At 58.9% G+C, this 41,693-nt stretch carries 38 protein-coding genes; 24 read left to right on the plus strand and 14 right to left on the minus strand.

The features are described 5' to 3' along the window. Nucleotides 1–128 precede the first annotated feature (128 nt). On the minus strand, nucleotides 129–1,613 hold the full coding sequence (locus tag QMX93_RS13635) for an NCS1 family nucleobase:cation symporter-1 (RefSeq protein WP_282356537.1): 1,485 nt from the start codon (nucleotides 1,611–1,613) through the stop codon (nucleotides 129–131). A gap of 624 nt (nucleotides 1,614–2,237) precedes the next feature. Here QMX93_RS13635 and hydA point away from each other — a divergent pair. From hydA to preA, 3 genes are all read left to right on the plus strand, one after another. Beyond that, nucleotides 2,238–3,677 carry a dihydropyrimidinase gene (gene hydA, locus QMX93_RS13640; RefSeq protein ID WP_282356539.1) on the plus strand — a complete coding sequence of 480 codons (1,440 nt, stop codon included), beginning with the start codon at nucleotides 2,238–2,240 and terminating at the stop codon, nucleotides 3,675–3,677. A 171-nt stretch (nucleotides 3,678–3,848) separates the two neighbouring features. Then, complete coding sequence (locus QMX93_RS13645) at nucleotides 3,849–5,216, plus strand: NAD(P)-dependent oxidoreductase (protein WP_282356540.1); 1,368 nt, start codon at nucleotides 3,849–3,851, stop codon at nucleotides 5,214–5,216. Beyond that, complete coding sequence (gene preA, locus QMX93_RS13650; RefSeq protein WP_053121404.1) at nucleotides 5,217–6,491, plus strand: NAD-dependent dihydropyrimidine dehydrogenase subunit PreA; 1,275 nt, start codon at nucleotides 5,217–5,219, stop codon at nucleotides 6,489–6,491. A 167-nt stretch (nucleotides 6,492–6,658) separates the two neighbouring features. Here preA and QMX93_RS13655 read toward each other — a convergent pair whose 3' ends face one another. After that, nucleotides 6,659–7,279 (minus strand): TetR/AcrR family transcriptional regulator, encoded by a 621-nt coding sequence (locus QMX93_RS13655; RefSeq protein WP_053121406.1) that lies wholly within the window; start codon nucleotides 7,277–7,279, stop codon nucleotides 6,659–6,661. 145 nt (nucleotides 7,280–7,424) lie between these two features. Here QMX93_RS13655 and copC point away from each other — a divergent pair, with 145 nt between their 5' ends. Together copC and copD are read left to right on the plus strand one after the other, a co-directional pair. Then, the gene (gene copC, locus QMX93_RS13660) at nucleotides 7,425–7,787 is read left to right on the plus strand and encodes a copper homeostasis periplasmic binding protein CopC (RefSeq protein WP_212544628.1); all 363 of its coding nucleotides are present in this window, start codon (nucleotides 7,425–7,427) and stop codon (nucleotides 7,785–7,787) included. Nucleotides 7,788–7,790: 3 nt separating this feature from the next. Further along, the gene (gene copD, locus QMX93_RS13665) at nucleotides 7,791–8,645 is read left to right on the plus strand and encodes a copper homeostasis membrane protein CopD (RefSeq protein ID WP_282356542.1); all 855 of its coding nucleotides are present in this window, start codon (nucleotides 7,791–7,793) and stop codon (nucleotides 8,643–8,645) included. A gap of 111 nt (nucleotides 8,646–8,756) precedes the next feature. On the opposite strand, the gene QMX93_RS13670 is transcribed toward copD, so the two are convergent. Next, nucleotides 8,757–9,899, minus strand: coding sequence for an HlyD family secretion protein (locus QMX93_RS13670; RefSeq protein WP_159814679.1), 1,143 nt, complete (start codon nucleotides 9,897–9,899; stop codon nucleotides 8,757–8,759). Further along, the gene (locus QMX93_RS13675; protein WP_159814680.1) at nucleotides 9,896–11,551 is read right to left on the minus strand and encodes an MFS transporter; all 1,656 of its coding nucleotides are present in this window, start codon (nucleotides 11,549–11,551) and stop codon (nucleotides 9,896–9,898) included. The genes QMX93_RS13670 and QMX93_RS13675 overlap by 4 nt, the downstream gene beginning before the upstream one ends. Nucleotides 11,552–11,844: 293 nt before the next feature. On the opposite strand from QMX93_RS13675, the gene QMX93_RS13680 reads away from it, so the two are divergent. From QMX93_RS13680 to QMX93_RS13705, 6 genes are all read left to right on the plus strand, one after another. Continuing rightward, nucleotides 11,845–13,140, plus strand: coding sequence for an OprD family porin (locus tag QMX93_RS13680; RefSeq protein ID WP_282356543.1), 1,296 nt, complete (start codon nucleotides 11,845–11,847; stop codon nucleotides 13,138–13,140). A 339-nt stretch (nucleotides 13,141–13,479) separates the two neighbouring features. Further along, a complete protein-coding gene (locus QMX93_RS13685) occupies nucleotides 13,480–14,304 on the plus strand; it encodes an NAD(P)-dependent oxidoreductase (protein ID WP_282356544.1) in 825 nt (274 codons plus the stop codon). A 43-nt stretch (nucleotides 14,305–14,347) separates the two neighbouring features. Continuing rightward, nucleotides 14,348–15,241 carry an SMP-30/gluconolactonase/LRE family protein gene (locus tag QMX93_RS13690; RefSeq protein ID WP_282356545.1) on the plus strand — a complete coding sequence of 298 codons (894 nt, stop codon included), beginning with the start codon at nucleotides 14,348–14,350 and terminating at the stop codon, nucleotides 15,239–15,241. 61 nt (nucleotides 15,242–15,302) lie between these two features. After that, complete coding sequence (locus tag QMX93_RS13695; RefSeq protein WP_053121423.1) at nucleotides 15,303–16,274, plus strand: TRAP transporter substrate-binding protein; 972 nt, start codon at nucleotides 15,303–15,305, stop codon at nucleotides 16,272–16,274. Between the two features lie 79 nt (nucleotides 16,275–16,353). Further along, the gene (locus tag QMX93_RS13700) at nucleotides 16,354–16,881 is read left to right on the plus strand and encodes a TRAP transporter small permease (RefSeq protein ID WP_053121425.1); all 528 of its coding nucleotides are present in this window, start codon (nucleotides 16,354–16,356) and stop codon (nucleotides 16,879–16,881) included. After that, nucleotides 16,881–18,161, plus strand: a complete 1,281-nt coding sequence (locus QMX93_RS13705; RefSeq protein ID WP_053121428.1) for a TRAP transporter large permease — start codon at nucleotides 16,881–16,883, stop codon at nucleotides 18,159–18,161. Before QMX93_RS13700 ends, QMX93_RS13705 begins: the two co-directional genes overlap by 1 nt. 101 nt (nucleotides 18,162–18,262) lie before the next feature. Here the strand turns inward: QMX93_RS13705 and QMX93_RS13710 are convergent, their stop codons facing one another. The 3 genes from QMX93_RS13710 to QMX93_RS13720 all read right to left on the minus strand — a co-directional run bounded on the left by QMX93_RS13710 (nucleotide 18,263) and on the right by QMX93_RS13720 (nucleotide 20,827). Then, nucleotides 18,263–19,063: a sulfite exporter TauE/SafE family protein gene (locus tag QMX93_RS13710; RefSeq protein WP_053121429.1), complete on the minus strand. Its 801-nt coding sequence runs from the start codon at nucleotides 19,061–19,063 to the stop codon at nucleotides 18,263–18,265. Between the two features lie 9 nt (nucleotides 19,064–19,072). Further along, entirely contained in the window at nucleotides 19,073–20,317 is a 1,245-nt protein-coding gene (locus QMX93_RS13715; RefSeq protein ID WP_282356546.1) for an FAD/NAD(P)-binding oxidoreductase, read from the minus strand. Between the two features lie 168 nt (nucleotides 20,318–20,485). Then, complete coding sequence (locus QMX93_RS13720; protein ID WP_053121433.1) at nucleotides 20,486–20,827, minus strand: metalloregulator ArsR/SmtB family transcription factor; 342 nt, start codon at nucleotides 20,825–20,827, stop codon at nucleotides 20,486–20,488. Nucleotides 20,828–20,930: 103 nt separating this feature from the next. Here QMX93_RS13720 and QMX93_RS13725 point away from each other — a divergent pair, with 103 nt between their 5' ends. After that, complete coding sequence (locus tag QMX93_RS13725; protein WP_282356547.1) at nucleotides 20,931–21,794, plus strand: MBL fold metallo-hydrolase; 864 nt, start codon at nucleotides 20,931–20,933, stop codon at nucleotides 21,792–21,794. 126 nt (nucleotides 21,795–21,920) lie between these two features. Then, nucleotides 21,921–23,528 (plus strand): hypothetical protein, encoded by a 1,608-nt coding sequence (locus QMX93_RS13730; protein ID WP_282356548.1) that lies wholly within the window; start codon nucleotides 21,921–21,923, stop codon nucleotides 23,526–23,528. 31 nt (nucleotides 23,529–23,559) lie between these two features. Here QMX93_RS13730 and bkdR read toward each other — a convergent pair whose 3' ends face one another. Beyond that, nucleotides 23,560–24,048 (minus strand): Bkd operon transcriptional regulator BkdR, encoded by a 489-nt coding sequence (bkdR, locus tag QMX93_RS13735; protein ID WP_008086971.1) that lies wholly within the window; start codon nucleotides 24,046–24,048, stop codon nucleotides 23,560–23,562. Between the two features lie 185 nt (nucleotides 24,049–24,233). Between bkdR and QMX93_RS13740 the strand changes: the two genes are divergently transcribed. From QMX93_RS13740 to QMX93_RS13760, 5 genes are all read left to right on the plus strand, one after another. Continuing rightward, nucleotides 24,234–25,469, plus strand: coding sequence for a 3-methyl-2-oxobutanoate dehydrogenase (2-methylpropanoyl-transferring) subunit alpha (locus tag QMX93_RS13740; protein WP_007915086.1), 1,236 nt, complete (start codon nucleotides 24,234–24,236; stop codon nucleotides 25,467–25,469). 1 nt (nucleotide 25,470) lies between these two features. Continuing rightward, nucleotides 25,471–26,529, plus strand: a complete 1,059-nt coding sequence (locus QMX93_RS13745) for an alpha-ketoacid dehydrogenase subunit beta (protein WP_008086973.1) — start codon at nucleotides 25,471–25,473, stop codon at nucleotides 26,527–26,529. Beyond that, the gene (locus QMX93_RS13750; protein ID WP_282356551.1) at nucleotides 26,530–27,801 is read left to right on the plus strand and encodes a dihydrolipoamide acetyltransferase family protein; all 1,272 of its coding nucleotides are present in this window, start codon (nucleotides 26,530–26,532) and stop codon (nucleotides 27,799–27,801) included. Nucleotides 27,802–27,808: 7 nt separating this feature from the next. Further along, nucleotides 27,809–29,182 (plus strand): dihydrolipoyl dehydrogenase, encoded by a 1,374-nt coding sequence (gene lpdA / locus QMX93_RS13755; protein ID WP_282356553.1) that lies wholly within the window; start codon nucleotides 27,809–27,811, stop codon nucleotides 29,180–29,182. A 233-nt stretch (nucleotides 29,183–29,415) separates the two neighbouring features. Then, complete coding sequence (locus tag QMX93_RS13760; RefSeq protein WP_053121443.1) at nucleotides 29,416–30,435, plus strand: branched-chain amino acid aminotransferase; 1,020 nt, start codon at nucleotides 29,416–29,418, stop codon at nucleotides 30,433–30,435. A gap of 163 nt (nucleotides 30,436–30,598) precedes the next feature. Here QMX93_RS13760 and QMX93_RS13765 read toward each other — a convergent pair whose 3' ends face one another. The 3 genes from QMX93_RS13765 to QMX93_RS13775 all read right to left on the minus strand — a co-directional run bounded on the left by QMX93_RS13765 (nucleotide 30,599) and on the right by QMX93_RS13775 (nucleotide 33,541). Then, nucleotides 30,599–31,420 (minus strand): TIGR03915 family putative DNA repair protein, encoded by an 822-nt coding sequence (locus tag QMX93_RS13765; protein WP_212551535.1) that lies wholly within the window; start codon nucleotides 31,418–31,420, stop codon nucleotides 30,599–30,601. Continuing rightward, nucleotides 31,417–32,637, minus strand: coding sequence for a putative DNA modification/repair radical SAM protein (locus QMX93_RS13770; RefSeq protein WP_282356555.1), 1,221 nt, complete (start codon nucleotides 32,635–32,637; stop codon nucleotides 31,417–31,419). Before QMX93_RS13770 ends, QMX93_RS13765 begins: the two co-directional genes overlap by 4 nt. 142 nt (nucleotides 32,638–32,779) lie before the next feature. Then, nucleotides 32,780–33,541, minus strand: a complete 762-nt coding sequence (locus tag QMX93_RS13775; protein WP_282356556.1) for a helix-turn-helix transcriptional regulator — start codon at nucleotides 33,539–33,541, stop codon at nucleotides 32,780–32,782. 78 nt (nucleotides 33,542–33,619) lie between these two features. Between QMX93_RS13775 and QMX93_RS13780 the strand changes: the two genes are divergently transcribed. From QMX93_RS13780 to QMX93_RS13790, 3 genes are all read left to right on the plus strand, one after another. Further along, nucleotides 33,620–34,723 (plus strand): cytochrome P450, encoded by a 1,104-nt coding sequence (locus QMX93_RS13780; RefSeq protein ID WP_282356557.1) that lies wholly within the window; start codon nucleotides 33,620–33,622, stop codon nucleotides 34,721–34,723. 434 nt (nucleotides 34,724–35,157) lie between these two features. After that, nucleotides 35,158–35,535: a DUF6124 family protein gene (locus QMX93_RS13785; RefSeq protein ID WP_282356558.1), complete on the plus strand. Its 378-nt coding sequence runs from the start codon at nucleotides 35,158–35,160 to the stop codon at nucleotides 35,533–35,535. Nucleotides 35,536–35,737: 202 nt separating this feature from the next. Beyond that, the gene (locus QMX93_RS13790) at nucleotides 35,738–36,049 is read left to right on the plus strand and encodes an XRE family transcriptional regulator (RefSeq protein WP_282356559.1); all 312 of its coding nucleotides are present in this window, start codon (nucleotides 35,738–35,740) and stop codon (nucleotides 36,047–36,049) included. A gap of 176 nt (nucleotides 36,050–36,225) precedes the next feature. On the opposite strand, the gene QMX93_RS13795 is transcribed toward QMX93_RS13790, so the two are convergent. Next, nucleotides 36,226–36,564 (minus strand): FKBP-type peptidyl-prolyl cis-trans isomerase, encoded by a 339-nt coding sequence (locus QMX93_RS13795; protein ID WP_053121462.1) that lies wholly within the window; start codon nucleotides 36,562–36,564, stop codon nucleotides 36,226–36,228. A 163-nt stretch (nucleotides 36,565–36,727) separates the two neighbouring features. Between QMX93_RS13795 and QMX93_RS13800 the strand changes: the two genes are divergently transcribed. Then, entirely contained in the window at nucleotides 36,728–37,807 is a 1,080-nt protein-coding gene (locus tag QMX93_RS13800) for a sensor domain-containing diguanylate cyclase (protein ID WP_282356561.1), read from the plus strand. An 8-nt stretch (nucleotides 37,808–37,815) separates the two neighbouring features. Here QMX93_RS13800 and QMX93_RS13805 read toward each other — a convergent pair whose 3' ends face one another. Next, entirely contained in the window at nucleotides 37,816–38,121 is a 306-nt protein-coding gene (locus QMX93_RS13805) for an RcnB family protein (RefSeq protein WP_053121466.1), read from the minus strand. A gap of 425 nt (nucleotides 38,122–38,546) precedes the next feature. On the opposite strand from QMX93_RS13805, the gene QMX93_RS13810 reads away from it, so the two are divergent. Together QMX93_RS13810 and QMX93_RS13815 are read left to right on the plus strand one after the other, a co-directional pair. Continuing rightward, on the plus strand, nucleotides 38,547–39,839 hold the full coding sequence (locus tag QMX93_RS13810; RefSeq protein ID WP_053121470.1) for an MFS transporter: 1,293 nt from the start codon (nucleotides 38,547–38,549) through the stop codon (nucleotides 39,837–39,839). Nucleotides 39,840–39,851: 12 nt separating this feature from the next. Then, on the plus strand, nucleotides 39,852–40,619 hold the full coding sequence (locus QMX93_RS13815; RefSeq protein ID WP_282356562.1) for a substrate-binding domain-containing protein: 768 nt from the start codon (nucleotides 39,852–39,854) through the stop codon (nucleotides 40,617–40,619). On the opposite strand, the gene QMX93_RS13820 is transcribed toward QMX93_RS13815, so the two are convergent. Next, nucleotides 40,609–41,523 carry a LysR family transcriptional regulator gene (locus tag QMX93_RS13820; protein WP_212544650.1) on the minus strand — a complete coding sequence of 305 codons (915 nt, stop codon included), beginning with the start codon at nucleotides 41,521–41,523 and terminating at the stop codon, nucleotides 40,609–40,611. The two genes, QMX93_RS13815 and QMX93_RS13820, sit on opposite strands and share 11 nt — an antisense overlap. Between the last annotated feature and the right edge of the window lie 170 nt (nucleotides 41,524–41,693).

Here is a 41,693-nt window from a genome sequence, read left to right on the forward strand (position 1 = left end):
TGATTTTCTTATGAGTTTCTTCAGATACATCTCTGCCGCAAGTGAGGCCGTCTTCGCGAGCAAGCTCGCTCCCACATTTGGAATGCGTACCCCTGTGGGAGCGAGCTTGCTCGCGAAGAGGCCTTCATTCACACCGCAGATTTCACTACTGACGGACTAGCACGCATCACGCACAACCCGTAATAAATAATCCCGCCCAACGCCGAGCCGGTGAACCAGCCATAGCTGTAAAACCAGCTGAACGCATCGCTACCCAGCGACAACAAGGTCAGCACCACCGGCACACCAAACGCGAGAAACCCGGCCCGGTTCCACGCCGGATACACGTCATCGCGGTACAACCCGGCCAGATCCAGTTGCTGTTTCTTGATCAGGAAATAGTCCACCACCATGATCCCGGCAATCGGCCCGAGCAGGCTCGAATAACCCAGCAACCAGTTGGAATACACGGTCTCGAGGCTCACATCGGAAACGATCAAACCGAGCTTTTTCAGCAGTTCATGTCCCATCAACAACAACCCGACCAACCCGGTCAGTAACACCGCTTTGGTGCGGTTGATCACCTTGGGCGCGATGTTTTGAAAATCGTTGGTCGGCGAGACAATGTTCGCGGCGGTGTTGGTCGACAGCGTGGCGATGATGATCAATGCCATGGCCACCGCGACCCACACGGGACTCTGGATATGGCCGATCAAAGTCACCGGATCAGACACCGTCACGCCGACCAGTTTCACCGACGCCGCGGTCATGATCACGCCCAGCGAGGCGAACAAAAACATGGTCAGTGGCAGGCCGAAAATCTGCCCGAGGATTTGATCTTTCTGGCTCTTGGCGTAACGACTGAAGTCCGGAATGTTCAACGACAACGTCGCCCAGAAACCCACCATTGCCGTCAGCCCGGCGGCGAAGTAACTCACCACGCTGGCGCCTTCCGGACGCTTCGGCGGGATCGCCAGCAGTTCGGTCATCGACACATTGGGCATCGCCCATACCAGCAAGCCGATGCCGACCGCCACCAGCAACGGCGCGGACAAGGTTTCCAGCCACTTGATCGACTCGGCGCCGCGAATCACCACCCACAGGTTCAGCGCCCAGAACACCATGAAGCCGATCACCTCCCCCGTCCCGCCAAGGGATTTCCAGCCGTCGAAAATCGAGCCGAGAAACAGGTGAATCGCCAAACCGCCAAACATCGTCTGAATGCCGAACCAGCCGCACGCCACCAGCGCGCGAATCAGGCACGGCACGTTGGAGCCGAGAATGCCGAACGACGAGCGCAGTAACACGGGAAACGGAATGCCGTATTTGGTGCCGGGAAAGGCGTTCAGCGTCAGCGGAATCAACACGATGATATTGGCGAACAGAATCGCCAGCAGCGCTTCGCCCACACTCAAGCCGAAGTACGCCGTCAGCACGCCGCCGAGGGTGTAGGTCGGCACGCAGATCGACATGCCGACCCACAGCGCGGTGATGTGCCATTTGTTCCAGGTTCGTTCGCGCACCTTGGTCGGTGCCATATCGTGGTTGTAACGGGGACTGTCGAGGACGTCGCTGCCGGCTTCGAGTTCGAACAAGCCGTCGCGCTCGGTCACTTGCGATCTGTTCTGTTGCATGGCCGCTCCACTGTTCTTCTGATTATTTTTTTGCTCATCAGGCGGCTTGCACACAAGGCGCGAGCCGGACGATGGCCGGAGGAACTGACAACTTTCGTGCACCGGCCATGGTGTCAGCGGCGGCATCAATAAACGTGCCGGGTGAACCGCTTGGCGCTAGGGCCGTGCTTCAAACGTATTGCAACTTTCTGATATTTATCAGTTTTAATTATTCACCTGATGAGTTCGCGGAAACCTGTCTGGGTGCTCAGGCTAAACACTTGGCAAGTTGTCCGAACAGACAGGACTCAAACTGGTGCACTGCATTTATTTTCATTGTGAACGTGCAACCGCAGCTCAACTTCAAGCGGCTGATTTCACATAGGAAATCTTGCTCATATTTCCATCCTGTCAAGTGCGTCAAAATGGTGAGCCGCCTCACCATTTTGGTGATTTACACTTTTTATCGTTATTTTTCATAGAGTTAAAACATGCATAAGCTTATAAAAAATATTCTTGCTCTATTGCAAATTCACGACTAGTTTCTATTCCTGACAGCGCTGACAGGAATACACCCTGCACTGCTGTACATCAATAAAACATTTAGAACCGGCACAAGTCGGTCATGCCTGCGAGGAACTCGGAATGTCTCTGTTGATCCGTGGCGCCACCGTTGTTACCCATGATGAAAGTTATCGCGCCGACGTCTATTGCGCCGACGGCGTGATCAAAGCCATCGGTGAAAACCTGGATATTCCCGCCGGCGCCGAAGTGCTCGACGGCAGCGGCCAATACCTGATGCCCGGCGGCATCGATCCGCACACGCACATGCAACTGCCGTTTATGGGCACCGTGGCCAGCGAGGATTTCTACAGCGGCACGGCGGCCGGTCTGGCCGGTGGCACCACGTCGATCATCGACTTCGTCATTCCCAATCCGCAGCAATCATTGATGGAAGCGTTTCATCAGTGGCGCGGCTGGGCGGAGAAGTCCGCCTCCGACTATGGCTTCCACGTCGCGATCACTTGGTGGAGCGAGCAGGTGCGCGAGGAAATGGCCGAACTGGTCAGCCATCACGGCATCAACAGCTTCAAGCATTTCATGGCCTACAAGAACGCGATCATGGCCGCCGACGACACACTGGTGGCGAGTTTCGAGCGTTGTCTGGAGCTCGGTGCGGTACCAACCGTGCACGCGGAAAACGGCGAGCTGGTCTATCACCTGCAACGCAAGTTGATGGCCCAAGGCATCACCGGGCCGGAGGCGCATCCGCTGTCGCGGCCTTCGCAGGTTGAAGGGGAAGCGGCGAGCCGGGCGATTCGTATCGCTGAAACCATTGGCACGCCGTTGTATCTGGTGCACGTCTCGACCAAGGAAGCCCTCGACGAAATCACCTATGCGCGCAGCAAGGGTCAGCCGGTTTACGGCGAAGTGCTGGCCGGACATTTGCTGCTCGACGATAGCGTCTACCAACACCCGGACTGGCAGACTGCTGCGGGTTACGTGATGAGCCCGCCGTTCCGTCCGCGCGGTCATCAAGAGGCACTGTGGCACGGGCTGCAGAACGGTAATCTGCACACCACTGCGACGGATCATTGCTGCTTCTGCGCCGAGCAAAAAGCGGCGGGTCGTGATGACTTCAGCAAAATCCCTAACGGCACGGCGGGTATCGAAGATCGGATGGCGGTGCTTTGGGATGAGGGCGTTAATTCCGGTCGTTTATCGATGCAGGATTTCGTCGCCCTCACCTCAACCAACACCGCGAAAATCTTCAATCTCTATCCGCGCAAAGGTGCGATTCGCGTCGGCGCCGATGCCGACCTGGTGCTGTGGGATCCGCAAGGCACGCGCACCATTTCTGCCAAGACCCACCATCAGCAGGTGGACTTCAACATCTTCGAAGGCAAGACCGTGCGCGGCGTGCCGAGCCATACCGTCAGCCAGGGTCGTTTGGTCTGGGCCGATGGCGACCTGCGCGCCGAGCGCGGCGCCGGGCGGTACATCGAACGGCCGGCGTATCCGGCGGTGTTTGATTTGCTGAGTAAGCGGGCTGAGATGCACAAGCCGACAGCCGTTAAACGCTGACATCCCGGCCTTCGGCCTTAGATGATCGTTCCCACGCTCTGCGTGGGAATGAAGCCCGTGACGCTCCGCGTCACTGGACGCGGAGCGTCCCAAGAGGCATTCCCACGCAGAGCGTGGGAACGATCTGCCCATCAGAGGCAGAGAACCTCAATAACCGTGAGGCACACAACCGTGATCGAGACCCTGAACCATCTCCCCCACCCGCACGAAAGCGCGGCCGCCCTCGCCGGGCATTTCACTGATCTGGCGCCGCCGCTCAACGCTCGGCAGGCGCATCTGGAAGCCTCGCGCTGCCTGTATTGCTACGACGCGCCGTGCGTGAATGCGTGCCCGAGCGAGATCGACATCCCCTCGTTCATCCGCAATATCCATCAAGACAACGTGCCCGGTGCCGCGCAGAAAATTCTCTCGGCAAACATCCTCGGCGGCAGTTGTGCACGCGTTTGCCCGACTGAAATCCTCTGCCAGCAAGCCTGCGTGCGCAACAACGCCCACGAATGCGCGCCGGTGCTCATCGGCCTGTTGCAACGCTACGCCGTCGACAACGCACACTTCACTGAACACCCATTCCAGCGCGCGGCAGTCACCGGTAAACGCATCGCCGTGGTGGGTGCCGGGCCGGCCGGTTTGTCCTGCGCGCATCGCAGCGCCATGCACGGTCATGACGTGGTGATTTTCGAAGCGCGGGAGAAGGCTGGCGGGCTCAACGAGTACGGGATCGCCAAGTACAAACTGGTCGACGATTACGCGCAAAAGGAGCTGGATTTCCTCCTGCAAATCGGCGGCATCGAAATCCGTCACGGGCAGAAACTCGGTGAGAATCTAACCCTCAGCGAGCTGCATCATCAGTTCGACGCGGTGTTCCTCGGCCTCGGTCTCAACGCCAGCAAGCAGCTCGGCCTGGCCCACGAAGATGCGCCGGGCCTGCTCGCCGCCACCGATTACATCCGCGAACTGCGTCAGGCCGATGACCTCACGCAACTGCCACTGGCCGAACGCTGCATCGTCCTCGGCGCCGGTAATACCGCGATCGACATGGCCGTGCAAATGGCTCGCCTCGGCGCTCGCGATGTCAATCTGGTGTATCGCCGTGGCGCGGCGGACATGGGCGCCACCGGGCACGAACAAGACATCGCCAAGGCCAATCAGGTGCGTCTGCTGACCTGGGCACAACCGGAAGAAGTGCTGCTCGACGATCAAGGCAACGTGCGCGGCATGCGTTTCGCTCGCACCGATCTGGTCGAAGGACGCCTGCAAACCACCGGTGAAACCTTCGAACTGGCCGCCGACGCAATCTTCAAAGCCATCGGCCAGTCCTTCGACAGCAGCGCCCTCGCCGACCCGCTCGCCCGTGAACTCAAGCGCCAGGGTGAACGCATTCAGGTCGATGAAAACCTGCGCACCAGCATTCCCGGCGTGTATGCCGGCGGCGACTGCACCAGCCTCGATCAAGACCTCACCGTGCAAGCCGTGCAGCACGGCAAACTCGCCGCCGAGGCGATCAACGCTCAACTGATGCTCAACGTGGAGGCTGCGTAAATGGCCGATCTCTCGATAGTCTTCGCCGGCATCAAAGCGCCAAACCCCTTTTGGCTGGCCTCCGCGCCACCGACCGACAAAGCCTACAACGTGGTGCGCGCGTTTGAAGCAGGCTGGGGCGGCGTGGTCTGGAAAACCCTTGGCGAGGATCCGGCGGCGGTCAACGTTTCGTCGCGTTACTCGGCGCATTACGGCAACAACCGCGAAGTGCTCGGCATCAATAACATCGAGCTGATCACCGATCGTTCGCTGGAAATCAACCTGCGCGAAATCACTCAGGTGAAGAAGGACTGGCCGGATCGCGCAATCATCGTTTCGCTGATGGTGCCGTGCGTTGAAGAGTCGTGGAAACACATTCTGCCGCTGGTCGAAGCCACGGGTGCTGACGGCATCGAACTGAATTTCGGTTGCCCGCACGGCATGCCAGAGCGCGGTATGGGCGCAGCGGTCGGTCAGGTGCCGGAGTACGTCGAGCAGGTGACGCGCTGGTGCAAGACTTATTGCTCGCTGCCGGTGATCGTCAAACTGACGCCGAACATCACCGACATCCGCGTCGCCGCTCGCGCCGCCCATCGCGGTGGCGCCGATGCGGTGTCGTTGATCAATACGATCAACTCGATCACCAGCGTCGATCTGGAGCACATGGTCGCCCTGCCCACCGTCGGCAGCAAAAGCACCCACGGCGGTTATTGCGGTTCGGCGGTGAAGCCGATCGCGCTGAACATGGTCGCGGAAATTGCCCGTGATCCTGAGACGCAGGGCTTGCCGATCTGCGGGATTGGCGGCATCGGCAGTTGGCGCGATGCCGCAGAATTCATGGCGCTGGGCAGCGGCGCGGTGCAAGTGTGCACGGCGGCGATGCTGCATGGTTTCCGCATCGTCGAGGAGATGAAGGACGGCTTGTCGCGGTGGATGGATAGTCAGGGCTACGCCAGCATTTCCGAGTTTTCCGGGCGCGCGGTGGGCAATACCACGGATTGGAAATACCTCGATATCAACTATCAGGTGATCGCCAGGATTGACCAGGAAGCGTGCATTGGTTGCGGGCGTTGCCACATTGCCTGCGAGGACACTTCACATCAGGCGATTGGCAGTTTGCGCCAGGCGGACGGGACGCATAAATATGAAGTGATTGATGATGAGTGTGTGGGCTGCAATTTGTGCCAGATCACTTGTCCGGTGGCGGACTGTATCGAGATGGTGCCGATGGATTCAGGCAAGCCGTTTCTGGACTGGAATCATGATCCGCGCAATCCCTACCACGTTGCAGTTTGACTGATCGTTCCCACGCTCTGCGTGGGAACACAGCCCGGGACGCTCTGCGTCCCATTGGAACGCGGAGCGTCCCTAGAGGCATTCCCACGCAGAGCGTGGGGACGATCATGCATTTCCCTGTGGGAGCGAGCCTGCTCGCGAAGAGGCCAGCCCGGTCGCCACAAAACTCAAGGCTCCAACCCGATCCCGCGCAAGATCACACTCGTCACCGTCTGCACCGCCCGCTCGAACTGCATGTCCGACAACGGCTGGTGATCATTCAAAATATTCACCTGATGATCAAAGTCGGCATAGTGCTGCGTCGACGCCCAGATCATGTACAGCAAACTCGAAGGCTCCACCGGCAAAATCCGCTTGTCCTCGACCCACTGCCGAATCTTCGCTTCTTTCATCTTCGCCCAGTCATACAGGCTGACATCCAGCGCCTCGCCCAGCGTCGGCGCGCCGTGGATGATTTCATTGGCCCAGACCTTCGAGCCGTAGGGCCGGCTGCGCGAGTGGTTCATCTTCGCGCGAATATAACTGCTGAGCACCACGCGCGGATCGTCGAACATCTCGAAGCACAGCGCGTCCTGCTTCCACACTTCCAGCAGATCAAACAGCACCGCGCTGTACAGCTCGCTCTTGGTGCTGAAGTAATAATGCAGATTGGAACGCGGCAGTTGCACTTCGGCGGCGATGTCCGCCATCGCGGTGCTGCCGAAACCTTTTTCGGCGAAGACTTTTTCCGCCGCCAGCAGGATTTTCTCGACGTTATTGCGGCGAATTTCGATCTTGTGATTGCCCATGTGGGCTCCCTGACAACAGCGTTGTTGAAGACTAGCATCCGCTCAGGCACGCGGGCGACAGATGAAAACGAAACTTCGTACAGACGCGCCCGGACGCGGTTGAGTAAACTGGCCGTTCTTCGATTCTGCCTCAGAGGTATCCGCGATGCTGTTCAAGAATGTCCTGACCACCACTGCCCTGCTCGCCTCGCTGTTCGCTGCGTCTTCGGTATTTGCCCACGCCCATTTGAAAAGCCAGACCCCGGCCGCTGACAGCACCGTCGCCGCCCCGGCTGATCTGCGCCTGACCTTTTCCGAAGGTGTCGAAGCCACGTTCACCAAAGTCACCGTGACCAAGGACGGCGCACCGGTCGCGGTCAAACCGCTGACCACCGAAGGCGACAAGAAAACCCTGATCATCACCCCGGCTGCGCCGCTGACCGCCGGTGAATACAAAGTCGAATGGCACGCAGTGTCGGTCGACACGCACAAAAGCGAAGGCGCCTATCAGTTCAAGGTTGGCCAGTAATTCATGAGCGAAGCGCTGGTGTTGTGCCGCTTTGTGCATTTCACCGTGGTGTTGATGCTGTTCGGCGCCTGGCTATTCAGGCCGTTGCTGCTCAAGGGTGAAGCGCTGGAACTGGATCGGCACCTGACGCGACTCGCCCGTTGGCTGGCCGCGGTTGCGCTGGTCAGCGGGATTGCCTGGGCGTTGCTGATTACCGCGAGCATGGCCGGTTCGGCTGCGGCGGCGTTTGATCCAGACACGATTGCGCTGGTGTTGGGCAATACGTTTTTTGGTCAAGTGTGGCGCTGGCACCTGCTGATCAACGCGGTGCTGCTGGCACTGCTGTTTACTCCGTGGCGTTCAAGCATGCCGTTGCGCCTGGGTTTGAGTGGCTTGCTGCTGGCGACGCTGGCACCGGTCGGACACGGCGCGATGCTTGATGGCTTGAGCGGGCAGCTGCTGATTCTCAATCAGATCGTTCATCTGACCTGCGTGGCCGCGTGGCTGGGTGGGTTGTTGCTGCTGGTGATGATCCTGCGTCAGCCGAATGAGCTTCGTGGTGTTTTGCAGCGTTTCAGCGGGGTTGGTTATTGGGTGGTGGCGGGGTTGCTGATCACCGGATTGATCAACGTCCGTGTGCTGACCGGCCAGTGGTGGCCGACGCCGTTGTTCAGCGGGTTTGCGCTGATTCTGTTGATCAAGGCGATGATTGTGCTGGGCATGCTCGGTTTGGCGTTGTTCAACCGCTTGCGTATGGAAGATTGCGAACAGCGGATCGGCACGCTCAAACGCAGTGTGATGCTTGAATGGCTGCTCGGCATTGGCGCCGTAGCCGCCGTCTCGCTACTCGGCACCCTGCCCCCGATGATCACTGCCTGAACACGATCCCTGTAGGAGCCGAGCTTGCTCGCGAAGGCGTCATCACAGTCGCCATCTCAATTGTCTGGACCACCGCTTTCGCGAGCAAGCTCAGCTCCTACAAGGGTTGTGTCAATGGGGCTGGGTGTTGCCGGCGGCGGTATCGATGCTAACCACCACCGACATCCCCGGCCTTAGCCGCTCCTCTTCCTGCTGATCCGGATCAATCGTGATCCGCACCGGCACCCGCTGGGCAATCTTCACAAAATTACCCGTCGCATTGTCCGCTTGCAGCAAGGCGAATTCAGACCCCGTGCCCGGCGAAATATGCTGCACATGCCCGGTGAATTTACGGTGGTTCAGCGCATCGACGGTGAAACGCACCGGTTGCCCGACCCGCACGTTGTCCATCTGGGTTTCCTTCATGTTGGCGATCACCCATTTCTGGTTCGGCACCAACGCCATCAACTGCGCCCCGGAGTTGACGTAAGCGCCGAGACGCACGCCAATCTGCCCCAGCTGCCCGTCACGCGGCGCGACAATGCGCGTGTTCGACAAATCGATCCGCGCCAGTTGCACCGCCGCTTCCGCGCTGGCCACCGACGCCTCCAGCGAACCACGATTGACGATCACCGTCTGCAAATCCTGACGAGCGATTTCGACATTGGCCTTGGCCTGCGCCACCGCGGCAATGCTTTGCGCATTGGCTGCGAGCGCCACGTCCATCTCACGTTTCGACACTGAGCCGTCGCTCACCAGTTCCTTGTTACGCCGCAAATCCGCCTCGCTTTTGCGCAACTGCGCTTCGCTGTCGGCCTGCACGGCTTGGCGCAACTTGATCGTCGCCTCGGCGCTATTGCGTTGCTGCACGACGTTGGCCAACGCGGCTTTCTGCACCGCCAGTTGCGCCAGCGATTGATCGAGACGCTGCTGATAGATGCGATCATCCAGACGCACCAGCAAATCACCGGCCTTCACATACTGAAAATCCTGCACCGGCACTTCATAGACATAACCGGCGAGTTGCGGGCCGATGATCGTCACCTGCCCGCGAATCAAAGCATTTTCGGTGGTCTCGACCGCGCTGCTGAACGGCGGCAATTGCCAGGCATACAGCACGATCAACACGCCGACGATGGCGATCGCGGCAAAGCCCATTGAAGAGATGATCCGCACCCGCAACGAACGTGGCTCAGTATTTGGCGATGACGGCGGCGCCACGCCTTCGGGCGTGGCGGCAATGGCGTTAGTGGTTGTGGTGGTCGGTTCGGTCATGAAGAAATGGCACCGCTCGAAGGTGTGGATGGCGCAGGGGCGACGGCTTTGGTGGTGCTCATCAGCCACAGCGCACGAATGGACAGCCAGATCATGGTCAGCACCGCGATCACGGCGATCAGCATGAACACGTCGTTGTAGGCCAGCACGTTGGCCTCTCGGGTCGCGGCGTTGGCCAGGCTACGAATACCCGCAAGGTTGCGCAGGCTCGGGTCGGCCAATAGCGAGCCATACGCCGAGCCGCCACTCTGCACGCGCGCGGCCACCAAAGGGTCAGACAGCGTCAGGTGCTCAACGATGTGACTGGAATGAAATTTTTCCCGGACGATCTGAAAGGTGCCCAGAAGCGCCGCGCCGATTAAACCGCCGAGGTTATTACAGATCCCGAACAGCACGGAAAAACTCACCAGGTTGCGCGGATTGGTCAACACGTTGCGCGTGCCGAGCACCATGGTCGGGCCGAGGAAAAACGTGCTGCCGAAGGCCAACAGGAACTGGCTGAAATAGAGGTTTTCCGGGCGGGTCAGGTTGTTGGAAGAACTGTCCATCACCGCTCCGGTGGCCATCAGACCCAGCGAGATGATCAACGGCATCAGCAGGTGTTTGGGGTCGATCGTCAGTGCGCTGGTCAACAACCCCGCGACGCTGCCAATCAGCATTACCACGTACAGGCTGTGCAACTGCTCATAGCCCATGTTCAGGTTCTGCATGAAACCCACCGCACCGGTGGACTGCTCGGAGGTGACCATACGAATTAGGGTCACCGCCAGCGCGAGACGAATCATCGTCCCGCTGCCGAGCCAACGGGTCATCAGCATCGGGTTGCTGCGATTATGTTCGATGGCCAGACCGGTGATGATCAGCGCAATCGACGACGCGAGGGCGACGCCGATCCAGTCGGCCTCCAGCCACCAGTCGATCCGCCCCAACGACAGCACCGCGCACAGCAATGCCACGCCACTGGCGAGAATGGCGAAGGTCAGGAAGTCGAGTTTTTCGAAAGTTTTGAAGCGGTCGCCGGGCGGCAACTTGAGCATCAATACGCAGCCCAGCGACAGCAACGCCATGCCCAATTCGAACAGGTACAAGCCGCGCCATTCGGCGATTTGCAGCAAGTCTTCGGAGAATAATCGCGCCAGCGGCAAGGCTAACTGCGACGTGCCGAGGCCGAGCACCAGCGCCTTCATTCGCCACTTCGCCGGGAACGCCTGCACCATGTAATACAGGCCCAGAGAGCTCAGCGCGGCGCCGACCATGCCGTGCGCCGCCCGCACCGCGACTGCGGAATTGAGGTCGTTGACGAACAAGTGGCCGAAGGTCACCAGCGCATACAACACGAGGAATACTTCGGTGAACGCACGCAAACCGAACTGCTGGCGAAACTTCACCAGCAACAGGTTCATCGACACGTTGGTCATTACATACGCGGCCGGCAGCCAGGCCATTTCCGCCGTGGTCGCACCGAGCGCGCCTTGCAGATAAGGCAGGTTGGCGACCACCAGCGAGTTGCCCAAACCACCGGTCAGCGCCACCAGCAAACCGACCAGCGCATAGGCCAGGCGCTTGGGGTTGGAGTGCAGCGGCGTCGAAGGGGAACCGGGCAGACTGGGCTTCTCGTGCGGCTGCCAGTGGCGCGGGGCGTATTGATCCATTGAAAAGCCTTGTGTGGAAGGTGATTAAGTTTGCCGCAAATTCACGGTTAAAACACTTTTCCCCCTGTGGGAGCGAGCCTGCTCGCGAAGGCTTTGTGTCAATCGACAACTGGGTTGGATGAATGTCCGAATTCGCGAGCAGGCTCGCTCCCACAAGGGGTCGGGGTGATGGCCGGGAGTCATCGTATAACTTGCTGTTGACATTCCCGCAAAACATAGGAAATATCCGCAACCATGTTGTACGACGACGTATGACAAATAATAAAAACAACAATGAAACAGGGAGCGTCACAGTGAGCACACTCGTCCGCAATTCCGCCCGCCCTTCGCGTTTTTTTGCCCGTCGCCCGCGATCTACTCTGAGCCTGATAGGTTGCAGCAGCCTCGCCTTCGCCATGCCCATGAGCGCCGACGCTGAAGGCTTTCTGGAAGACAGCAAAGCCACGCTGAACCTGCGTAACGCCTACTTCAACCGCAATTTCGTCAACCCGGCCAACCCACAAGGCAAGGCTGAAGAGTGGACGCAAAGCTTCATCCTCGACGCCAAATCCGGTTTCACCCAAGGCACCGTCGGTTTCGGCCTCGACGTGCTCGGGTTGTACTCTCAGAAGCTTGATGGCGGCAAAGGCACCGGCGGCACGCAGCTGTTGCCGATCCACGATGACGGGCGTCCGGCGGACAACTTTGGCCGGCTCGGCGTGGCGATGAAAGCCAAGGTGTCGAAGACCGAATTGAAGGTCGGTGAATGGATGCCGGTCCTGCCGATCCTGCGCTCCGACGATGGCCGCTCCCTGCCGCAAACGTTTCGTGGCGGGCAGATCACGTCCACCGAGATCAACGGCCTGACGGTCTACGGCGGCCAGTTCCGCGGCAACAGCCCACGCAACGACGCAAGCATGGAAGACATGTCGATGAACGGCCGGGGCGCTTTCACCTCCGATCGTTTCAACTTCGGCGGTGGCGAATACAGCTTCAATGACAAGCGAACCCTGGTCGGCGTGTGGTACGCCGAACTCAGCGACATCTACCAGCAGCAGTACTTCAACCTCAGCCACAGCCAGCCCATGGGCGACTGGACGCTCGGCGCCAACCTCGGCTTCTTCACGGGCAAGGAAGACGGCAGCGCCCAGGCGGGCGAACTCGACAACAAGACCGCGTTCGCCATGCTCTCGGCCAGATACGGCGGCAGCACCTTTTATGTCGGCCTGCAGAAACTCGGCGGCGACGATGCGTGGATGCGGGTCAACGGCACCAGCGGCGGCACCCTGGCCAACGACAGTTACAACGCCAGTTACGACAATGCCAAGGAGCGCTCGTGGCAGTTGCGCCATGACTACAACTTTGTCGTTCTGGGCATCCCCGGCCTGACCATGATGAACCGCTATATCAGCGGCGATAACGTCCACACCGGCTTGATCACTGACGGCAAGGAATGGGGCCGCGAGTCGGAACTGGCCTACACCGTACAGAGCGGCCCGCTGAAAAACCTCAACGTGAGATGGCGCAACGCGACCATTCGCAGGGACTTCAGCACCAATGAGTTCGATGAGAACCGGGTGTTTATCAGTTATCCGATTTCGTTGTTGTAATTCCCGAGCCACCGCAAATCCCCTGTAGGAGCGAGCCTGCTCGCGAAGGCGTCCTGTGAGTCGATGCAAAAGTTGCGGCACCGGCCCCATCGCTGGCAAGCCAGCGATGGCTGCGGCAGATCCAACATTGATGTTGATTGACACACCGCTTTCGCGAGCAGGCTCGCTCCCACAGGGGAACTGCATTGCAAGGAGGGAATTGTGCTGAACGAAACCCAATTGGCCCATCCGTCATTTACAACAAAAGTCGCGTTGACAAGATCCGGAAACCCTACCGATACTCCAGCGCAGTCATACGACAACCTACAACAAACCAATAACAATTTGTAAGGGAATGCCATGACGCCTACCACCCCTTCCCGCGCCCCGTTCAACCGGCTGCTGCTGACTGGTGCTGCCGGTGGCCTGGGCAAAGTCCTGCGCGAACGCTTGCGCCCCTACGCCAACGTGCTGCGACTGTCCGACATCGCCGCGCTCACGCCCGCTGTCGATGATCGCGAAGAAATCGTGCTCTGCGATCTCGCCGACAAACAGGCCGTGCACCAACTGGTCAAAGGCGTCGACGCGATCCTGCATTTCGGCGGTGTGTCCGTGGAGCGGCCGTTTGAGGAAATCCTCGGCGCCAACATTTGCGGGGTCTTTCACATTTACGAAGCGGCGCGCCGGCATGGCGTTAAACGAGTGATTTTCGCCAGTTCCAATCACGTCATCGGTTTCTATAAACAGGACGAGCAACTCGACGCCAGCTCTGCGCGCCGCCCTGATGGCTACTACGGTTTGTCCAAGTCCTACGGCGAAGACATGGCCAGTTTCTACTTCGACCGCTATGGCATCGAGACCGTCAGCATCCGCATCGGCTCCTCGTTCCCCGAGCCGCAAAACCGTCGAATGATGCACACCTGGCTGAGCTTCGACGACCTCACGCAACTGCTCGAGCACTCGCTGTACACGGCCAATGTCGGTCACACCGTGGTCTACGGCATGTCCGATAACAAAGACGTCTGGTGGGACAACCGATTCGCCAGCCACCTCGGTTTCGAAGCCCGGGACAGCTCCGAAGTATTCCGCGAGAAAGTCGAGGCGCAACCGATGCCGGCCGCCGATGACCCGGCGCGGATTTATCAGGGTGGCGCCTTCGTCGCGGCGGGCCCCTTCGGCGACTGACCGACTCACTTGATCCCCCCCAATAAAAACCAAGGGAATGAGTATGCAAGCCGAATTGATCGTCGACGCCCGCAACGCCGTGGGCGAAAGCCCGGTCTGGGTGGCGCAGGAAAATGCGCTGTACTGGGTCGATATCCCCAACGGCGCGCTGCAACGCTGGAGCGCCGATACCGGCCAGGTGCATGCCTGGAAAGCCCCGGAAATGCTCGCCTGCATCGCCCGGCACCAGCGTGGCGGCTGGATCGCCGGCATGGAGAGCGGCTTCTTTCATCTGCATCCGCACACCGACGGCAGCCTCGACGCCGAGCGGCTCGCCAGCGTTGAACACGCACGCCCGGACATGCGCCTCAACGATGGTCGCTGCGACCGTCAGGGGCGCTTCTGGGCGGGCAGCATGGTGTTGAACATGGGCCTGAATGCGCCCGAAGGACGGCTCTATCGCTACGGTGCCGGCGCAACCGGGACGATCGAAGCGCAACTTGATGGCTTCGTCGTCCCCAATGGCCTCGGCTTCAGTCCCGACGGTAAAACTCTGTACTTGTCCGACTCACACCCGAATGTGCAGTTGATCTGGGCTTTCGACTACGACACCGACAGCGGCACGCCATCGAATCGCCGTGTCTTCGTCGACATGAACAACCACTGCGGGCGCCCCGACGGCGCGGCAGTGGACGCCGATGGCTGCTACTGGATCTGCGCCAACGACGCCGGTCTCGTGCATCGCTTCACACCCGACGGGCGCCTCGATTACTCACTGCCTGTACCGGTGAAGAAACCAACCATGTGTGCGTTCGGCGGCAGCCAGATGGACACCTTGTTCGTCGCCTCGATCCGCCCCGGTGACGACCACGATCCGCAATCTCTGGCCGGCGGCGTGTTCGCCCTGAACCCCGGCGTCAAAGGCCTGCCGGAACCACTGTTCAACGATTTGCTGTAACCCGCCTCTGCTGCACCGCTGTGCCTTGAACACAAAAATAACAAGACTGGAGACACCCCTCATGGACTTCAAACGCACGTTGCTCGTCGCTGCACTCCCTTTCGCGTTCACCCTCAGCAGCGCCGTTCAGGCACTGGAAATCAAATTCGCCGACATCCATCCGGCCGGCTATCCGACGGTGGTGGCTGAAGAGCAACTGGGCAAAACACTGGTCGCCGACAGCGACGGCAAACTGACTTTCAAGATGTTTGCCGGCGGCGTGCTGGGCTCGGAAAAAGAAGTGGTCGAACAGGCGCAAGTCGGCGCGATTCAAATGGCGCGTGTCAGCCTCGGCATCGTCGGCCCGGTGGTGCCTGACGTGAACGTGTTCAACATGCCTTTCGTGTTTCGCGACCAAGCGCACATGCGTAAAGTCATCGACGGCGAAATCGGCGATGAAATCCTCGACAAGATCACCCAGTCGGAATTCAACCTCGTAGCCCTCGCCTGGATGGACGGCGGCACACGGAATATCTACACCAAGAAACCGGTGCGCACACTCGAAGATCTCAAAGGCATGAAGATCCGCGTGCAAGGCAACCCGATGTTCATCGAAACCATCAACGCAATGGGCGGCAACGGCATCGCCATGGACACCGGCGAAATCTTCAGCGCCCTGCAGACCGGAGTGATCGACGGCGCGGAAAACAACCCGCCAACCCTGCTCGAACATAATCACTACCAGAACGCGAAGTTCTACAGCCTGACCGGACACCTGATCCTGCCAGAGCCCATCGTGATGTCGAAAATCACTTGGGAAAAACTCACCCCCGATCAGCAGACCCTGGTGAAAAAAGCCGCGAAAGCCGCCCAAGCACAAGAGCGCACTTTGTGGGATGCCAAGTCGGCCAGCAGCGAAGAAAAACTCAAAGCGGCCGGCGTCGAGTTCATCACCGTCGACAAGAAACCGTTCTATGAGGCCACCGCATCGATACGCGAGAAGTACGGCGCACCTTACGTCGATCTGATCAAGCGCATCGAAGCCGTGCAGTAACCCTCCCAGCCCTCAACGAAAGGCCCGGCAACGCTGACCTCGCCGAAGGTCAGCGGCTGCCCGGTTACGGTGGAACCCGATGAAGAATTTGCTGCTGCGCATCAACGACCGGATCTACATGACCTGCATCTGGGTCGCCGGTCTGTCGGTGCTGACCATTTCCCTGATCATCCCTTGGGGCGTCTTCGCCCGTTACGTCCTCGGCACTGGCTCCAGCTGGCCGGAACCCACCGCCATTCTGCTGATGATGGTCTTCACCTTCATCGGCGCCGCCGCCAGTTATCGCGCCGGCGCACACATGGCCGTCGCGATGATTACCGATCGCCTGGCGCCCGACATGCGCAGAACCATGAGCATTGTCTCGCAGGTATTGATGGCGACCATTTGCCTGTTCATGACCATCTGGGGCAGCAAACTCTGCCTGTCGACCTGGAACCAGTTCATGAGCGCCCTGCCCACTCTGCGGGTGGGCATTACCTACATGCCGATCCCGGTCGGCGGCGCGTTGACGCTGATTTTTGTGCTGGAAAAACTCTTTCTCGGCGACCAGAGCAATCGCCGCGTGGTGCGCTTTGACCTGGTTGAAGAAAACGAAGGGGCTGCCTGATGGACGCATTGATTCTGCTGGGCAGTTTTATCGCCTTGATCCTGATCGGCATGCCGGTCGCTTACGCCCTCGGGCTGTCGGCGTTGATCGGCGCGTGGTGGATCGACATTCCGTTTCAGGCGCTGATGATTCAGGTCGCTGGCGGCGTAAACAAATTTTCCCTGCTGGCGATTCCGTTCTTCGTGCTCGCCGGGGCGATCATGGCCGAGGGCGGCATGTCGCGCAGGCTGGTGGCGTTCGCCGGGGTGCTGGTGGGGTTCGTCCGTGGCGGTCTGTCGCTGGTCAACATCATGGCCTCGACATTCTTCGGCGCGATCTCCGGCTCGTCAGTGGCGGACACCGCGTCGGTGGGCTCGGTACTGATTCCGGAAATGGAGCGCAAAGGCTATCCGCGCGATTTCTCCACGGCGGTGACGGTCAGCGGTTCGGTGCAAGCGTTGCTGACACCCCCGAGCCACAATTCGGTGCTCTATTCGTTGGCGGCCGGCGGCACGGTGTCCATCGCTTCGCTGTTCATGGCCGGCGTGGTGCCGGGCCTGTTGATGAGCGCGTGCCTGATGGTGCTGTGCCTGATTTTCGCGCGTAAACGCAACTACCCGAAAGGCGAAGTCATCCCGCTGCGCCAGGCGCTGAAAATCTGCGGCGAAGCGCTGTGGGGCCTGATGGCGATGGTGATCATTCTCGGCGGGATTCTATCCGGGATTTTCACCGCAACCGAATCAGCGGCCATCGCTGTGCTCTGGTCATTTTTCGTGACCATGTTCATCTACCGCGACTACAAATGGAGTGAGTTGCCGAAGCTGATGCACCGCACAGTGCGGACGATTTCGATCGTGATGATCCTGATCGGTTTCGCGGCGAGCTTCGGCTACATCATGACCCTGATGCAGATCCCGGCGAAGATCACCACGATGTTCCTGACCCTGTCAGACAACCGCTACGTGATCCTGATGTGCATCAACGTCATGCTGCTGTTGCTCGGCACCGTGATGGACATGGCCCCGCTGATTCTGATCCTCACACCGATTCTGATGCCGGTGATTCTCGGCATTGGCGTAGATCCGGTGCAGTTCGGCATGATCATGCTGGTGAACCTGGGGATCGGATTGATAACACCGCCGGTAGGTGCGGTGCTGTTTGTCGGGTCGGCGGTGGGCAAGGTCAGTATCGAAAGCACGGTAAAAGCGTTGCTGCCGTTCTACGCGGTGCTGTTTCTGGTGTTGATGCTGGTCACCTACATTCCCGCCATTTCCCTGTGGCTACCGCACTTGGTGTTGTAACAACTCGAAAGATCGCAGCCTTCGGCAGCTCCTACAGAAATCGCATTCCATGTAGGAGCTGTCGAGTGAAACGAGGCTGCGATCTTTTGATCTTCAAATACTCAAGCACGCAACAACATATATCCCGCCACCACCAGACACACACTGGCAAACCCCACCTGCAACGCCCGCGCCGGCACTCGCGCGCACAGCTTGCGGCCGATGATCATGCCGACAATGCTGGCGACGATAAACGCCGCGCCCTGCCCGTCAATCCGCACCCCGGCGTGAAACGATCCGATCACCCCAATCGCCGAAATCAGGCTGATCACCATCAACGACGTCGCGACAATCCCGCGCATCTGCACGTCAGTCAGTTGCTTGAACGCCGGCACAATCAAAAACCCGCCGCCAACGCCAAGCAACCCGGACACTACGCCCGTAACCGCGCCCAACGCCGCAAGGGTTGCGGTGCATTTGGCGGTCCAGTCGAAGCGCCCGGTTTCTTCATCGAGCATGCAATTCTTCTGACCCCAACTGCCATGCCCGTGATCGCTCGGCCCTTCTTCCTGACGCTCGCGCCTCAGCATGCGCCAAGCGACCATGACCATCAGCAGACTGAAGAGGATCATCAAAATCTTCTCCGGCAATTGATGCGCGAAGTAGATCCCCAGCGGCGAAAACACCGCACCGAGCGCGGCAATCAACAGTGCCGCGCGATAACGCACCAGCCCATGGCGCAAACCATCGATAGCACCAACCGCCGCCGCACTACCCACCGCAAATAACGCGACCGGCGCCGCTTGCGTCATCGTCCAGCCAAGCCCGAGCACCAGCGCCGGCACCGCCAGAATGCCGCCGCCCGCACCGGTCAAGCCGAGCACCAACCCCATCACCACGCCAAACAGACTTGCCAGCAACATAGGGTTTTCTCAGTCGACCTTGGACAGACTAGTCAGCCATTCGCGGCCCTTGAGCATGCCGTTCCAGTAGAACCACGGCAGCAACGTCGCCTTGAGCAACCACGCAGAGCGACGCGCCACGGTCGGATCAAGAGGAAACGTCGGCAGCAACTTACCGGCATAGCCAAACTCGGCGAGGATCACCTTGCCCTTCTCCACCGTCAGCGGGCACGAACCGTAGCCGTCGTACTTCAACGGCAGCGGTTGTTGCTTGCGCTGAGCCAGCAGATTTTGCGCAACAACCACGACTTGCTTGCGCACTGCTGCAGCGGTTTTCGCGTTGCTGGTGCCGCAGATATCGCCGAGCGCAAACACTTCGGGATAACGCGGATGTTGCAGGCTGTGCTGATTGACTTCGCACCAGCCGGCGGCGTCGGCCAAAAGACTTTGCGCGATGAAATCCGGCGAGACCTGCGGTGGCACAACGTGCAGCAGATCGAAGGTTTTCGCCTCGCGAGTGACGTTGCCGTCAGCGTCCTTGATCTCGAACCATGCGGTTTTCGCCGGGCCGTCGACCTTGACCAGATTGGAGTTGAACGCCAGTTGCGCGTTGTATTTTTCGATGTACTTCATCAGCGGCGGCACGAACGTCGCCACCCCGAACAACGCGGCGCCGGCGAGATTGAATTCGACATTGATGTTGTTCAGCACGCCGCTTTTAAGCCAGTGATCGCAGGACAGATACAGCGCCTTTTGCGGCGCGCCGGCGCATTTGATCGGCATCGCCGGTTGCGTGAACAGCGCTTTGCCGCCGCGCAGTTTTTGCACCTGATCCCAGGTGTATTGCGCGTGCTGGTAGCTGTAATTGGAAGTGACGCCGTGCTGACCGAGGCTTTCCTGCAAGCCTTCGATTTTCTCCCAGGCCAGGCGCAGGCCGGGGCAGACGATCAGGTTTTGATAGCTGACCGTGCGTTGATCATTGAGGGTGAGTTGGCGCTTGTCGGGATCGATGCCGGTGACGGCGGCTTGCAGCCAGTCGACCTGACGCGGCATTACCTTGGCCATGGGTCTGGCGGTGTCTTTTGCGTCGTAAGCACCGCCGCCGACCAGCGTCCACGCCGGCTGGTAATAGTGCTGCGAACTCGGCTCGATCACGGTGATTTTCAGGTCAGGATCACGCTTGAGCAGGCTGGCGACGAAGCCGATGCCCGCCGTGCCGCCGCCGATAACCACGATGTCTGCACTGATGGATGGGCCCCAGTGTTGATCGTTCATTGCTTGTTCCTTTTGCTGCACGCAAGGATTTCGTCAGCCATCACACAGATTCATTGTAGGAGTGAGCCTGCTCGCGATCGCGGTGGGTCAGCCAACATGTTTATCGACTGATACACCGCTATCGCGAGCAGGCTCACTCCTACAGGGGATTGGTGCGATGGGTGGCATTTATGGGTGTTCCCAGCTTTTTAGGACGGCCCCGCAATAAAGCCCCGACAGGGTCTTCATCACCTGAATCACTTCCGGGCTGGCGAGCCCATAAAAAATGTATTTACCTTCGCGGCGAGTGGCGACCATGCCTTCGTCGCGCAAAATGCCCAATTGCTGGGACAGCGTTGGCTGGCGTACGCCGGTCATGGTTTCCAGCTCGCCAACGTTGCGTTCGCCCTGGGTCAATTGACAGAGGATCAACAACCGATCTTCATTGGCCAACGCCTTGAGCAACGCACAGGCCTTGGTGGCCGAGGCGCGTAATTGGGCGACTTCACATTCGGTCAGACTGGATTGCATTTGCACGATGCCTTCAACGTCACTTAAGCTGCGAACATTATGTTTTTACATAAAGTGTTGCAACCCCGAATGACTTTTCGCCCACTCGTACAGGTTTGTGTCCATGCCCGCGCTGATTGAAGCTTTCCTCGACCCCGCCTCCTCGACCTACAGTTACGTGGTCTACGAAGCCGACGGCGGGCAATGCGCAATCGTCGATCCGGTGCTCGACTACGACGGCGCTGCCGGCCGCACCTGCACCGCACAAGCCGACAAAATCATCGCCTTCGTCCGCCAACACAACTTGCAAGTGCAGTGGCTGCTGGAAACCCACGCCCACGCCGATCACCTGTCCGCCGCGCCGTATCTGCGCCGCGAACTGGGCGGCAAGATCGCCATCGGCGAGTCGATCAGTAAAGTGCAGAACGTGTTCAAGGCGCTGTTCAATCTGGAGCCGGAGTTCTGCGTCGACGGTTCTCAGTTCGATCACCTGTTCGCGCCGAACGAGTCATTCAGCATCGGCAATCTCAAAGCTACGGCGCTGCATGTTCCCGGCCACACACCGGCGGACATGGCTTACCTGATTGATGGCGAGCAGATTCTGGTCGGCGACACCTTGTTCATGCCTGACGTCGGCACGGCGCGCTGCGACTTCCCCGGCGGCAACGCCAATCAACTGTTCAACTCGATCCACAAACTGCTGGCCTTCCCGGCAAGCGTGAAGCTTTACGTCTGCCACGACTACCCGCCTGAAGGTCGCGAGTCGCAGTGCCAGACCACGGTGGGCGAGCAGCGCAAAAGCAACATTCATGTGCATGACGGGGTGGATGAGGCGGCGTTTGTCGAGATGCGCACGCAGCGTGATGCCGGGCTGGGCATGCCGACGCTGTTGTTGCCGGCGATTCAGGTGAACGTGCGGGCGGGGAATTTTCCGGCGGCTGAGGACAATGGTGTGGTTTATCTGAAGATTCCGATCAACAAACTCTGATCGACAGCACTGACCGACAGACGGTTGGTTTTCACCTGTGAACCTGTAATTTCTGACAGTAGACGCCAAAGCGCCCACTGCGCAGAGTCAACACTCCCGACCGATCGAGTGAAAAGGAGTTTTCTCATGAGCGCAGTAGCTGACGAAGTGACGATACTTTTTCCCAAAAATCACGCAACTGTCCACCACGACATCCTGTTTCAGGGAAAAGGCACAACCGGAGCGACTGTTGTCCTGACGGCAAACACCGTTGAGATTGGTCGCACTGTCGTGACAGAAGAAAGCTCCTGGCACATTGATTTCCCATTGCTTGGCAATGGCGCAAAAAACATTGTTGCAACCCAGACCGACCTGCTTGGAAATGTCACCCGCCACGCCGTTACCCTCTACGTCACAACTAGGGAAGTCAAAATCAGTTCACCTCTCGAAAACGACTCGGTGCTTTCTCATGTTCTGGTGAATGGCGAAGGCGATCCGGAGGCAATCATCGAAGCGTTTATCAACGGTAAAAGCGTTGCCAGCGCGACGGCGGACTGGGGTTATTTCACCCTCTCGATCGGCCCTCTGCCTGACGGGAACCACCGAATAGCCGTACAGCAACGCTCTATTAATGGCGAGGTTTCATCAGCCATTGTGAACATCACCTGTAATGCTGACCGCTCGTTGCACATCAAGCAGCCTGTAGAGGGTGAGGAAGTATTTTCTGGCCACGAGTTCAAAATTGAAGCTTTGGCCAATGCAACACTGATCGCCACGGAAAATGGCGAATCCATAGCTCAAGGTCAAAGCGACATCTATGGACACTGGCTATTTACCTACGATGCAACTTCACTCGGTGAAAAAACGGTCAAAGTAATGCAGGAGTTGGAGGGTTCAATCCAAACCACGTCGGTAACTTTTAGCGTTATCAGAGGGCATATTAAGGTTTCTATTTATGCTCCGTATCCAGATTCCAGTGTTTCGCCAGGAGTGGGATTCGCCGGGAATGGTGAGGGCTGCGCAAAAATTACGCTTTCGGATGGAAATGAGGTCATCGGAGAGGGAGTGGTCGACCGCTTAAATCCAGTAGGTGACGCGTATTGGGATGTGATTCCAGACAAGAAGCTCACGCCAGGCGAAAAATACATAACCGCGACACAAATCACGCATGACGGGTTGAAGTCCAGCGCAACCATTAAGGTCAATGTTGTCGAGAAATTGCCGGTGACCTTCTTCCATCCTCATGACGGTGAAACAACGGGATCAATTTTTTCAACCTACGGCACTGGCACCGTAGGGGCTCACATACTCCTGACTGAAGACTCGCACCCGATAGGCAACGCTACTGTTGATACATCGCACAATTGGATGATCGACGTTAAAGGCCTATCGGCTGGAGAAAAAAAATGGATCGCGCTTCAGACTTATGAGGACGGAACAACCAGCAAAGCGACCGTGGTGTTTAATGTCGAACCACAAATACCATTCACTATTGAATACCCGGAAGAAGGCTCGACGGCTCATCAGCTTGACCCTGAATTCGCCGGAACGGGACAGCCGGGGGCAAGAGCGGTTTATATAGATGAATTTGAAGGAGACATTCCGATAGTCATTGCCAAGGTCGACGATAATGGCAACTGGAAAGGTCGTTCTGGAAAAGCTTTTCAATATGGCAAAAACAGCATAACCATATTCCAGGAAAACGCACTCGAACCCACAATCGTCACGCGCACTTTTTACATAACGCCCCCTTGATGCTCTTATTCGATCCGGGTTGATTTGGGGATCACGCCCCCAACGTCAACCCATTCGCCGGCAGCGGCAGCGCGGTTTTATACCGCACCTGCTTCAACGCAAAACTCGAGCGGATATTCGCCACCCCCGGCACTTTGGTCAGAAAGTCCATCATGAAGCGCTCCAACGACTGAATCGTCGGCACCAGCACCCGGATCAGATAATCCGGGTCGCCGGCCATCAAATAGCACTCCATCACCTCGGGGCGATCAGAAATCGCTTCTTCGAAATGCTGCAACGCCAACTCCACCTGTTTCTCCAGGCTGACGTGAATAAACACGTTCACGTGCAGCCCCAGCAGGTCGGCGTCCAGCAGCGTCACCTGCTCGCGAATCAGGCCTAATTCTTCCATCGCTTTGACCCGATTGAAGCACGGGGTCGGCGACAGATTCACCGAGCGTGCAAGGTCGGCGTTGGTGATGCGCGCGTTCTCTTGAAGGCTGTTGAGAATGCCGATGTCGGTACGATCCAGTTTGCGCATGAGACAAAACCACCTGTTTTTTATGTTTATGCAGAATTTCTATCTGCAAATCGTCTCCAGCGCAACGAAACAGAGATAAATATTCTTCTTGGCCCGGCCTATGATTGTTGTAGGACAAGATTTCTTCTACCGAAGGATGACTGCCAGCTCACTACAAGAAATTCACAAGATCGAGCGTAGAAGCCATGACCCAAGCGTATGAACCGCTGCGTCTGCACGTCCCTGAACCCTCGGGCCGTCCAGGCTGCAAAACCGATTTTTCCTACCTGCATCTGACCGATGCCGGTACGGTGCGCAAACCTTCCATCGACGTCGAACCTGCCGACACCGCCGACCTGGCGCGTGGGCTGATTCGCGTGCTCGACGATCAAGGCAACGCCCTCGGCCCTTGGGCTGAAAACGTGCCGGTCGAGATCCTGCGTAAAGGCATGCGCGCCATGCTCAAGACGCGCATCTACGACAACCGCATGGTCGTCGCCCAGCGTCAGAAAAAAATGTCGTTCTACATGCAAAGCCTTGGCGAAGAAGCTATTGGCAGTGCTCAGGCGTTGGCCCTGAACATCGACGACATGTGCTTTCCGACCTACCGTCAGCAAAGCATTCTGATGGCCCGCGAAGTGCCACTGGTCGACCTGATCTGCCAACTGCTGTCCAACGAGCGCGACCCGCTCAAGGGCCGCCAGTTGCCGATCATGTATTCGGTTAAAGAGGCTGGTTTCTTTACCATTTCCGGCAACCTCGCGACCCAGTTCATTCAAGCGGTCGGCTGGGGCATGGCTTCCGCGATCAAGGGCGACACCAAAATCGCCTCGGCGTGGATCGGTGACGGCGCCACCGCCGAATCGGATTTCCACACCGCCCTCACCTTCGCTCACGTTTATCGCGCGCCGGTGATCCTCAACGTAGTGAATAACCAATGGGCGATCTCGACCTTCCAGGCGATCGCCGGTGGTGAAGCCACTACTTTCGCCGGACGCGGCGTCGGTTGCGGCATCGCTTCTCTGCGCGTCGATGGCAACGACTTCTACGCGGTTTACGCGGCCTCTGCCTGGGCTGCCGAACGCGCCCGCCGCAACCTCGGCCCGACCATGATCGAATGGGTCACCTACCGCGCCGGCCCGCACTCGACCTCCGACGATCCGTCGAAATACCGCCCGGCCGATGACTGGAGCCACTTCCCGCTCGGCGACCCGATTGCCCGCCTCAAACAGCACCTGATCAAGGTCGGCCACTGGTCGGACGAAGAGCACGCTGCCGTCAGCGCCGAGCTCGAAGCCGAAGTGATTGCCGCGCAGAAACAGGCCGAACAGTACGGCACCCTCGCCGGCGGCCAGATTCCAAGCGCCGCGACCATGTTCGAAGACGTCTACAAAGAGATGCCGGAGCACTTGAAGCGCCAGCGTCAGCAGTTGGGGATCTGACATGAACGATCACAACAACAATATTCAGCTGGAAACCGCCATGACCACGACCACCATGACCATGATCCAGGCCCTGCGCTCGGCCATGGATGTGATGCTTGAGCGTGATGACAACGTGGTGGTGTTCGGTCAGGACGTCGGCTATTTCGGCGGCGTGTTCCGTTGCACCGAAGGCCTGCAAACCAAGTACGGCGCGTCGCGTGTGTTCGATGCGCCGATTTCTGAAAGCGGTATCGTCGGCGTTGCCGTGGGCATGGGCGCTTACGGTCTGCGTCCGGTTGCCGAGATTCAGTTCGCTGACTACGTCTACCCGGCGTCCGACCAGATTATTTCCGAAGCGGCGCGCCTGCGTTATCGCTCGGCTGGCGAGTTCACCGCACCGATGACCCTGCGCATGCCCTGCGGCGGCGGCATCTACGGCGGCCAGACGCACAGCCAGAGCATCGAGGCGATGTTCACTCAGGTCTGCGGTTTGCGCACCGTGATGCCATCCAACCCTTACGACGCCAAAGGCTTGCTGATCGCCTCCATCGAAAACGATGACCCGGTGATCTTCCTCGAGCCGAAACGCCTGTACAACGGCCCGTTCGACGGCCATCACGACCGTCCGGTAACGCCGTGGTCGAAACACCCGCAAGCGCAGGTTCCGGACGGTTACTACACCGTGCCGCTGGACGTTGCCGCCATCACTCGTCCGGGCAAGGACGTGACCGTGCTGACCTACGGCACCACCGTGTATGTCTCGCAAGTCGCTGCCGAAGAAAGCGGCGTCGATGCCGAAGTCATCGACCTGCGCAGCCTGTGGCCGCTGGATCTGGAAACCATCGTCAAGTCGGTGAAGAAAACCGGCCGTTGCGTGGTGGTTCACGAAGCCACGCGCACCTGCGGTTTCGGCGCCGAACTGGTGTCGCTGGTGCAAGAGCATTGCTTCCATCACCTGGAAGCGCCGATCGAACGCGTCACCGGTTGGGACACCCCCTACCCGCACGCGCAGGAGTGGGCGTATTTCCCAGGGCCGTCCCGAGTGGGTGCGGCGTTGAAACGGGTTATGGAGGTCTGAATGGGCACGCACGTTATCAAGATGCCGGACATCGGCGAAGGCATCGCAGAAGTAGAACTGTCGCAGTGGCACGTCAAGGTTGGCGATCTGGTCGTTGAAGATCAGGTGCTGGCGGACGTGATGACCGACAAGGCAATGGTCGATATTCCGTCGCCGGTACATGGCAAGGTGATTGCGCTTGGTGGTCAGCCAGGTGAAGTGATGGCGGTTGGCAGTGTGCTGATCAGCATTGAGGTTGAAGGTGCCGGCAATATGAAAGAATCCGCCGCGCCTGCTGCCGTTAAAGAAACACCCGTTGCGCCGAAAGTTGAGGCCGTTGTTGAGAGCAAGCCCTCTCCAGCCGCCCCGCGTCCGGTTGCGGTTTGCCAAGGCCCAATGGTTGCTCGCGAAGCAGACGAACGCCCGCTCGCCTCCCCGGCCGTGCGCAAACATGCGCTGGATCTGGGCATTCAATTGCGTCTGGTGCGCGGTTCCGGCCCGGCCGGTCGGGTGTTGCACGAAGATCTGGAAAGCTATCTGGCGCAAGGTCAGTCGAACGCTTCGGCGCCGGTGGCTGCCGCTTACGCCCAACGCGACGACGAAGAACAGATTCAAGTGATCGGCATGCGCCGCAAGATCGCCCAGCGCATGCAGGACGCCACTCAACGTGCCGCACACTTCAGTTATGTCGAAGAAATCGACGTCACCGCGATTGAAGAACTGCGTGCGCACCTGAATGAAAAACACGGTGCCAGCCGTGGCAAGTTGACCTTGCTGCCGTTCCTCGTCCGCGCCTTGGTCGTCGCCCTGCGCGACTTCCCGCAGATGAATGCCCGTTACGACGACGAAGCTCAGGTCATCACCCGCCTCGGCGCCGTGCATGTTGGCGTCGCCACGCAAAGCGATGTCGGCCTGATGGTGCCGGTGGTGCGTCACGCCGAAACGCGCAGCCTGTGGGACAGCGCCACGGAAATCTCGCGTTTGGCCAATGCCGCGCGCAATGGCAAGGCCAGTCGCGATGAGCTATCCGGTTCAACCATCACCCTCACCAGCCTCGGTGCGCTGGGCGGTATCGTCAGCACGCCGGTGTTGAATCTGCCGGAAGTGGCCATCGTCGGCGTCAACAAAATCGTCGAACGGCCAATGGTCGTCAAAGGCCAGGTGGTGATCCGCAAGATGATGAACCTCTCCAGCTCGTTCGATCACCGCGTGGTCGACGGCATGGACGCGGCACTCTTCATCCAGGCCATTCGTGGCCTGATCGAACAACCTGCCACTTTGTTTGTGGAGTAAGGCTCGCATGCAATCTCTGAACACCACGCTGCTGATCATCGGTGGCGGTCCTGGCGGTTATGTAACCGCGATTCGCGCCGGGCAACTGGGCATTGCGACGATTCTGGTCGAAGGCCAATCGCTGGGCGGCACCTGCCTGAACATCGGCTGCATCCCGTCGAAAGCGTTGATTCATGTGGCTGAGCAGTTTCACCAGACCCGGCATCACAGTCAGCATTCGGCGCTGGGCATCAGCGTTGCCGCGCCGACGCTCGACATCACCAAAAGTGTCGAGTGGAAGGACGGCATCGTTGATCGCCTGACCACTGGCGTTGCGGCGTTGCTGAAGAAGAATAAGGTTCAAGTGATCAATGGCTGGGCCAAAGTCATCGACGGCAAGACTGTTGAAGTCGGCGACACGCGTATTCAGTGCGAGCACTTGGTGCTGGCCACCGGTTCGACCAGCGTCAATCTGCCGATCCTGCCGATTGGCGGGCCGATCATTTCCTCCACCGAAGCGCTGGCGCCGACATCCGTGCCGAAACGTCTGGTAGTGGTCGGCGGTGGTTACATCGGCCTGGAGTTAGGCATCGCTTATCGCAAGCTCGGTGCTGACGTGAGCGTGGTCGAGGCGCAGGATCGTATCCTGCCAGCCTACGACGCCGAACTGACGCAGCCGGTGCACGAGGCGTTGAAGCAACTGGGTGTGAAGCTGTACCTGAAACACAGCGTGCTGGGTTTCGACGGCACGTTGCAGGTGCGCGATCCCGAGGGCGAAACCCTGAACCTGGAAACTGATCAGGTGCTGGTAGCAGTCGGTCGCAAGCCGAATACACAGGGCTGGAATCTGGAAGCGCTGAATCTGGACATGAACGGCTCGACGATCAAGATCGACAGCCGCTGCCAGACCAGCATGCGCAACGTCTACGCCATCGGTGATTTGAGCGGCGAACCGATGCTCGCTCACCGCGCCATGGCGCAGGGCGAGATGGTTGCCGAGTTGATCAGCGGCAAAACCCGCGAATTCAGCCCGACGGCGATTGCTGCGGTGTGCTTTACCGATCCGGAATTGGTGGTGGTCGGCAAGACGCCGGACGAGGCTAAAGCTGCGGGGCTGGACTGCATTGTTGCGAGTTTCCCGTTCGCGGCGAATGGCCGAGCGATGACACTGGAGTCGAAAAGCGGCTTCGTGCGCGTGGTCGCTCGTCGGGACAATCATCTGATTGTCGGCTGGCAGGCGGTGGGCGTTGGCGTGTCCGAGTTGTCGACAGCGTTTGCGCAAAGCCTGGAAATGGGCGCGCGGCTGGAAGACATCGGCGGCACCATCCATGCGCATCCGACCTTGGGTGAAGCGGTGCAGGAAGCGGCGTTGCGTGCTTTGGGGCATGCGTTGCACCTTTAATTTACGGGGGCTGTGATGGCCTCTTCGCGAGCAAGCCCGCTCCCACAGGGGGAATGCATTTCAAATGTGGGAGCGGGCTTGCTCGCGAATTCTTGAGAGCAACGCGATTTATCTGTCTGTCATCCGATAGTCCGGGCTGCGAAACCGCTCAAGAATGAAGTATTGTTGTGCCCATCCAAAAAACGTCAGAAGCCTTGAACCGTTTCGACGGTTGTTCAGTGATAGAGGGTGTCATGGGTAACGAAAGCATCAATTGGGACAAGCTGGGTTTTGACTACATCAAGACCGACAAGCGCTATCTGTCGTACTTTCGCGATGGCGAGTGGGACAAAGGCACCCTGACCGAAGACAACGTGCTGCACATCAGCGAAGGCTCGACTGCCCTTCACTATGGCCAGCAGTGCTTCGAAGGCATGAAGGCCTATCGTTGCAAGGACGGCTCGATCAACCTTTTCCGCCCGGATCAGAACGCCCTGCGTATGCAACGCAGCTGCGCGCGTCTGCTGATGCCGACCGTTGATACCGAGCAGTTCATCGAAGCCTGTAAGGAAGTGGTTCGTGCCAACGAGCGCTTCATTCCGCCTTATGGCACCGGCGGCGCGCTGTACCTGCGCCCGTTCGTGATCGGCGTGGGTGACAACATCGGCGTGCGCACTGCCCCCGAGTTCATTTTCTCGATCTTCTGCATCCCGGTCGGCGCCTACTTCAAGGGCGGCCTGACCCCGCACAACTTCCAGATCTCCAGCTACGACCGCGCCGCCCCCCAAGGCACCGGCGCAGCCAAAGTCGGCGGCAACTACGCGGCCAGCCTGATGCCGGGCTCGAAAGCCAAGAAAGCCAACTTCGCTGACGCGATCTACCTGGATCCGATGACCCACACCAAGATCGAAGAAGTCGGTTCGGCCAACTTCTTCGGGATCACCCACGACAACAAGTTCATCACCCCGAACTCGCCGTCGGTTCTGCCAGGCATCACCCGCCTGTCGCTGATTGAACTGGCGAAATCGCGTCTGGGCCTGGAAGTCGTTGAAGGCGATGTGCTGATCGACAAGCTGTCGGACTTCAAAGAAGCCGGCGCTTGCGGTACTGCGGCAGTGATCACGCCGATCGGTGGCATCAGCTACAACGATCATCTGCATGTGTTCCACAGCGAGACAGAAGTCGGCCCTGTGACCCAGAAGCTTTATAAAGAGCTGACCGGTGTACAGACCGGCGACATCGAAGCGCCAGCGGGTTGGATCGTTAAGGTTTGATTTGACGGCTCTGGATGTATGAACGCCCTCCACCGAGTGATTGGTGGGGGGCTTTTTTTGTGGTGATAAAGATCAAAAGATCGCAGCCTTCGGCAGCTCCTACATAGATCTCCTGTAGGAGCTGCCGAAGGCTCGGGCCGCGATCGGACGATCTTTTGATCTTCTATTTCAAGGCAATCCTTTTTCCGGCACGACTGGCGATCCCACTCGCCTGCCCGTTCTGCTGCTTCCCCATCCGCGCCTGCGTAATCAGTCCAGGAATCAACTCGCCCTCCGGCAGATTCTTCCAGAACCGCACCGGCAAATGTCCCTGCATGACCTTGGGATTCAACCGCGCCGGATTGAAGATGTGGCTGTAATACGTCAACCACAGATCACCATGCGGATCATCGACGTTCTGCGCCAGTTGCTGCCATTCCACGGGGCATTGACGCTGGTGAATCAGTTGCTCGCCATCGTAATAAACCCCGTCACGCGGCGTCGCGATCAGCCAGCGATGGCGGCCCATGCGCCCGATGAAATGTTCGCTGGCACTGTGCAGGATGTCGTGCGCCGGTTCGTGCCATGCCACATATTGCGGGCCAGCGCTGGCTGACGAGCGTTCGATGAAGCGCACAAACGCATGCAGGTGATGGGCTTCGCGGCGCACCTGTTTTATACGCCGCTGTAGCTCGCTGCCAAGCTTGTCTCCGGCGAGCATGGCCGTGCGATCGCCATGGCTGACCCGCCACAGCACTTCATATAAAAGACTCCAGCGTTGATCGCCGCGGTATTGCGCCGCTTGTTCCAGCGTATCGAGCAATGCACGCGGAATCCGCGCCATAAACGGCCCCTGACCCTCTGGAACTGGATCATCACTGGCGAACAGGTCTCCCACCCCTTCCGACGCCCAACTCACCAGACTTGGATCGATTTCATGGCTCAGCAGCCAACGCGCTTGCTGACGCCACGTCTCGAACAGATCGTCGCAATCAAGATTGATCATCCCCACAACCCCATTTGTTGCGGCATCGGCCGGTCGCGCAATTGCTGATAGAGCAAATGGCTGGTGACTTCGGCCTGCTGTGGGTGGTAATCGCTGGTGATGATGAACGGCTTGGCCTTGGCCAGCACGCAGCGCATGCGCGCGACGTCTTCGTAGCGGATTCGGCGCTGACGACGCAGCTCGACCAGGCGTTCGGTGGTGCGCAGGCCGATGCCAGGGATGCGTGAGATCAGAGACGCTTCGGCACGGTTCAGATCCAGCGGGAACACTTCACGATTCTGCAGTGCCCACGCCAGTTTCGGATCGATGTCCAAGGCCAGATTGCCCGGTCCCTTGAGCAGTTCGTCAGCGCTGTAACCGTAGCTGCGCAGGAGGAAATCAGCTTGGTACAGACGGTGTTCACGCATCAATGGCGGCGCGGCGAGGGGCACGCTTTTCGGGCTGTCGGGGATCGGGCTGAATGCCGAATAATAAACCCGCCGCAAGCGGTAGTTGCCGTACAGCGACTGCGCACTGTGCAAAATTGTGCTGTCGTCGGTGTCATCGGCGCCGACGATCATTTGCGTGCTTTGCCCGGCGGGTGCGAACTTCGCTGAACGGGGTTCATTGAGGACGGTTTGCACACCGGTGTAGATGGTGTTCATGGCCAGCTTGATCGAGCCGATATCCTTCTCCGGCGCCAACGTCTGCAGGCTGGCGTCGGTGGGCAGTTCGATATTGACGCTCAAACGATCGGCGTAACGCCCCGCTTCTTCGATCAGCGCAGGATCAGCTTCGGGGATGGTTTTAAGGTGGATGTAACCGCGAAATTCATGTTCTTCGCGCAGCAGCTTCGCGACGCGCACCAGTTGCTCCATGGTGTAGTCCGCCGAGCGGATGATTCCGGAGCTGAGGAACAAGCCGCTGACACAATTGCGCCGGTAGAAATCCATGGTCAGCGCCACCACTTCTTCCGGCGTGAAACGTGCGCGGGGGACGTCACTGGAACGGCGATTGACGCAGTATTGGCAATCGTAAAGGCAAAAATTGGTCAGCAAAATCTTCAACAACGACACGCAGCGCCCGTCCGGCGTATAGCTGTGGCAAATGCCCATGCCATCGGTCGAGCCGAGACCACTCTTGCCCTCGGAGCTGCGTTTGGGCGCACCACTGCTCGCGCATGACGCGTCGTACTTGGCGGCGTCGGCGAGAATGCTCAGCTTGTCGATGATTTGCATGGCGCGGGCTCTTTACTGTTTGGATATACAGTATAGCGTCGCGAGCTTGCGCACAAGGTTGGGCACGACCCCTCGTCGGCTTGGAGCGAAGATGAAAAGATCGCAGCGTTCCGCAGCTCCTACGTAGATTCGGGATCGGGGTTCATCGGGTGTACACACGCTCTGTAGGAGCTGCCGAAGGCTGCGATCTTTTGATCTGGCCTTTATCAATCGCCACCTCAACACCAAACCGAGCCCCGAATTCCCTGCGCCCTACGGCCGTCAACGCCAACGCCCGACTGTTTAGATCCTGCGTCACCCACTTACGCCTCAACGCCGCTTGCAACAACGCCGCCCCTAACGAGCCACCCAGATGCGGCCGACGCATGCTCCAGTCCAGACAAGGACAAGCAAACTTGCGGCGCAACGTGCTCAAATCCTGAACCTCGATACCCAGACCTTCAAACAGCGCCGCGCCACTGTCACTCAAGCGATACGCCTGCTCGTCGGTCTCCACCAGCCATCCGGCCTCGATAAATCGGTCATGCAGCAACACCGCCAGCGTCCCCGCCATATGGTCATAGCACGTCCGGGCGAATTGCAGACGATCCGGCGTGTGCGGCTTGAACGTCGGCGCGGCGCTCTGGCCAATCACCATCAAGGCTTCCAACGCCTGGGCGACGCGCTGATCGGCGAGGCTGTAATAACGATGACGGCCCTGCACATGCAGACGCACCAGCGCGAGATCCCTGAGTTTGGCCAGGTGCGCACTGGCCGTGGAGGCGCTGACCTCGGCGATGGCCGCCAGCTCCGTAGGGGTGCGGGCGTGTCCATCCATCAGCGAGCAGAGCATTTTCGTACGCGCCGGTTCCGCGATGGCGGCAGCCACTTGCGAAACGCCGATGTCTTGATGTTCTGCGTGCATATTTCGCTCCCGGACGAATCGTCGCCGCTGAGGACTGACGATACTCGCAACACTTTCCTGACGACAAGGCTGCGAACCATGGATCCGATCAACGCTGCGACTCATACCGATCCCTATCCTTATTACGCATCGCTGCGTGCTCAAGGAGGCTTGGTGTTTCATCAGGAACTGAAATTGTGGGTCGCCAGCAGTGCCCGTGTGGTGTGCGCGGTGTTGGCGCATGCCGATTGCCGCGTGCGTCCCGCACAGGAACCCGTGCCGAAAGCGATTGCCGGCGGCATGGCCGGCAAGATGTTCGGCCAGTTGATGCGGATGAATGATGGCGAGCGTCAGCGTTGCCCGCGTTCGGCAATCGAGCCTGCGCTTGAGCTGATCAATAAAGCCGAGGTTCGCGCCTTGGTGGCTGCACGGTTGATAAACGTGGACGCCGACGGCTTATATAAAGCCATGTTTCGCGGGCCTGTTTGCGTGGTCGCGGCGCTGCTTGGTTTTACCCCGGCGCAGGGCCGGGCGATCAGCGCGCTGACGGCGGATTTCGTCGCCTGTCTCTCGCCGTTGAGCAATGACCTTCAATTGGCGGCGGCGCATGCGGCGGCTGAGCAGTTGCGCGGGTATTTCATCGAGTTGCTGACTGAGGCGGACAGCGCTTTGCTGACGGAAATTCAGCGGCGATTTGAAGGCGATGAAGACGCGCTGTTCGCCAATTTGATCGGGCTGTGTTCACAGACTTATGAAGCCACTGCCGGGTTGATTGGCAATGCTTTGGTGGCGCTAAAAAGTCGGCCCGATTTGCGTGAGGCGTCGATGGAAGCGGTGTTGGCGGAAGTGCAGCGTTTTGATCCGTCAGTGCAGAACACGCGACGGTTTGTGGCGCAGTCCTGCGAGATTGATGGGGTGCGCGTTGAGGCTGGGGATGTGATTCTGCTGTTGTTGGCCTCGGCCAATCGGGATCCGGCGTTGAACGAAGACCCTGACCAGTTTTTGCCGGATCGCCCGAACCGGCGCAGTTTCAGTTTTGGCAGCGGTCGGCATCAGTGTCCCGGGCAAATACTGGCGATGGAAATTGCCAGTGCGACTGTCAGAGAAATCCTCGATCACGGTGTGAATCTGGAGCGACTGGCCTGGCATTACCGGCCTTCGCTGAATGGGCGGATGCCTATGTTCAGTTTCGTGGGTGACTGATAGGCCGCCTTCGCGAGCAAGCTCGGCTCCTACAAGGATTTGCGCGTCGCCGATCAACTGTAGGAGCAAAGCTTGCTCGCGAAAGCCCCGGAAAAACGCAGCATCATTTCGGCATCATCCACAAGGCTACAGCGCCTTGCGCCTTTGCCTACAACTACGCCAGAATCCGCCGGCTTGTGCGGTTTGGGGGCTGCCGGTAACTTGGTTCGCGTCACTGAATGTTCAGTGATCGGGTTTAGTCGCTCGGTAATCCACTCAATCTGTACAACGTTCCAGACAGTAGGTATTTCGATACCTCACTCAATGGTAGCTGTGCGCAGGGCGCCTTCGGGTGCGCCGGTTTGGGTGGGTTTTCCGGTCGACTAACCTGCGTATAGCTGCCACCTCTCGTTTAGTCGCGAAGTGGTGTCAGCATCACTTTGGAAACCTCCGCAATGTTCAAAGTAACGCCGAATCCACCAGAAACAGATGCCATACCCGAATCAGATCCAACCTCGCCCTACTCTGCCCCCAATTCCAGAAAACTCCACGAGGCCGCCGAACGCGCCCTCGACCATTACCTCAAACCGCACATCCCGTCCGAACGAAAACCCAGCACCATGTTCATCGTCGCGCCGGACATGGAAACCGAATCCCTGTTAGCCCACGCCTGCGAATCCATGGCCTCCGCCAGCATCATGCTCAGCGACTTCGCCGGCCTGCTCGAAACGCCCTACCGCAACACCCTGCTCGGCATCCAGCAAGTCGTCATGCTCGGCGAACTCGCCGTCAACCGCGCCCTCGACAACCTCGAACCGCCCACCCGAAACTGAGACTGAAAACTGTGGCGAGGGAGCTTGTCGAATCGTCGCACCGTCCCGCTCGGCTGCGAAACAGTCGCAAAACCGGTATCTGCGGTGTATCTGAATTACCCGGATCGAATGGTTTTAGGGTCGCTACGCAACCCAGCGGGAGCAAGTTCCCTCGCCACAAAAAAGCAGGCCGTCTGAAACCAAGGAAACAGGCTATGAACCCATGAAGGATCATCCAGACCACAATCAATGCTTTTCAAGTATTTGGGATGCACTGGAAGACACCCCGCAGCACGCAGCCGATATGCGTCGGCGAGCCAAACTGATGCGTACGCTTTGCGAGACCATTCGCGCCTGGGAGCTTCCTCAGAAGGACGCAGCGAAACGGTTGGGCATCACTCAGCCACGCCTCAATGATGTACTCAACGGTAAAATCGACAAGTTCTCGCTGGATGCATTGGTCAATCTGTCCGCCGCTGCGAAATTAGAAGTAGATATCTGCTTTCCCTTGGCTCCGCCACTGCAATGGGCCTGATATCAGCTATCGCCTAAAGGCACTTCAACCCAACCACCGCTAGAAGTCCGCAAAGTTAGAATGCGCAGGCTTTTTGGATAACCTCAACATCATCCAGTGAGGGCAACGCTTCGCTGGATGATAGAGGCGCATTCCTTGTGTTCACGGCTCAAATAAAAACACCTAAGCCACCCACCTCAATCCTCCCGCGTTAAAACCTCCAACAACTCAATCTCAAACACCAGATTCGAATTCGGCGGAATCTTGCCCATCGTCCGCTCGCCATAACCCAAATGCGCCGGCACCAGCAATTTACGCTTGCCGCCCACCTGCATCCCCATCAGCCCTTGATCCCAGCCCTTGATCACACGACCGGTGCCGATCACGCACTGAAAAGGTTTGCCACGGCTGTAGGAAGAATCGAACTCGCTGCCGTCTTCCAGCCAGCCTGTGTATTGGGTGGTGATCAGCGCGCCTTTGACGGCGGCTTTGCCCTCGCCTACCTGAAGATCGATTACCTGCAGTTCATCATTCATAACCTTCGCTCTATTGTTCAGCAGGCCGCCGTTTTCCCAGAATTGCTGGCTGTTGGCAACCCGAACACGCAGATCAACGCTGTATCCGAATCGAGTGATGACGAATTAAGATAGCCAACCGCCACTACTTCACGGATCGATTCGCCATGCCGGCAGCGCCCCAATGACCCAGCTCTGGATCGGCCTCGCCGTTGGCGTGATTTTGCTGGCCGTGATTGCCGTGCTGTTCTGGCGCGAACGTGAATTGCGTCGGCAACTCGCCGATTACCGAGAGCTGCTGACCCGCGCAGCCGATGGCCAGAACATTCATCAAGACGGCGATGCCGAGCGCTTTAAACGCAGCCAATATTTCGCGCGCATTGGCACGTGGGATTGGGAGGTCGATACCGATCGCCTTTACTGGTCAGACGCCATCTACGGCATGTTCGGTTTCAAGATCGGTGACATCACCCCGTCCTACGCCCTCTTCTGCTCCTGCGTACACCCGGATGACCGCGTGCGGGTGCGCGACGGTGAGTTGCGTTGCCTGGAAACCGGGGAAAACCATGACGAGGAATACCGCGTAGTCTGGCCCGACGGCACGATTCGCTGGCTGCGCGAGACCGGCAATGTAGTGCGCAACGACCATGATGCGGTGATCAAAATGATGGGCGTGGTGCGCGACATCACTGAAGAAAAGGCCTCGGCCAGTTACCTCCAGCACCTCGCCCACTTCGATCCGCTGACCGGTTTGCCCAATCGTCTGGTGCTGGAGCAACGGCTGTCCGAAGCACTGGATCAGGCGCGACAAACTGAAACCCGCGTCGCGCTGGTGTTCGTCGACCTCAACGGTTTCAAAAACATCAACGACCACTACGGCCATGCCGCCGGAGACCGCGTTTTGATCACCACCGCCACCCGCCTGAAACGCATCTTGCGCAGCACCGACACCGTCGCGCGGATTGGCGGTGACGAATTCGTGGTCATCCTGCAGGGCCTGTCACCGAGCCTCAACCTGCAGGACGAAGCCCGCAACATCTGTCAGAAAATTTTCATCGAACTGTCGCCACCGATCAGCATCGGCAACGACCAACGCCACATCGGCACCAGCCTTGGGGTGGCGGTGTTTCCGGATCATGCGACGGCGATGGATCGGCTGCTGCACATTGCCGATCTGGCGATGTATGAGGCTAAGCGCAGTGGCAATAATCAGTATCGGTTGGGCGGGGAAAGCCCTGCGCGAGTGCATGCGCAGGGCTTTTGAATCTCAACTCAACGCGGAACCGGTTTCATCTCGACAATCGTCCCGTTGGTAATCATCACCATGACGTACTGATCATTGATCTGCACCCATTGCGCCTGTTCAACCGGTTTTTTCAGGCCTTTGGCTTTCCAGTCGATGGCTTTTTCGCTGCGTTGATAGATATCCGGGGCGCGGTCGTTGACCTTCAATTCGCGGTCGCTGACCGGGGATTGAACGGAGGGATCGCTTGAGGTTTGCGCCGCTTGAACAAGTGGACTGATCCCGGCAATGCCGGCGACGAGGGCCAGGCTGGCGATTAGGGTTTTGCTGTTCATCGGTGAACCTCTATTGATGGGTGATACCTGAACTCCGACTGCGGGGCGCGGGAATCATTCCGTGTTTTTGCTCGGGCTGTCCGGGAAATTGTAGCCGCCAGTCATGCCGCCTTCGCGAGCAAGCTCTGCTCCTACAAGATTTTCAGGTGTCTACGAATTTCGTGAACACCGCAGAACCTGTAGGAGCCGAGCTTGCTCGCGAAGGCGTTCGGCACGGCCAACCTCTTCATCAACTGATCTACCGCTTTCGCGAGCAAGCTCGGCTCCCACAAAAGCGTTCGCTGGTGCATTGATCCGCTTTACACATCAATGCATGCCAACAATGCAATTAACATATTGTTACACCTGCGCCACCATCCGCCCCAATAACATCCGTGCGCAGACTCTCCGTGGCGCACGTCATAAAAGCGGTGGAGTACTTTGCTATGACAGCCACAATCCCTCACGGCGGCTCGCGGGCCGGCGCCATTTTCCGGGTGACCTCGGGCAACTTCCTCGAACAGTTCGACTTCTTTCTGTTCGGCTTCTATGCCACACAAATCGCGTCGGTGTTCTTCCCGGCGAGCAGTGAATTCGCGTCCCTGATGATGACCTTCGCGGTGTTCGGCGCAGGCTTTTTGATGCGTCCGCTGGGGGCAATCGTGCTCGGTGCGTACATCGATGACGTCGGTCGCCGTAAGGGTTTGATCGTCACGTTGTCGATCATGGCCAGCGGCACGATATTGATTGTGTTGGTGCCCGGATACGAAACCATCGGCCTGTTTGCGCCGGCGCTGGTGCTGATCGGGCGTCTGTTACAAGGCTTCTCCGCCGGTGCGGAATTGGGCGGGGTTTCGGTGTATTTGTCCGAAATCGCTACGCCGGGCCGCAAGGGCTTTTTCACCGCGTGGCAGTCGGCCAGTCAGCAAGTGGCGATCATCGTTGCCGCTGCGTTGGGCTTCGCGCTGAACGCGTGGATGGCGCCGGACGTGATTGCCGATTGGGGCTGGCGGATTCCGTTTTTCGTCGGTTGCATGATCGTGCCGTTCATCTTTCTGTTGCGTCGTAATCTGGCGGAAACCGAAGAGTTTGCCGCGCGCAAACACCGTCCAAAGATGGGCGAAGTGTTCCGCACCCTTGGCCAGAACTGGGTGGTGGTGCTCGGCGGGATGTTGATGGTCGCCCTGACCACCACCGCGTTTTACTTGATCACCGTTTATGCGCCGACGTTCGGCAAAACCGTGCTGCACCTGAGTACCTCGGATGCGCTGCTGGTGACTTTGCTGGTCGGCGTTTCGAACTTTTTCTGGCTGCCAATCGGCGGCATGTTGTCGGATCGCATCGGCCGTCGTCCGGTGCTGATCGCGATGTCGCTGCTGGCACTGGCCACGACTTATCCGGCGCTGTCGTATCTGGTGCAGGCGCCAAGCTTCAGCCACATGTTGCTGTCGCTGTTGTGGCTGTCGTTTATCTACGGCATGTACAACGGCGCGATGATTCCGGCGCTGACCGAGATCATGCCGGTCGAAGTGCGTGTGGCCGGTTTCTCCCTCGCGTATAGCCTGGCGACCGCAATTTTCGGCGGTTTCACCCCGGCCATGTCGACCTTCCTGATTCAGTACACCGGCGACAAAGCCGCGCCGGGTTACTGGATGAGCATCGGCGCGCTGTGCGCATTGTGCGCGACGCTGTACCTCTATCGCCGCGCGGGCGGCCGTCTGCAACCGGTTGCCGCATAAGGAATAATGACCATGAAAAAACTCTTCAACCTCACCGCCCTCGCCCTCTTCGCGTTCAGCGCTCTGGCACATGCCGAACAACTGAACGTGATGACGTCGGGGGGCTTCACCGCCGCTTACAAAATCCTCGGCCCGAAATTCGCTGCCGACACCGGTAACACCCTCGACACCCAACTCGGCCCGTCGATGGGCAAGGCACCGGAAGCGATCCCCAATCGCCTCGCGCGCGGTGAACACGCCGACGTGGTGATCATGGTCGGCTATGCCCTCGATGACTTGATCAAACAAGGCAAGGTCGACCCGGCTTCCCGCGTTGAACTGGCAGACTCGCGGATCGGCCTGGTGGTGCGCGAAGGCGCGGCGAAACCGGACATCAGCAACGTCGACGCTCTTAAGAAAACCCTGCTCGACGCACAGTCGGTGGCCTACTCCGACAGCGCCAGCGGCGTGTACATCGAGCAGCAGTTGTTCAAGAAACTCGGCATCGAGGATCAACTGAAAGCGAAGGCGAAGATGATCCCGAAAGTCCCGGTGGGCTCGGTGGTTGCCACTGGCGACTATCAACTGGGCTTCCAGCAAGTCAGCGAATTGCTGCCGGTGCCGGGGGTGAGTTTTGTCGCGAAGATTCCGGAATCGGTGCAGTCGGTGACGCGTTTTGCTGCCGGTATTCCGATGAACGCAGAACACCCGGCCGAGGCGAAAGCCTTGCTCGCTTATCTCGCCGCGCCCGCCGCCCAGGCTGACGTGCAAGCGACCGGGCTGGATTCGGTCAAGCGCTGACGGTCGGCGACACGACTTTCATTTCCACCACCAGCCGCTCCAGTTCCAGTGCTGCCGGGGTCAACGTACGATCCCGGCGCTTGATGATGCCGACACTGCGCATCACCTGCGGATCGGTCAGCGGCACCCGCGTCAGAATCGGATGGTCAGGCCCCGGCATCGCCATCAACGGCACCGCCGCCACGCCCAACCCGGCCTCCACCAAACCGATCATCGTCGTCACATGCAGGGTCTCGCAGATACTTTGACGCTGCGGCACCACCCGGCTCAAGGCCTGATCGAGCAAAAAGCGATTGCCCGAGGTTTTGTCCAGCGAGATGTAATCCTGCTGATAAAACTCGTCCCACGTCACGCTGCTGCGCCCGGCCAGCGGGTGATCGCGGCGACAAGCGACCACGTAGCACTCCTGCACAAGCGGTTCGAAATCGACTTTGGCATCCTGCGTGCCCATAAAACTCAAACCGAAATCCGCCTCGCCGTTGACCACGGCGGTAAGGACATCGTGGGCGCTGGAGTCGAGGACTTTGACCTTGATTCGCGGAAATTGCTGGTGATAGCGGGCGACCACGCGCGGCATGAAGAAGTAGGCCGCAGACGGCACGCAGGCGACGGTGACATGACCCAATCGGGTCGAGGCGACTTCGCTGATGCCGAGCAGCGCAACATCCAGATCATCCAGCAAACGCTCGACGCTGGGCAGAAACCCGCGTCCGGCCTGAGTCAGGCTGACTTTGCGCGTGGTGCGTTCGAACAGTTTTACGCCGAGGGCGTCTTCGAGCTTCTCGATGCGCCGGCTCAGGGCTGGTTGCGACAGCCGCACGGTGTCGGCGGCCTTGCGGAAACTGCCCTGCTCGACCACCGCGCGAAAGGCTTGCAGGTCGTTGAGGTCGAAGTTGATGGCCATGGCGGACTCGCAGGGATTGATACGCAGGGGTTATGAATGTAACCAATTGATGCCAAATATTACAGAAACGATGAAAATCCCCTGTAGGAGTGAGCCTGCTCGCGATAGCGGTAGATCATTCAACTCAACAGTATCTGATCTACCGCTATCGCGAGCATGCTCACTCCTAC

This window comes from Pseudomonas sp. PS01303, from assembly GCF_029959385.1.
Classification (GTDB): Bacteria; Pseudomonadota; Gammaproteobacteria; order Pseudomonadales; family Pseudomonadaceae; genus Aquipseudomonas; species Aquipseudomonas rustica.

Coding starts and splice junctions, on each gene's coding strand:
- QMX93_RS13805 (WP_053121466.1), bottom strand. CDS start 38,121: ATGAACAGCAAAACCCTAATCGCCAGCCTGGCCCTCGTCGCCGGCATT.
- QMX93_RS13745 (WP_008086973.1), top strand. CDS start 25,471: ATGAACGATCACAACAACAATATTCAGCTGGAAACCGCCATGACCACG.
- QMX93_RS13795 (WP_053121462.1), bottom strand. CDS start 36,564: ATGAATGATGAACTGCAGGTAATCGATCTTCAGGTAGGCGAGGGCAAA.
- QMX93_RS13780 (WP_282356557.1), top strand. CDS start 33,620: ATGGATCCGATCAACGCTGCGACTCATACCGATCCCTATCCTTATTAC.
- QMX93_RS13700 (WP_053121425.1), top strand. CDS start 16,354: ATGAAGAATTTGCTGCTGCGCATCAACGACCGGATCTACATGACCTGC.
- QMX93_RS13815 (WP_282356562.1), top strand. CDS start 39,852: ATGAAAAAACTCTTCAACCTCACCGCCCTCGCCCTCTTCGCGTTCAGC.
- QMX93_RS13675 (WP_159814680.1), bottom strand. CDS start 11,551: ATGGATCAATACGCCCCGCGCCACTGGCAGCCGCACGAGAAGCCCAGT.
- QMX93_RS13820 (WP_212544650.1), bottom strand. CDS start 41,523: ATGGCCATCAACTTCGACCTCAACGACCTGCAAGCCTTTCGCGCGGTG.
- QMX93_RS13710 (WP_053121429.1), bottom strand. CDS start 19,063: ATGTTGCTGGCAAGTCTGTTTGGCGTGGTGATGGGGTTGGTGCTCGGC.
- QMX93_RS13810 (WP_053121470.1), top strand. CDS start 38,547: ATGACAGCCACAATCCCTCACGGCGGCTCGCGGGCCGGCGCCATTTTC.
- QMX93_RS13705 (WP_053121428.1), top strand. CDS start 16,881: ATGGACGCATTGATTCTGCTGGGCAGTTTTATCGCCTTGATCCTGATC.
- hydA (WP_282356539.1), top strand. CDS start 2,238: ATGTCTCTGTTGATCCGTGGCGCCACCGTTGTTACCCATGATGAAAGT.
- QMX93_RS13725 (WP_282356547.1), top strand. CDS start 20,931: ATGCCCGCGCTGATTGAAGCTTTCCTCGACCCCGCCTCCTCGACCTAC.
- QMX93_RS13790 (WP_282356559.1), top strand. CDS start 35,738: ATGAAGGATCATCCAGACCACAATCAATGCTTTTCAAGTATTTGGGAT.
- copD (WP_282356542.1), top strand. CDS start 7,791: ATGAGCGAAGCGCTGGTGTTGTGCCGCTTTGTGCATTTCACCGTGGTG.
- QMX93_RS13760 (WP_053121443.1), top strand. CDS start 29,416: ATGGGTAACGAAAGCATCAATTGGGACAAGCTGGGTTTTGACTACATC.
- QMX93_RS13770 (WP_282356555.1), bottom strand. CDS start 32,637: ATGCAAATCATCGACAAGCTGAGCATTCTCGCCGACGCCGCCAAGTAC.
- QMX93_RS13730 (WP_282356548.1), top strand. CDS start 21,921: ATGAGCGCAGTAGCTGACGAAGTGACGATACTTTTTCCCAAAAATCAC.
- QMX93_RS13670 (WP_159814679.1), bottom strand. CDS start 9,899: ATGACCGAACCGACCACCACAACCACTAACGCCATTGCCGCCACGCCC.
- QMX93_RS13690 (WP_282356545.1), top strand. CDS start 14,348: ATGCAAGCCGAATTGATCGTCGACGCCCGCAACGCCGTGGGCGAAAGC.
- QMX93_RS13800 (WP_282356561.1), top strand. CDS start 36,728: ATGACCCAGCTCTGGATCGGCCTCGCCGTTGGCGTGATTTTGCTGGCC.
- QMX93_RS13715 (WP_282356546.1), bottom strand. CDS start 20,317: ATGAACGATCAACACTGGGGCCCATCCATCAGTGCAGACATCGTGGTT.
- QMX93_RS13655 (WP_053121406.1), bottom strand. CDS start 7,279: ATGGGCAATCACAAGATCGAAATTCGCCGCAATAACGTCGAGAAAATC.
- lpdA (WP_282356553.1), top strand. CDS start 27,809: ATGCAATCTCTGAACACCACGCTGCTGATCATCGGTGGCGGTCCTGGC.
- preA (WP_053121404.1), top strand. CDS start 5,217: ATGGCCGATCTCTCGATAGTCTTCGCCGGCATCAAAGCGCCAAACCCC.
- QMX93_RS13750 (WP_282356551.1), top strand. CDS start 26,530: ATGGGCACGCACGTTATCAAGATGCCGGACATCGGCGAAGGCATCGCA.
- QMX93_RS13765 (WP_212551535.1), bottom strand. CDS start 31,420: ATGATCAATCTTGATTGCGACGATCTGTTCGAGACGTGGCGTCAGCAA.
- bkdR (WP_008086971.1), bottom strand. CDS start 24,048: ATGCGCAAACTGGATCGTACCGACATCGGCATTCTCAACAGCCTTCAA.
- QMX93_RS13695 (WP_053121423.1), top strand. CDS start 15,303: ATGGACTTCAAACGCACGTTGCTCGTCGCTGCACTCCCTTTCGCGTTC.
- copC (WP_212544628.1), top strand. CDS start 7,425: ATGCTGTTCAAGAATGTCCTGACCACCACTGCCCTGCTCGCCTCGCTG.
- QMX93_RS13740 (WP_007915086.1), top strand. CDS start 24,234: ATGACCCAAGCGTATGAACCGCTGCGTCTGCACGTCCCTGAACCCTCG.
- QMX93_RS13635 (WP_282356537.1), bottom strand. CDS start 1,613: ATGCAACAGAACAGATCGCAAGTGACCGAGCGCGACGGCTTGTTCGAA.
- QMX93_RS13720 (WP_053121433.1), bottom strand. CDS start 20,827: ATGCAATCCAGTCTGACCGAATGTGAAGTCGCCCAATTACGCGCCTCG.
- QMX93_RS13785 (WP_282356558.1), top strand. CDS start 35,158: ATGTTCAAAGTAACGCCGAATCCACCAGAAACAGATGCCATACCCGAA.
- QMX93_RS13775 (WP_282356556.1), bottom strand. CDS start 33,541: ATGCACGCAGAACATCAAGACATCGGCGTTTCGCAAGTGGCTGCCGCC.
- QMX93_RS13685 (WP_282356544.1), top strand. CDS start 13,480: ATGACGCCTACCACCCCTTCCCGCGCCCCGTTCAACCGGCTGCTGCTG.